55 protein-coding genes and 1 pseudogene (2 of these 56 running past the window's edge) are annotated in these 55,003 nt (G+C 73.6%); 24 read left to right on the top strand and 32 right to left on the bottom strand.

Annotated features, from left to right (window positions below; genetic code table 11):
* Positions 1-64: the 3' portion of a metalloregulator ArsR/SmtB family transcription factor gene (locus AB0B76_RS24545; protein WP_360379279.1), read on the top strand. The gene continues 329 nt to the left of window position 1, outside the view; 64 of the gene's 393 nt are visible here — the last part of the coding sequence; its start codon lies beyond the left edge, outside the window; it ends in the stop codon at positions 62-64.
* Positions 1-854, top strand: partial view of an SRPBCC family protein gene (locus AB0B76_RS24540; protein WP_360379277.1) — the 3' portion only. The gene continues 1 nt to the left of window position 1, outside the view; only the last 854 of its 855 coding nucleotides appear in the window; its start codon straddles the left edge of the window (only 2 of its three bases are visible, at positions 1-2); the stop codon is at positions 852-854. Before AB0B76_RS24545 ends, AB0B76_RS24540 begins: the two co-directional genes overlap by 65 nt.
* On the opposite strand, the gene AB0B76_RS24535 is transcribed toward AB0B76_RS24540, so the two are convergent.
* On the bottom strand, positions 851-1,600 hold the full coding sequence (locus AB0B76_RS24535; RefSeq protein WP_360379275.1) for an SDR family oxidoreductase: 750 nt from the start codon (positions 1,598-1,600) through the stop codon (positions 851-853). The genes AB0B76_RS24540 and AB0B76_RS24535 overlap by 4 nt on opposite strands.
* Positions 1,601-1,654: 54 nt before the next feature.
* Here AB0B76_RS24535 and AB0B76_RS24530 point away from each other — a divergent pair, with 54 nt between their 5' ends.
* Positions 1,655-2,416, top strand: a complete 762-nt coding sequence (locus AB0B76_RS24530; RefSeq protein ID WP_360379272.1) for an IclR family transcriptional regulator — start codon at positions 1,655-1,657, stop codon at positions 2,414-2,416.
* A 175-nt stretch (positions 2,417-2,591) separates the two neighbouring features.
* Here AB0B76_RS24530 and AB0B76_RS24525 read toward each other — a convergent pair whose 3' ends face one another.
* From AB0B76_RS24525 to AB0B76_RS24505, 5 genes are all read right to left on the bottom strand, one after another.
* Positions 2,592-3,569, bottom strand: a complete 978-nt coding sequence (locus tag AB0B76_RS24525; RefSeq protein ID WP_360379270.1) for a CATRA system-associated protein — start codon at positions 3,567-3,569, stop codon at positions 2,592-2,594.
* A gap of 71 nt (positions 3,570-3,640) precedes the next feature.
* Entirely contained in the window at positions 3,641-4,087 is a 447-nt protein-coding gene (locus tag AB0B76_RS24520) for an NUDIX domain-containing protein (protein WP_360379267.1), read from the bottom strand.
* A 42-nt stretch (positions 4,088-4,129) separates the two neighbouring features.
* Positions 4,130-5,542, bottom strand: coding sequence for a hypothetical protein (locus AB0B76_RS24515; protein ID WP_360379265.1), 1,413 nt, complete (start codon positions 5,540-5,542; stop codon positions 4,130-4,132).
* Between the two features lie 40 nt (positions 5,543-5,582).
* Positions 5,583-8,816: a DUF4132 domain-containing protein gene (locus AB0B76_RS24510; protein WP_360379263.1), complete on the bottom strand. Its 3,234-nt coding sequence runs from the start codon at positions 8,814-8,816 to the stop codon at positions 5,583-5,585.
* A 20-nt stretch (positions 8,817-8,836) separates the two neighbouring features.
* Positions 8,837-9,400 (bottom strand): helix-turn-helix domain-containing protein, encoded by a 564-nt coding sequence (locus tag AB0B76_RS24505; RefSeq protein WP_360379260.1) that lies wholly within the window; start codon positions 9,398-9,400, stop codon positions 8,837-8,839.
* Between the two features lie 66 nt (positions 9,401-9,466).
* On the opposite strand from AB0B76_RS24505, the gene AB0B76_RS24500 reads away from it, so the two are divergent.
* Entirely contained in the window at positions 9,467-10,489 is a 1,023-nt protein-coding gene (locus AB0B76_RS24500; RefSeq protein WP_360379258.1) for an aldo/keto reductase, read from the top strand.
* Between the two features lie 19 nt (positions 10,490-10,508).
* Here AB0B76_RS24500 and AB0B76_RS24495 read toward each other — a convergent pair whose 3' ends face one another.
* A complete protein-coding gene (locus AB0B76_RS24495) occupies positions 10,509-10,790 on the bottom strand; it encodes a helix-turn-helix transcriptional regulator (protein WP_360379255.1) in 282 nt (93 codons plus the stop codon).
* Positions 10,791-10,855: 65 nt separating this feature from the next.
* On the opposite strand from AB0B76_RS24495, the gene map reads away from it, so the two are divergent.
* Positions 10,856-11,626, top strand: a complete 771-nt coding sequence (map, locus tag AB0B76_RS24490; RefSeq protein WP_360379252.1) for a type I methionyl aminopeptidase — start codon at positions 10,856-10,858, stop codon at positions 11,624-11,626.
* A gap of 6 nt (positions 11,627-11,632) precedes the next feature.
* On the opposite strand, the gene AB0B76_RS24485 is transcribed toward map, so the two are convergent.
* Entirely contained in the window at positions 11,633-12,241 is a 609-nt protein-coding gene (locus AB0B76_RS24485; protein WP_360379249.1) for a PadR family transcriptional regulator, read from the bottom strand.
* A 69-nt stretch (positions 12,242-12,310) separates the two neighbouring features.
* Here AB0B76_RS24485 and AB0B76_RS24480 point away from each other — a divergent pair, with 69 nt between their 5' ends.
* From AB0B76_RS24480 to AB0B76_RS24465, 4 genes are all read left to right on the top strand, one after another.
* Complete coding sequence (locus AB0B76_RS24480) at positions 12,311-13,018, top strand: DUF998 domain-containing protein (protein WP_360379246.1); 708 nt, start codon at positions 12,311-12,313, stop codon at positions 13,016-13,018.
* Positions 13,019-13,023: 5 nt separating this feature from the next.
* The gene (locus AB0B76_RS24475) at positions 13,024-14,211 is read left to right on the top strand and encodes an FAD-dependent monooxygenase (protein ID WP_360379244.1); all 1,188 of its coding nucleotides are present in this window, start codon (positions 13,024-13,026) and stop codon (positions 14,209-14,211) included.
* Positions 14,212-14,281: 70 nt separating this feature from the next.
* Positions 14,282-15,277: a zinc-dependent alcohol dehydrogenase family protein gene (locus tag AB0B76_RS24470; protein ID WP_360379241.1), complete on the top strand. Its 996-nt coding sequence runs from the start codon at positions 14,282-14,284 to the stop codon at positions 15,275-15,277.
* 46 nt (positions 15,278-15,323) lie between these two features.
* Complete coding sequence (locus tag AB0B76_RS24465; RefSeq protein ID WP_360379238.1) at positions 15,324-16,190, top strand: helix-turn-helix transcriptional regulator; 867 nt, start codon at positions 15,324-15,326, stop codon at positions 16,188-16,190.
* Positions 16,191-16,260: 70 nt separating this feature from the next.
* On the opposite strand, the gene AB0B76_RS24460 is transcribed toward AB0B76_RS24465, so the two are convergent.
* The gene (locus tag AB0B76_RS24460; RefSeq protein ID WP_360379236.1) at positions 16,261-16,881 is read right to left on the bottom strand and encodes a winged helix-turn-helix transcriptional regulator; all 621 of its coding nucleotides are present in this window, start codon (positions 16,879-16,881) and stop codon (positions 16,261-16,263) included.
* A 64-nt stretch (positions 16,882-16,945) separates the two neighbouring features.
* On the opposite strand from AB0B76_RS24460, the gene AB0B76_RS24455 reads away from it, so the two are divergent.
* Both AB0B76_RS24455 and AB0B76_RS24450 read left to right on the top strand, forming a co-directional pair.
* Positions 16,946-17,755 carry an SDR family oxidoreductase gene (locus AB0B76_RS24455; protein WP_360379233.1) on the top strand — a complete coding sequence of 270 codons (810 nt, stop codon included), beginning with the start codon at positions 16,946-16,948 and terminating at the stop codon, positions 17,753-17,755.
* A gap of 87 nt (positions 17,756-17,842) precedes the next feature.
* Entirely contained in the window at positions 17,843-18,658 is an 816-nt protein-coding gene (locus AB0B76_RS24450; RefSeq protein WP_360379230.1) for an SHOCT domain-containing protein, read from the top strand.
* 65 nt (positions 18,659-18,723) lie between these two features.
* Here the strand turns inward: AB0B76_RS24450 and AB0B76_RS24445 are convergent, their stop codons facing one another.
* From AB0B76_RS24445 to AB0B76_RS24420, 6 genes are all read right to left on the bottom strand, one after another.
* The gene (locus tag AB0B76_RS24445; protein ID WP_360379227.1) at positions 18,724-20,913 is read right to left on the bottom strand and encodes a glycoside hydrolase family 2 TIM barrel-domain containing protein; all 2,190 of its coding nucleotides are present in this window, start codon (positions 20,911-20,913) and stop codon (positions 18,724-18,726) included.
* Between the two features lie 9 nt (positions 20,914-20,922).
* A complete protein-coding gene (locus tag AB0B76_RS24440; RefSeq protein WP_360379224.1) occupies positions 20,923-22,242 on the bottom strand; it encodes a right-handed parallel beta-helix repeat-containing protein in 1,320 nt (439 codons plus the stop codon).
* A 154-nt stretch (positions 22,243-22,396) separates the two neighbouring features.
* Complete coding sequence (locus AB0B76_RS24435) at positions 22,397-23,908, bottom strand: alpha-N-arabinofuranosidase (RefSeq protein WP_360379221.1); 1,512 nt, start codon at positions 23,906-23,908, stop codon at positions 22,397-22,399.
* A 10-nt stretch (positions 23,909-23,918) separates the two neighbouring features.
* The gene (locus AB0B76_RS24430) at positions 23,919-24,743 is read right to left on the bottom strand and encodes a carbohydrate ABC transporter permease (protein ID WP_360379218.1); all 825 of its coding nucleotides are present in this window, start codon (positions 24,741-24,743) and stop codon (positions 23,919-23,921) included.
* Positions 24,740-25,597 (bottom strand): sugar ABC transporter permease, encoded by an 858-nt coding sequence (locus tag AB0B76_RS24425; RefSeq protein WP_360379216.1) that lies wholly within the window; start codon positions 25,595-25,597, stop codon positions 24,740-24,742. The genes AB0B76_RS24430 and AB0B76_RS24425 overlap by 4 nt, the downstream gene beginning before the upstream one ends.
* The gene (locus AB0B76_RS24420) at positions 25,594-26,922 is read right to left on the bottom strand and encodes an extracellular solute-binding protein (RefSeq protein ID WP_360379213.1); all 1,329 of its coding nucleotides are present in this window, start codon (positions 26,920-26,922) and stop codon (positions 25,594-25,596) included. Before AB0B76_RS24420 ends, AB0B76_RS24425 begins: the two co-directional genes overlap by 4 nt.
* A 217-nt stretch (positions 26,923-27,139) precedes the next feature.
* Here AB0B76_RS24420 and AB0B76_RS24415 point away from each other — a divergent pair, with 217 nt between their 5' ends.
* Positions 27,140-28,159, top strand: a complete 1,020-nt coding sequence (locus tag AB0B76_RS24415; protein ID WP_360379210.1) for a LacI family DNA-binding transcriptional regulator — start codon at positions 27,140-27,142, stop codon at positions 28,157-28,159.
* Here the strand turns inward: AB0B76_RS24415 and AB0B76_RS24410 are convergent.
* Genes AB0B76_RS24410 through AB0B76_RS24395 form a run of 4 tightly spaced genes read right to left on the bottom strand, consistent with a single transcriptional unit; the run spans position 28,109 to position 31,382 of the window.
* The gene (locus AB0B76_RS24410; protein ID WP_360379207.1) at positions 28,109-28,993 is read right to left on the bottom strand and encodes a metal ABC transporter permease; all 885 of its coding nucleotides are present in this window, start codon (positions 28,991-28,993) and stop codon (positions 28,109-28,111) included. The two genes, AB0B76_RS24415 and AB0B76_RS24410, sit on opposite strands and share 51 nt — an antisense overlap.
* Complete coding sequence (locus AB0B76_RS24405; RefSeq protein WP_360379205.1) at positions 28,980-29,846, bottom strand: metal ABC transporter permease; 867 nt, start codon at positions 29,844-29,846, stop codon at positions 28,980-28,982. The genes AB0B76_RS24410 and AB0B76_RS24405 overlap by 14 nt, the downstream gene beginning before the upstream one ends.
* Entirely contained in the window at positions 29,843-30,499 is a 657-nt protein-coding gene (locus tag AB0B76_RS24400; RefSeq protein ID WP_360379203.1) for an ABC transporter ATP-binding protein, read from the bottom strand. Before AB0B76_RS24400 ends, AB0B76_RS24405 begins: the two co-directional genes overlap by 4 nt.
* Positions 30,492-31,382, bottom strand: coding sequence for a metal ABC transporter substrate-binding protein (locus AB0B76_RS24395; protein ID WP_360379200.1), 891 nt, complete (start codon positions 31,380-31,382; stop codon positions 30,492-30,494). The genes AB0B76_RS24400 and AB0B76_RS24395 overlap by 8 nt, the downstream gene beginning before the upstream one ends.
* 268 nt (positions 31,383-31,650) lie before the next feature.
* Here AB0B76_RS24395 and AB0B76_RS24390 point away from each other — a divergent pair, with 268 nt between their 5' ends.
* The 6 genes from AB0B76_RS24390 (at position 31,651) to AB0B76_RS24365 (ending at position 38,144) form a co-directional block, all read left to right on the top strand.
* Complete coding sequence (locus AB0B76_RS24390; RefSeq protein WP_360379197.1) at positions 31,651-33,240, top strand: TROVE domain-containing protein; 1,590 nt, start codon at positions 31,651-31,653, stop codon at positions 33,238-33,240.
* A 24-nt stretch (positions 33,241-33,264) separates the two neighbouring features.
* A complete protein-coding gene (locus AB0B76_RS24385) occupies positions 33,265-33,954 on the top strand; it encodes an SMI1/KNR4 family protein (RefSeq protein ID WP_360379194.1) in 690 nt (229 codons plus the stop codon).
* A gap of 240 nt (positions 33,955-34,194) precedes the next feature.
* Positions 34,195-34,530 carry a hypothetical protein gene (locus tag AB0B76_RS24380; protein ID WP_360379191.1) on the top strand — a complete coding sequence of 112 codons (336 nt, stop codon included), beginning with the start codon at positions 34,195-34,197 and terminating at the stop codon, positions 34,528-34,530.
* Position 34,531: 1 nt separating this feature from the next.
* Positions 34,532-36,598, top strand: coding sequence for a bifunctional polysaccharide deacetylase/glycosyltransferase family 2 protein (locus AB0B76_RS24375; protein ID WP_360379189.1), 2,067 nt, complete (start codon positions 34,532-34,534; stop codon positions 36,596-36,598).
* 31 nt (positions 36,599-36,629) lie between these two features.
* Positions 36,630-37,643 (top strand): M4 family metallopeptidase, encoded by a 1,014-nt coding sequence (locus tag AB0B76_RS24370; protein WP_360379187.1) that lies wholly within the window; start codon positions 36,630-36,632, stop codon positions 37,641-37,643.
* A 177-nt stretch (positions 37,644-37,820) separates the two neighbouring features.
* On the top strand, positions 37,821-38,144 hold the full coding sequence (locus tag AB0B76_RS24365) for a DUF6401 family natural product biosynthesis protein (protein WP_360379184.1): 324 nt from the start codon (positions 37,821-37,823) through the stop codon (positions 38,142-38,144).
* A 64-nt stretch (positions 38,145-38,208) separates the two neighbouring features.
* Here AB0B76_RS24365 and AB0B76_RS24360 read toward each other — a convergent pair whose 3' ends face one another.
* Complete coding sequence (locus AB0B76_RS24360) at positions 38,209-38,763, bottom strand: PRC-barrel domain-containing protein (RefSeq protein WP_360379182.1); 555 nt, start codon at positions 38,761-38,763, stop codon at positions 38,209-38,211.
* Positions 38,764-38,948: 185 nt separating this feature from the next.
* Between AB0B76_RS24360 and AB0B76_RS24355 the strand changes: the two genes are divergently transcribed.
* Together AB0B76_RS24355 and AB0B76_RS24350 are read left to right on the top strand one after the other, a co-directional pair.
* Positions 38,949-40,208, top strand: a complete 1,260-nt coding sequence (locus AB0B76_RS24355; RefSeq protein ID WP_360379179.1) for an alpha-amylase family protein — start codon at positions 38,949-38,951, stop codon at positions 40,206-40,208.
* The gene (locus tag AB0B76_RS24350; protein ID WP_360379176.1) at positions 40,198-40,671 is read left to right on the top strand and encodes a hemerythrin domain-containing protein; all 474 of its coding nucleotides are present in this window, start codon (positions 40,198-40,200) and stop codon (positions 40,669-40,671) included. The genes AB0B76_RS24355 and AB0B76_RS24350 overlap by 11 nt, the downstream gene beginning before the upstream one ends.
* Before the next feature lie 6 nt (positions 40,672-40,677).
* Here AB0B76_RS24350 and AB0B76_RS24345 read toward each other — a convergent pair whose 3' ends face one another.
* Positions 40,678-40,881, bottom strand: coding sequence for a hypothetical protein (locus tag AB0B76_RS24345; protein WP_360379174.1), 204 nt, complete (start codon positions 40,879-40,881; stop codon positions 40,678-40,680).
* 39 nt (positions 40,882-40,920) lie between these two features.
* Positions 40,921-41,436: a MarR family winged helix-turn-helix transcriptional regulator gene (locus AB0B76_RS24340; RefSeq protein ID WP_360379171.1), complete on the bottom strand. Its 516-nt coding sequence runs from the start codon at positions 41,434-41,436 to the stop codon at positions 40,921-40,923.
* A gap of 70 nt (positions 41,437-41,506) precedes the next feature.
* Here AB0B76_RS24340 and AB0B76_RS24335 point away from each other — a divergent pair, with 70 nt between their 5' ends.
* Entirely contained in the window at positions 41,507-41,950 is a 444-nt protein-coding gene (locus AB0B76_RS24335; protein WP_360379655.1) for an MSMEG_6728 family protein, read from the top strand.
* On the opposite strand, the gene AB0B76_RS24330 is transcribed toward AB0B76_RS24335, so the two are convergent.
* The 5 genes from AB0B76_RS24330 to AB0B76_RS24310 all read right to left on the bottom strand — a co-directional run bounded on the left by AB0B76_RS24330 (position 41,923) and on the right by AB0B76_RS24310 (position 44,922).
* On the bottom strand, positions 41,923-42,192 hold the full coding sequence (locus AB0B76_RS24330) for a DUF3817 domain-containing protein (RefSeq protein ID WP_360379169.1): 270 nt from the start codon (positions 42,190-42,192) through the stop codon (positions 41,923-41,925). The two genes, AB0B76_RS24335 and AB0B76_RS24330, sit on opposite strands and share 28 nt — an antisense overlap.
* 1 nt (position 42,193) lies before the next feature.
* Entirely contained in the window at positions 42,194-42,622 is a 429-nt protein-coding gene (locus tag AB0B76_RS24325; RefSeq protein ID WP_360379167.1) for a DUF2269 family protein, read from the bottom strand.
* Between the two features lie 112 nt (positions 42,623-42,734).
* Positions 42,735-43,895, bottom strand: a complete 1,161-nt coding sequence (gene chrA, locus AB0B76_RS24320) for a chromate efflux transporter (protein WP_360379165.1) — start codon at positions 43,893-43,895, stop codon at positions 42,735-42,737.
* The gene (locus tag AB0B76_RS24315; protein ID WP_360379162.1) at positions 43,892-44,602 is read right to left on the bottom strand and encodes a metalloregulator ArsR/SmtB family transcription factor; all 711 of its coding nucleotides are present in this window, start codon (positions 44,600-44,602) and stop codon (positions 43,892-43,894) included. Before AB0B76_RS24315 ends, chrA begins: the two co-directional genes overlap by 4 nt.
* Positions 44,603-44,622: 20 nt before the next feature.
* Positions 44,623-44,922: a DUF6223 family protein gene (locus AB0B76_RS24310; protein ID WP_360379160.1), complete on the bottom strand. Its 300-nt coding sequence runs from the start codon at positions 44,920-44,922 to the stop codon at positions 44,623-44,625.
* Positions 44,923-45,116: 194 nt separating this feature from the next.
* On the opposite strand from AB0B76_RS24310, the gene AB0B76_RS24305 reads away from it, so the two are divergent.
* Both AB0B76_RS24305 and AB0B76_RS24300 read left to right on the top strand, forming a co-directional pair.
* Complete coding sequence (locus AB0B76_RS24305) at positions 45,117-46,229, top strand: sensor histidine kinase (RefSeq protein ID WP_360379158.1); 1,113 nt, start codon at positions 45,117-45,119, stop codon at positions 46,227-46,229.
* The gene (locus AB0B76_RS24300; RefSeq protein ID WP_360379155.1) at positions 46,226-46,876 is read left to right on the top strand and encodes a response regulator transcription factor; all 651 of its coding nucleotides are present in this window, start codon (positions 46,226-46,228) and stop codon (positions 46,874-46,876) included. The genes AB0B76_RS24305 and AB0B76_RS24300 overlap by 4 nt, the downstream gene beginning before the upstream one ends.
* On the opposite strand, the gene AB0B76_RS24295 is transcribed toward AB0B76_RS24300, so the two are convergent.
* The 4 genes from AB0B76_RS24295 to AB0B76_RS24280 form a co-directional block, all read right to left on the bottom strand.
* Positions 46,869-48,233: an ABC transporter substrate-binding protein gene (locus tag AB0B76_RS24295; protein WP_360379152.1), complete on the bottom strand. Its 1,365-nt coding sequence runs from the start codon at positions 48,231-48,233 to the stop codon at positions 46,869-46,871. The genes AB0B76_RS24300 and AB0B76_RS24295 overlap by 8 nt on opposite strands.
* A 26-nt stretch (positions 48,234-48,259) precedes the next feature.
* Positions 48,260-49,129, bottom strand: coding sequence for a carbohydrate ABC transporter permease (locus AB0B76_RS24290; RefSeq protein ID WP_360379149.1), 870 nt, complete (start codon positions 49,127-49,129; stop codon positions 48,260-48,262).
* On the bottom strand, positions 49,126-50,091 hold the full coding sequence (locus AB0B76_RS24285; protein WP_360379146.1) for a sugar ABC transporter permease: 966 nt from the start codon (positions 50,089-50,091) through the stop codon (positions 49,126-49,128). Before AB0B76_RS24285 ends, AB0B76_RS24290 begins: the two co-directional genes overlap by 4 nt.
* Before the next feature lie 459 nt (positions 50,092-50,550).
* Positions 50,551-51,321: an alpha/beta fold hydrolase gene (locus AB0B76_RS24280; protein ID WP_360379144.1), complete on the bottom strand. Its 771-nt coding sequence runs from the start codon at positions 51,319-51,321 to the stop codon at positions 50,551-50,553.
* A 220-nt stretch (positions 51,322-51,541) separates the two neighbouring features.
* Between AB0B76_RS24280 and AB0B76_RS24275 the strand changes: the two genes are divergently transcribed.
* Positions 51,542-53,008, top strand: a complete 1,467-nt coding sequence (locus AB0B76_RS24275) for a glutamate synthase subunit beta (protein WP_360379141.1) — start codon at positions 51,542-51,544, stop codon at positions 53,006-53,008.
* 48 nt (positions 53,009-53,056) lie between these two features.
* Here AB0B76_RS24275 and AB0B76_RS24270 read toward each other — a convergent pair.
* Positions 53,057-55,003, bottom strand: a pseudogene (locus AB0B76_RS24270) (hypothetical protein); the annotation flags it as partial.

Here is a 55,003-nt window from a genome sequence, read left to right as displayed (position 1 = left end):
TGACCGATCCGGAGCTCGTCGAAACCGGGCCGCGGCCCGCGGTACACCTGGAGCGCACCTATGACCATCCGATCGAGCGCGTCTGGCGGGCGGTGACCACGCCGGAGCACCTGGCGCAGTGGTTCCCCACCGAGGCGACAATGGACCTCCGGCCGGGCGGCCGCATCCGCTTCGGCGACCTCGGCGACGGCGGCTCCGAGGGCGAGGTCGTCGCGGTCGAGCCGCCGCACCGCCTCGACTTCCTCTGGGGCGACCAGCGCTTCGAGTTCCGCCTGGAGCCCGCGGGCGCCGGCACCCGCTTCACGCTCGTGCACCACTTCGACGACCGGGCCGGCGCCGCCAGCTTCGCGTCCGGTTGGGAGACCTGCATGCGGGCGCTTTCGGCGGTACTCGCCGGAGCCCAGCCGCCCCCGCCCGGCCGCGCGGTCGCCCGGCACGAGGAGCTCGTGAGCCGCTTCGGGCTCGACCGGCCCGAGGTGACCCGCGACGCGGGCGGCTGGCACGTGCGCTTCGAGCGGCAGCTCACCTGCCCGGCCGAGCGCGCCTGGAGCATCTTCTTCGGCGGCGGTGACGCGCCCGGCGCCGGCGAGGCGTTCCACCCGTTCGCCGCGCCCGGCGAGGTCCTCGGTACCGTGGTCGCCGCCGACACCGCGAAGACCTTCGTGTTCGACACCGCCGCGGGGGAGCCCGGCACCCAGGTGCGCCTGCACCTCGGCCCCGGCACCGGCCACGGCGCCCGGCTCGTGCTCGAGGTCGACGGCACCGACGAGTCCGAGATCGGCCCGGCGATCGACCAGTGGGGCGGCGGCGCGATCGCCCACGTCGCCCGCGAGGCGGCCGCGAGCAACGGTTAGCGGCCGCCCGTCACGTCGATCGTCGTGCCCGTGACGAAGGCGGCGTCGGGGGAGAGCAGCCACGCCACGGCGCCGGCGACGTCCTCGACGGTGCCCGCCCGGCCCATCGGCTGCTGCGGCCCGACCCGGCGGGCCCGGTCCGGGTCGCCGCCGTCGGCGTGGATCTCGGTGTCGATGATGCCCGGGCGCACGCTGGTGACGCGGATGCCGTGCCGGGCCACCTCCAGCGCCAGCCCCCGGGTCAGCGTGTCGACGGCGGCCTTGCTCGCGGCGTAGTCGACGTACTCGCCCGCCGCGCCGAGGTCCGCCTGCTTCGACGAGAGGTTGACGATCGCCCGGTCCGGCCGGTCGCTGCCCCGCATCCGCAGCACCGCCTCGCGGCAGCACATGGCCAGCCCGACGACGTTCACCGCGAGGACGCGCGCCCAGCGCTCGGCCGTGATCTCCTCGAACGGGCCCTGCCGCTCCAGGATGCCGGCGCTGTTGACCAGGCCGTTGAGCGGGCCCATCGCGTCCGCGGCGGCGAACAGCTCACCGACCTGGGCCGGGTCGGCGACGTCGCAGGACCGGGCGCGGACCGGGGCGTCGGGCCGGTCCAGCTCGGCCACCAGCTTTTCGGCGCGTTCGTGGTTTCCGCGGTACCCCAGCAGCAGTCCCCGGCCGGGCACCCCCGCAAGCCGGCGGGCCACCCCCGCGCCGATCCCGCGCGTGCCCCCGGTGATGACGTAGACGGCTTCGAGTCGCATGGGGCTGGACCGTACGGGCCGAGGCCCCCGCCGGGGGAGTGGCAGAATCACTGAGTGAGTCAGACGATGATCGGCCGGGTCCTGGCGCTGCTCGACGCCGTCGCCGACGCGGGCGCCATCAGCCGCCGCGACCTGGCCCGCGCGACCGGGCTGCCCCCGGCGACGGCCAACCGGATCGTCGCGAGCCTGCTCGGGCAGCGCCTGCTCGCCGAGTCGCCCGCCGGGCTGCGCCTGGGCCTTCGGCTGTTCGAGCTCGGCACCCTGGCCGGCGACTCCGGGGTCAGCCTGCTCGACGTCGCCCGCCCGTACCTCGTCGACCTGCACGGCGCCTTCGGCTGGACGTCCCAGCTCGCGGTCCTCGACGGCGACGCGGTGATCTACCTCCTCAAGGTCGACTCCCACCGCCGGCCCCGCCTCGACACCCGCGTCGCGGGCCGGTTCCCGCCGCACTGCACCGGCGCGGGCAAGGCCCTGCTCGCGTTCGGCCCGCCCGAGGACGCCGACGACATCCTCGGCCGCGCGCCGCTGGCCGCCCGCACCCCTGCCACGATCACCGACCGCTCCCGGCTGGCGGCGGACCTGCGCGCGACCCGGCGCCGCGGGTACGCCGTCGACCGCGGCGAGTTCCAGCCCGGCATGATCGGCGTCGCCGCACCCGTCCGCGCGGCCGTCGGCCCTGTCGCAACGCCCGCTCGCGCGGCCGGCCACCCGGTTGCCGCGGTTACGCTGGCCGGCCCCGCGGAGTCGTTCGACGTCCCGCGCGCCGCGCACGCCCTGCGCATCGTCGCCCAGATCATCGAGTCCCGCCTGCGGTGACGTTCGACGGAAGCCAGTCAGGACCGGACGCACCGCCGCGGCCGCCGATCGGGCGCCGGCCGGTCATCCGCGCGGCCGTTCCCGCATTCCGCCGATTGGGTCTGGCCGAAGTGCCTCACGTGCGGCTAATCTGGCTCGTGAGACCGGCATCTTCCCCCGTGGATGCCGGTCTCCATTATTTCCGGTGTACCGGCTGAGGCTCGGCAAGCTCGATCAGCGCCGCGATGCGCGCTTCGAGCCGCGGCGGGCACGAATGCGCACCGGCCGGGTCGGTGGCGATGGCGTTGCCCGGTTCGAGCAGTTCGATGCGCTGGTGGGCCACGCGCAGGCGGCCGTAGTCCCGGTCCCGGAACGCCGCCTCGACCTGCTCGCTGAGGCCGTCGAGCAGCAGCCACCCGTCGGCCGGCAGCCGCCAGGTCAGCGCCGCGCGCAGCGCCTCGGCGATGTCGTGCGCCGGGGCCTCGGTGCTGCGCGGGTACGGCAGGTACTGATAACCGACCCCGCGCACGGTGACCAGATGGTGCGGCCGCGCCGGCTCGGGCTCGATCTTGGCGCGCAGCCGCTGGATGTGCACGGTAAGCGTGTTGCTGTCACCCGGTACGCCGTCCCAGATGGCGCCGAGGAGATGCTCCCGCGCGAGCGTGCGGCCGGGGTTGCGCACGAACGCCTCCAGGAGCTGAAATTCCTTCAGGGGCAGCTCCAGCGGCCGGCCGGTGACGGTGGCGGTGCGCGCGGCCGGGTCGAGCTCGACCGGGCCGGCGGCGATGACGCGCGCCGGGGCCCGGCCCGCGACCTCGGGCCGCCGGCGCAGGACGGCCCGGATGCGCGCGACAAGCTCGCGGGTGCCGAACGGCCGGCCGAGATAGTCGTCGGCGCCGTGGTCCAGGGCCCGGACGATGTCCTCCTCGCCGCCGCGGGCCCCGACGACGATGATCCCGATGTCGGGCCGGGCGCGCAGCTCCCGGCACAGCGCCAGGCCCGGCTCCTCCACCCGGGCGAGCTCGAGCAGGACGACGTCGGCACCGTGCGCATCGACCTCGAGCACGGCATCGGCGAGGCCGGCGACCCGCGTCTCGTAGCCCTCGCCACGCAGCAGCGCGGTCAACGCGGCGTTCGGCGACGGGTCGTCCTGGACGAGCAGCAGGCGGGTCACAGCCACAAAGATATGTCAAAGTGCCCGGGCGGCGCGGCCCGGAGCCACCTTGCAGAATGCTCACCGGCCGCTCACCAGCCGAACAGCGCCAGGGTCTCGCCCCGCTCGATGGCCGCCAGCGCCCCGCCGACATAGTCCACGATGTCGGGCGGGGGGCTCCGGACGTCGGCCCAGCACAGCTCGCCGCACTTGTCCGGCTCGGCGATGCGCGGCTCGCCGGTCCAGGCCTCCACCGCGAAGAACAGATGCAGATACTCGTGGTCCTGCGGGTCCTCGGCCGCGGTGTGCAGCACCAGCGTGAGGCGGCAGCGGGCCGGGTCCGCCTCGACGCCGACCTCCTCGCGCAGTTCGCGGACCAGCCCGCTGACCGCGTCCTCGCCGCCGTCGAGGTGCCCGGCCGGCAGCCCCAGGCACCCGTCGCGGTGCCCGGTCCCGGCGCGGCGCATCAGCAGCAACCGGTCACCGTCGCGGAGCATGCCGTGCACGGCGACGGCGGCGCGGAAGGGGTCGTACGCCACCGACCGACCCTACCGCGCCGAGCACGGCGGCCCCGGAAGGCACTACTGCGTGGGGCAGCCCGAAGGCGCGTCGTTGTACTCGTTGGTGTAGATACGCACGAGCATCCGGCGATTGGCGTACTCGGTGAAGGTCCACAGGTGCCCGTTGCCGTCCGAGTCGACCCAATAGCTGATCTGCTCGGCGTTGTTCACGTAGACGCCCTTGGCCGCGCACACGCCGTCGCCGTCGTGTTCGTACCACAGCTCGCTGCTGTCGTTGCCCGGCACGGTGCGGGAGACGAAGAACTCGGCGCGGCCGGAGGTCGCGTTCGGGCGCTCCATCACGCCCTGGACGCCCTCGAAGTTGGTCGTGGCCAGCTTCGTGGCGGTGACCGGCGTGGCCGATCCGGTGGCGATCCGGTCGAGCAGGTCGCCCGTGGGCCAGTTCACGATCCGCACGGGCACGCCGGAGGCGGTCATGTCGGCCGGGTTGCGGTACTCCGACGAGACGATCGAGTTGTCCGACCACTGCAGCGAGATGCCCGAGAAGCACAGGCCCGCGTTCAGGCTCGCCGGTGTCGTCGAGCACCCCGACGGCGTGGTCGCGAACTGGCCGACCTGGACCATCACGTACCGGTACCCGGCGGCGCACACCCGGCCGCCGACCACGCCGATGTCGTTCACCCCCGGGGCCGCGCCGCCGCTGCCGCACGTGGTGTCGTACGGGATCTTGTACGTGCGGCGCGTGTCGAACACCTTGAACCCGGCGCCGTGCCAGGACACGAACAGGTACGGCCCGTACCAGACCGCGCCGCCGCCGTGCACGTCGCAGATCGGGGCGATGACGTTGCCGTTGCCGGTCGGCGCCACCAGGAGCACGTGGCGGTACGCGCTGTGGGTGCCGTCGGTGTACGGGCGCTGGATGAACGTCGCCCGCAGGTTCACCGACCGGTCCGGGTCGTCGGGCACGCTCGTGCACCGGGCCCGGTTGCCCGTGTTCGCCGCCTGCCGCCACAGGCCGACGATCTCGTCGCCGCCGGCGGAGTACCCAGCGTACCGCTGCGCGTCCTGCGAGCTCGTCACCGCCTGCGGCACCCAGGCGTCGGAGGTCTCGTCGGCGCCGGAGAAGCACCACGCGGCCAGCGTGTACTGGGCGTCGGCGGCCGAGATCGCCGCCTTCGCGGCCGAGCACTGGCCCGCCGACTTGTAGTACATCTGCTGGTCCGTGTGGCTGTAGACCTGGGCCAGGCCGGGGCCGCCGTCGGAGGACAGCGACCCGCCGGCGACGGCGGCGTCGACGGGCGCCAGGTTCGAGGCACTCCACGCCAGCTTCTGCAGCCCCGACGTGCTCTTGCCGGAGTCCACCACGGGCTTGACGTTGTCCCAGGCGACCGCCCAGGCCGTCGCCGAGCCGGCCAGCACCACGGCGACCGCCGCGGTCAGGACGAGGCCGGGTCGTCCGATACTTATGCGCATCGATGCAACCTAGTGCAAGCCGGCGATCGCCACCGCCCCGTCAGGTGCAGGACTCGAGGTCGACGAGGATCTCCGAGGCGGAGGCGGCGTCGAGGGCCGAGAACGGTACCGTCCGCTCGGGCGACCACTGCGAGGCCGCGTCCGGGGCGATCCAGACGTCGCTGAGCCGCTGCTCCGGTTGCTCGTTGGGCAGCCCGAGCATGATGCCGGGGTCGAGCCCGGCGATGAGCAGCCGCCCGCCGGGCAGGTCGCGCTCCATCCGGCCCTGGTACCCGCCGTCGATCCCCGCCCGCCGCCAGCCCCGCCGCTCCAGGCCGAGCAGCTTCACGGTCATCGCCTTGCGCTCGTCGAAGCGGGCCAGGCGTACCGCGGCGGCCTCGTCGGGCCGCAGGTGCCGGACCTTGCGGCCGAGCTGCTTGAACGGCTGCAGCAGGCCGTAGTCGCCGAATACCGCGGACCACGCCGCCACGTCGAGGTCGACGGGGTGGGCGACGCCGAGCAGGGTGTCGCCGGGCAGCTCGACCCCTTCGTCGGCGACGTCGGCGAAGGTGCGGTCCTCCGCGATCCGCAGCGCCGGTCCGGGCCGCCCGGGCGCGCCGGTGATCCAGACCAGCCGCCGGGCCAGTGGCCACAGCAGCGGATGGTCGAGGAGCACGGCCCGCAGCTCGTCGGCGCGCCACCGCCGCCCGAAGCCCATCGCGCGCTCCAGCCGCCGCACCTGCTCGGTGGCGACCTTCCGGGCGCCCTTCTTCGCCGCCGTCCACCGCTCCTGCGCCGCGCCCGCCCGGGCCGCGTCGTCGCGGGCCGCGGGCGCCGGCAGGTCGGCCCGCCGGGTGCCGTCCTCGTTGTCCACGAAGGGCTTGAGGTGCTCGTCGAAGCCGCCGACGAACCGCCGCGGGCCGTAGTCGAGCACCATCGTCGCGTCGGGGTCGAGGCCGAGGCGCGGCACCAGGCGGTCGGCGAGCTGCTCGGTGGTGAGCCCGAGCGCGAGCGCGACCTCGGCCAGGTTGGCGTCGGCGCGGGCCCGCACCGCCTTCGCCTTCGCCTTGGTCGAAATGTCACACAGCTCGCGCAGCGCCGCCTCGGTGCCGAGCCGCGCGAGGGTGTCGAGGCCGGCGGCGGCCCGCTTGTGGGCCCCCTCGTAGGGCCACCGCTGCACCGCCCCGGCGAGGGCCGCCGCGGTGTCGTCGTCGCCGAGCAGCGCCTGCGCCTCCAGCGCCCAGCCGTCGGCGGGCGGGGCGTCGACCGCCTCCCAGCGGCGCAGCAGGTCGAGCCCGAGGCGGGCCAGGTCGCCCTCGTCGCACGCCGCGCGCACGACGGCGATCCCGGCGTACGGCGAGCCCGGCTTGGAGATCATGAGCATGGTCAGCAGGTGCCCGACCGCGGCCGGCGGCAGCGTTCCGGCGCCGTCGCGCAGCCGGACCGGGGGCAGCGCGGCCGCGTCGGTCCACTCCGGCGGCACCGGGATCCGGGCCGGCAGCTCCAGCAGCGGGTCGGCGTCGACCAGGGCGGTGACCGCCGCCGTGGCCGGGGGGCCGTAGCCGGCCGCGGCCGCGAGGATCTCGTCGCGGTGCCCGGCCGCCGCCAGGGCGGTCAGCGCCCGGCCGGCCGCCCGCCGCGGCTGCGCCTCCCGGCCGAGCGCGGCGGGGATCAGGGCCCGGGCCGCCGCCGCGGGGTGCGCCCGCAGCCAGGCCAGCGCGCTCTTGCGGGCGGACTTGAGCCGGTCGAGCCAGTCGGCCACGAGCAGCGCGATCTCCGGGCCGCTGTAGGGCATCAGCACCCCGGCGTCGCCCGGGTTGAGCAGCGCCATCCGTAGCACCAGCGGGTAGGCGTCGGCCCCGAACCGCGCCGCGACCGCCGTCACCCACCAGATCTCGGACCGCTTACGTGGCTGGTAGATGCCCAGCAGCGGCCGCACCATCTCGTCGGGGCCCTCGCGGAACAGCGTGTCGGCGTTGTACACGTACGCGTTGCCGGCCCGGACGTCCTGCGCGAACTCGGCGTAGTTCAGGCCCGGGCGGCTCTTCGGCAGCCCGGCCACCAGCCGCTCCCGCTCGCCCGGCGGCCACGCCGCGGCCGGCCCGTCGGTGCAGGTCAGGTCGAGCACGACGCGCTTGGCCGCCGGGCGCTTGGTCGTCCACGGCGGCACGACGAGCACGGCGGGCAGCGCGTCGGCGGGGGCCGCGCCGGCCGGTGGTCCGCCGGGCCGCAGGTCGCCGGGCGCGAGGCCGGGGTGGCGGGCGGCGTGCCGGCGCAGCAGCTCCGGGATGCGCGGCTTGTCGCGGGCCGCGTCCAGCAGCCGCATCGCGCGGTCCGGATACCGCTCGGCCGCCTGCTCGATCGCGGCCTGGACGCCCCGGCGGTCGGCCTTGTCGACGAGCGCCTGGAACGCCCGGTCGGTCGGGACGGCCGCCAGCGCCTCGGCCATGTCGCGCAGGAACTGGGTGACGCGGAAGGTGCTCGACCGCATCAGCGGCCCGTCCCAGTCGGCGGCGTACACGTCGAGGATCCCGTCGCCGAGCGCCACGGTGAGCGTGCGCAGCAGGGCCGGCGTGCGCAGCTGCTCGTCGGCCCGCGACTCCTGGCGGCGCTTGACCGACCGGGCCTGCGCGGCGTCGGCGATCGAGGCCATGAGCAGCGGCGCGAGCGAGTGCCGCTCGGTCAGGGCGGCGACGTCCTGCTCCACCCAGTCGCGCTCGGTCGGGACGAGGAAGCACGCGGCGATCCGGTGGAACGTCGAGGCGGGCCGGGCCGCCCGCAGGGCCTCGACCGCCGCGGCGTAGACGTCGTCGGGCGCGCCGGCGAGGGCGGCCCGCACGGGGCCGAGCGCGGCCAGGGTCAGCCGCGCGGTGCTGCCCGCGCCGGCGCCCCACAGCCGCATGAGGTACTGCGGCCCGTGCTCGGGCGAGTACGCCTGCTCGACGGCGACCCCGAGGGCGGCGAACTCGGCCCCGATCCGGGCGGCGAGGACCGGGCCGTGCCGGGCGACCCAGTGCTCGCCCACCGCCGGCGCCAGCTCCGGGCCGCGCGCGGACGAGCCGAGGTGCGCCATCCACACGGCGGCCACACCGAGCGGCTCCGGGTCGGCGGCGGCCCCGCCGAGCGCAGCAAGCCCGGCCGCGCGCACGTCGTCGGGCGTGCCCGGGTGTTCGAGCACCCGGGCGGCGCCGGAGGGCTCGGGCGGCGGCTCACCGCTCGGCTCACCGGCGACGATCGGGCCGCCACGGTACGGATAAATGGTGCGCCGCCACGACGCCGGGATGACGAAGCTCACGGGGGCACACTAACGACGGCCTATGACATTTTTCGGAGGCCGTGGAGGAACACGTCGACGAGGCGGCGTCCGTAGTCCGCCGTCTCGCCCGGCACCGGCCGGCTCAGCAGCGCCACCGCGTGCAGGATGTCCACGGCGCCCACGTCGGAGCGCACCTCGCCGGCCGCGGCCTGCAGCAGCGCGTCGAGCACCGGGGTCATGCGCCGGTAGAAGTACGCGCTCAGCTCCTGGTGCGCGGCGTCGCCCGCGTGCAGCGCCGAGGCGAGCCCGACCTTGGTCGCGACGAGCTCCGTGTACCGCTGCACCCATTTCGCCAGCGCCACGCCGGGCGGATGGGCCGCGGCGAGCGCCGGGCCGGCCTCGGCGCAGGCGTCGATCTCGTGCTCCAGCACGGCGATGACCAGGTCCGAGCGCTGCGGGAAGTGCCGGTACAGCGTGCCCACGCCGACGCCGGCCCGGTCGGTGATCTCCTTGGCGGGGGCGTCGACGCCGGCGGTGGCGAGCACGTGCTTCGCCGCCTCGAGCAGGGCCTCGAGGTTGCGCCGCGCATCGGCTCGACGGGGTGGCGGGGCCGGGGTTGGCAAAACGGAAATCCTTTCCGTATCGTAGCGGAAGAGCTTTCCGTTTCCACGATACGGCAGGAGACCGGCATGCAGTACCGCACCCTCGGCCGAACGGGCATCAAGGTCAGCCCGTACGCGCTCGGCGCACTGATGTACGCGACCTCCGTCGGCAACGCCGACCCGGGCGACTCGATCCGCATCCTGCACAAGGGCCTCGACGCGGGGATCAACTTCGTCGACACCGCCGACGCCTACGGCGACTCGGAGGAGGTTGTCGGCAAGGCGCTGCAGGGCCGGCGCGACCGCGTCGTGCTCGCGACCAAGTTCGCCCGCCCGGCGGGCGAGGACCCGAACCAGCAGGGCGCGTCGCGGCGCTGGATCATGCGGGCGGTCGAGGACTCGCTGCGCCGGCTGCAGACCGACTACATCGACCTGTACCAGGTGCACCGGCCCGACCCGTCGACCGACGTCGAGGAGACGCTCAGCGCCCTCTCCGACCTCATCCACAGCGGCAAGGTCCGGGCGATCGGCACGTCCGGGCTGCCGCCGTCGGACATCGTCGAGGCCCAGTGGGTCGCCGAGCGCCGGGGACTGGAGCGGTTCCGGACCGAGCAGCCGGTGTACTCCCTGCTCAACCGCGGCATCGAGCGCGAGGTGCTGCCGGTGGCGCAGCGGTACGGCCTCGGCACCCTCGTCTGGGGCCCGCTCGGCCAGGGCCTGCTCACCGGCCGCGTGCGCAAGGGTGGGGCGAACGACCTGAGCCGCGCCCGCTACTTCAAGCACCTCAACGACGAACGCCGCCTCGACGTCGTCGAGCGGCTCGTCCCGCTCGCCCGGGAGGCGGGCCTGCCGATGACCCACCTCGCGATGGCCTTCACCATCGCGCACCCCGGCGTGACCAGCGCCCTGCTCGGCGCCCGCACCGAGGAGCAGCTCGACGACCTGCTCGCCGGGCTCGACGTCGCCCTCACCGACGACGTCCTCGACCGCATCGACGAGATCGTCCCGCCCGGCACCGACGTCGGGGCGGTCGACCAGGCCTACCTCCCGCCGGCCCTGCTGGTGCCGGCCCTGCGGCGGCGGCCGGTCGCGGAGCGCTCCGCGACCTGAGCCGCGATGGCCGCCCGCCTCAGGACGCCAGCCGGGGGCGGGCGCCGCGCTCGGGCTCGAGCTCGTTGATCTCGGCCCACACCGTGTCGAGGGAGAGGCCGAGCACCTCGGCGATCGCCGCGATGGTCGAGAAGGCCGGGGTGGCGACGCGCCCGGACTCGATCTTCCGGAGGGTCTCCGGGGAGACGCCGGCGTCCAGCGCGGTGCCGAGCATCGAGCGCTGCCCCCGGGCGCGGCGCAGCAGGGCGCCGAGGCGCTGCCCGCGCTCGACCTCTTCGGGAGTGAGCGGCAACCTGACCATGGCCCAATTCTAATACCGGGATACTATGGCCGGGATAGTTATTGGTCGTGCGAGGAAGGCGCCACATGATCGAACTCCTGGACCCCGCCGACCTGCCGCGCGCGCGGGAGACGGGCGCGGTGGTCGCCGGCATCCTGCAGACGCTGAAGGGCCGCAGCGTGGCCGGCACCAACCTGCTGGACATCGACCGGTGGACCCAGGCCATGATCGCCGAGGCGGGCGCGCAGTCCTGCTACGTCGACTACGCGCCGTCCTTCGGGCGCGGGCCGTTCGGCCACTACATCTGCACGTCGGTCAACGACGCCGTGCTGCACGGCCTGCCGTACGACTACGAGCTGGCCGACGGCGACCTGCTGTCGCTCGACCTCGCCGTCTCCAAGGGCGGCGTCGTCGCCGACTCGGCCGTCAGCTTCGTCGTGGGCGGCGCGCCGGCCCCCGAGGACGTCGCGATGATCGGCGCGACCGAGCGCGCGCTGCGGGCGGGGATCGCCGCGGCCGGCCCGGGCGCCCGCATCGGCGACATCTCCCACGCCATCGGCTCGGTCCTGGGCGCGGCGGGGTACCGGATCAACACCGAGTTCGGCGGCCACGGCGTGGGTTCGACGATGCACCAGGACCCGCACGTGTCGAACACGGGCCGGCCCGGCCGCGGGTACAAGCTGCGCCCCGGGCTGCTGCTGGCCCTCGAGCCGTGGGTCATGGCCGACACCGCCGAGCTCGTCACCGACGCCGACGGCTGGACCCTGCGCAGCGCGACCGGATGCCGGACGGCCCACAGCGAGCACACGATCGCCATCACCGACGGCGGGGCCGAGATCCTGACCCTGCCGAGGTAGCCGCGCTCACTGCGCTTCCAGCCGCTGCGCCGCGGCCCGGGTCTCCCACTGGTCCCACGTGATGGAGCCGTCGCCGAGCCCGGCCAGGACGGCGTCGATCCAGCGGATCTCCGCCTCGGTGACCGCGTGCAGGTACTCGGTCTCCAGCATGGTGACCCGGGGCATCTCGAAGCCGGCCTTGCCGATCAGCGCGTCCCGGTCGGCGAGCCGCTGGACCAGCAGATCCCGGCGCGTGGCCAGGAGCTCGCGAGTGGTCCGCGGGGAGATCATCGGCAGGAACGACAGGGCCGCGGGGAACTCGGGGAACTCGTTGCGCGGCGTCGACAGGATCTCGGCGATCCACTGCCGGGACGCGGCCCGCCCGGCGTCGGTCAGCTGATAGGTCGTGCGCTCCGGGTACAGGTGATCACGGGTGGTCTCGTGGACCTCGATCAGCCCGGCGTCGGTGAGCCTGGCGATGGTCTTGTAGAGCGTGGCCCGCTGCCCCACGTTGACGACCTGGTCCTTGCCCCACTGCTTGATCAGCTGCTGCATGCGGTACGGGTGGAGCGGGCGATCCTCGAGCAGCCCGAGGATCGTCAACGCCAAGGGGGAACGCCGGAAGTCGGTAGCCACGATTGGAATCTACGCTAGTGCGCGGCTGTCTAGTTGCAAAGCAACTAGTCGCCGTGACACTATCGCGGCATGACGATCCACCGCACCCCGATCGACGTGCCGGCACCTCCCGTCGCGGCCCGCCCGGACGTGCCCCGGGTGCTTGCGCTCGGTACCATCGCCGGCCCTGGTTTGTTCACTCTCGCCTGGCTGGTCCTGGGCTTCATCAGCACCGGCTACACGGTCGGCGGCACCCGCATCGAGCCCTACTCGCACATCAGCCAGCCCATCAGCGGACTGGGCATGGGCGCCACGGCCCCCTTCATGAACGCCGCCTTCATCCTCAGCGGGCTCCTGCTCCTCGCCGGGGTGATCGGCGTGTTCCTGAGCATCGGCGCGGCCGGCCGTCCCGTGGCTCGATGGACGAGCGCCGTCCTGCTCGCGCTGACGCCCGCCGGCCTCGTGGTGGTCGGCCTGTTCGATCTCGACGCCCCGGTGCTGCACCTGACCGGCGCCGCCCTCGTGTACATGCTCCCGGTGCTCAGCTTTCCCCTGACCGGGCTGTTCCTGCGCGGCGTACCCGGCGGGCGGCGCTTCGGCCACCTGCTCCTGCTCGCCGGCGCGCTGACGCTCGTCCTCACGATCGTCTTCTCGATGACGTTCGACCAGGACACGACCGCCGCCGGGCAGGGCGTGGCCGGCCTCACCCAGCGGGTGCTGTTCACCGAGGTGCTCGCCTGGTTCGCCGCCCTGGGCCGGTGGGCCCGCCGCGCGCCGGCCCGCCGGCTGGCGGGGTGACGACCGTGGCGCAGGCTCGTACCGCACTGGTGATCGGCGGCGGCATCGGCGGCCCGATCGCCGCGATGGCGCTGCAGAAGGCCGGCATCGGGTCCACTGTGTACGAGGCGTACGACGGCGCCGCCGACGGTGTCGGCGGCGGCCTGACCGTCGCGTCGAACGGGCAGTTCGCCCTCGACGCGATCGACGCCGCGGACGTCGTCCGGGACATCGGTACTCCGCTCGCGGGGATCGAGCTGCGCACGTGGAACGGGCGGACGCTTGGCGAGTTCGGTACCCTGCCCGGCCTGCCGGCGAGCCAGTTCGTCTGGCGGTCCGACCTCTACCGCGCGCTGTACGACGAGGCCGCCCGCCGCGGCATCCGCATCCGGCACGGCAAGCGGCTGGTCGACGCCACGGAGACCGGCGACGCCGTGACCGCCGTCTTCGCCGACGGCACGAGCGCAAGTGCCGACGTGCTGATCGGCGCCGACGGCATCCGCTCGACGGTGCGCTCGCTCATCGACCCGCAGGCCCCGGGGCCGAGCTACACCGGACTGATCAGTTTCGGCGCGCGGGTGACCGGCGCCGGGCTGCCGCCCACCGGCGGGCGGATGCTCATGACGTTCGGCAAACGCGCCTTCTTCGGCCACGTGGTCTTCGACGACGGGACCACGGCGTGGTTCGCCAACCTGCCCCGGCGGGAGCCCATGACCCTGGCCGAGGCGCGAGCTGTACCGGCCGAGGCCTGGCGTACGACCCTGCGGGACGCGTTCGCCGGCGACCGGTGCCCCGCCGTGGAACTGCTCGACCGCACCGACCCGGCCGACCTGATCATCACCGGACCGTCGGAGAACATGCCGGTCGTGCCGGTGTGGAGCCGCGGCCGCATGGTCCTGACGGGCGACAGCGCCCATGCCGCGTCGTCCAGTTCGGGCCAGGGCGCGTCGCTGGCCGCGGAGAGTGCCGTGGAGCTTGCCCGGTGCCTGCGGGACCGGCCGTACGCGGAGGCGTTCGCGGCGTACGAACGGCTGCGCCGCGACCGGGTCGAGAAGATCATCGTGGAGGCCGGCAAGACCAACGCCAACAAGGCCCCCGGCCCCGTCGGCCGCGTCGTGCGCGACCTGCTGCTGCCGGTGGTGTTCAAGCTGTCCAAGCCCGAGAAGACGGCCTGGCAGTACGACCACCGCATCGACTGGGCGAGCCCGGTCTGACCCGGCCGGGGTGGCCGGAATCGTACCGCCGGCGCGGCATGATGCGGCGCCGGCGGGGCAGGGCCGTCCCATGTCGCAGCTCCTGGTCACGTCGTACGGCGATCCGCGCGAGTCCGTAGCGCTGGAACCGGCGCCCCAGCCGGTGCTGGGGACCGACGACATCCTGGTCGAGATGGAGGCCGCGCCGGTCAACCCGTCCGACCTCCTGCTCGTCCGGGGTGACTACGGCGTGCGGCCGCCGCTGCCGAGCCCGCTCGGCGGCGAGGGAGTCGGGCGGGTGGTCGACGCCGGCGCGGGCGCGGGGAGGCCGCTGGTCGGGCGGCGGGTGGTCATCCTGCCCAACTACGAGCAGGGCACCTGGGCGGAGCGGGTGGCGACCTCGTACCGCAACGTCGTACCGGTCCCCGCGGACGGCGACCCGCTGCAGCTCGCCATGCTGCCGATCAATCCGGCGACCGCGTACCTGTTGCTGCACAAGTTCACGACCCTGGCCCCCGGCGACTGGGTCGGCCTGAACGCCGCGAACTCCGCCGTCGGCCTGTGCGTCATCGCCCTCGCCCGGCGGCTGGGCCTCAAGACCCTCGGCGTCGTGCGGCGCGACGCCGCGGCCCGGGCGGTGCGTGACGCCGGTGGCGACCGTGTGATCGTCGCCGGGGACGACCTGCCCGCGCAGATCGCCGCGGCGCTGGACGGCGCCGAGCTCGGCCTGGCGCTGGATGCCACCGCCGGTCCGGTCGTCGCCGACCTCGCCGCGGCGCTGCGGTTCCGGGGCGCGGTCGTCAGCTACGCCTACGTGACGGACGAGCCGCCGGCCGTACGCGCTCACGACGTCATCTTCAAGGAGGTGACGCACACCGGGTTCTGGCTGCTCAACTGGCTGCGAAACGCCCCCCGCGCCGAGATCGAGCAGACGTACCGCGCGCTCGGCGACCTCGTCGCCGGCGGTGAGCTGGCGGTGCCGGTCGACGCGACCTACCGCCTGGACGACTACCGCACGGCGATCGAGCACGCGATGACCCCGGGACGCAGCGGCAAGGTCCTGTTCACCTTCGGGTCTTCCGGGTAATGGCAGTACCTCTCAGCGGCCTCGCGGCGGACGTAGCGTCGAGGGCATGGACAGCCGAGCCGAGATCCGCGACTTCCTCACCACCCGCCGCGCGCGCATCACGCCGGAGGGGACCGGGCTGCCGACGTACGGCGGCCACCGGCGGGTCGCGGGGCTGCGCCGGGAGGAGGTGGCGCTGCTGGCCGGCGTGAGCGTCGACTACTACATCCGCCTCGAGCGCGGGAACCTCACCGGGGTGTCCGACGGCGTCCTGGAGGCCGTGGCCCGGGCCCTGCGGCTGGACGAGGCGGAGCGGGCGCACCTGTTCGACCTGGCCCGGGCCGCGAACCTCGGCCCGGGGGCCCGGGCGCGCCGCCCGCGGGCCCCGCGGCTGCGGCCGCAGACCCAGCGGCTGCTGGACGTGATGGTCCTGGCCCCGGCGTACGTGCGCAACAGCCGGCTCGACATCCTCGGCGCCAACGCGCTGGGCCGGGCCGTGTTCGCGCCGCTGTTCGACACCATCGCGGCGACGCCGAACATCGCCCGCTTCATCTTCCTCGACGCGGCCGCGCAGGCCTTCTACCGCGACTGGGACGAGCTGGCCGGCGACGTGGTCGCGATGCTGCGCGCCGAGGCCGGCCGCGACCCGCACGACCGGGCCCTCAGCGACCTCGTCGGCGAGCTGTCCACCCGCAGCGAGGTGTTCCGCACCTGGTGGGCCCGGCACAACGTGCGGCTGCACCGCAGCGGCGTCAAGCACCTGCACCACCCGGGCGTCGGCGACCTCACCCTCGCCTGCGAGTCGATGGAGCTGGTCACCGACCCGGGGCTGCGCCTCAACGCCTACACCGCCGAGGCCGGCAGTCGCGACCAGGAGGCGCTCGAGCTCCTCGCCAGCTGGACCGCCGCCCCGCCGGCGCGGCGACCGCAGTAACCGACTTCTGGAGGACGAACCCATGCGGGCAACACTGATCGGTCGCCGCCGGTGATGTGCGGGCGGAGGGTCAGGCGACCGACCGCAGCAGCCGGTCGATGACCGACGCGTCGCCCACCACGGCGACGCGGCCGTCGGTGCAGGCCCCGGTGAGCCCGTCCGGGTCGGCGAGCAGCGCGCCCAGCGTGCGGGCGTCCGCGCGCAGCGAGGCGTCGGCCGTCGCCGGCTCGCCGGGCTCCACCTCGATGCGGCCCGGCGCCAGGCGGACCGTCCACACGCGACCGTCGAGCTCGAGGCGGCAGCTCGCCGGCGGGGCCGTGGGGTCGGGGCGGGCGGCGCCCTGCAGGTAGATCAGGACCGAGGTCGCGCTGAGGGCGGCCGGCGGCGGGGGTTGGGGCGCGTCGATGCCCCAGTCGCCCAGGGCGCGCACGATCGGCTCCAGGCCCCGGCCCCACTCGGTCAGCTCGTAGACCGGGCCCTCGCCGCGGCGGAGCACGCCGTGGCCCTCGAGCTCCCGGAGCCGGTCGGCCAGCAGGTTCGAGCTGACGTGGGGCAGGGCCAGCCGCAGCTCCGAGAACCGCTGGGGCGTCAGGAGCAGCTCACGCACGACCAGCAGCGCCCAGCGCTCCCCGACGACGTCGAGGGCCCGGGCGATCCCGCATGAGTCCCGGTAACTCCGGCTGGTCGGCACGCCTCATAAAGTACCACGGCAGCAGGTTGTTTTTAACAACTGACTATGGTTAGTGTTTGCGACCATGAGCGAATTGCTGCTGCAGGACAAGACCGCCGTGATCTATGGGGGTGGGGGCGCCATCGGTGGTGCCGTCGCCCGGGTGTTCGCCCGGGAGGGCGCTCGGGTGTTCATCGCGGGGCGGACGCGGGCGCGGCTCGACGCCGTCGCGCGGGACATCGACGCCGCGGGCGGGGTGGTCGAGACGGCGACGGTCGACGTGCTCGACCAGGCGGCGGTCGAGGAGCACGCCGGGGCGGTCGCGGGCCGGGCCGGCGGTATCGACATCGCCCTCAACGCCGTGAGTGTCATGCACGACCAGGGGACGCCGCTCGCCGAGCTCTCGCTGGAGGAGTTCATGCGGCCGATCGACGGCTTCCTGCGGGCGCTGTTCATCACCAGCAAGGCCGTGGCCCGGCACATGGGCCACCGGCGCCCCGGCGTGATCCTGACGCTGTCCGAGCCCGGCGCCAAGCTCGCCGTCGGCGGCATCCTGGGCCACGCCGCGAGCGCGGCCGGCAAGGAGGCCTTCGCGCGGGTGCTGGCCGCGGAGCTGGCCCCGCGCAACATCCGGGTCGTCGGCATCCGCCCGCACGCCGTCGCCGACGCGCCGGCCGCGGGCTCCTACACCGCGGAGCTCTTCCGGCCGGGCGCGGCCGCGGCGGGGCAGTCGGTGCCGGATTTCCTGGAGGGCGGCCTGGCCCAGGGAACGCTGCTGAAGCGGCTGCCGACGCTCGCCGAGACGGCGGAGACGGCCGCGTTCCTGGCCTCGGACCGCGCCGGCGCCATGACCGGCGCGATCGTCAACCTGTCGGGCGGCGCCCTGGTCGACTGAGCTGCCCATCAGCAGACTGTCAGCGAATACACCGCCGTGGTCCATCCATCGCCACGACCGGTCGCGCGTATGACGTACTGTGCGCCCGTGTCCAAGCCCCGGATCATCGCGACCACAATCGGCATCGGCGCATCAGCCGTGGCCGGCTACGGCATGTACCGTCTGATGCTCATCGGCTCGTGCACCGGCGACGGCTGCGGCTCGGGCGTCTGGGTCTTCGTCGTCGCGCTGCTCCTCGCGGTCCTCGCCGCGATGGTCGGCGACACCCTGCTCCTCGTCGCGACGCTGCTCGCCGGCCTCGGCATCGGCGCGGGGCTCGGCGCGGTCGCCGACCCGACCGGCCAATGGGCCGGCTACGTCATCGGCGTGGCGTTGGTGCTCAGCAGCGTCACTACGGTGCTGGTCGGCCGCGCAACCCGTAAGGCCATGGCCGGCATGCGGGCCGCGATCCGCGACAGCCTGCCGACCGTCACGCCCGACACCCTGCAGACGAGCGGGCGGGCCGCCGTCGCCGAGGTGCTGGCGGTGCGGGAGACCGGCACGACCGTCAACGACAACCCGATCGTCGGCCTGCGGGTCCGGCTGACCCCCACCGACGGTGGCGACCCGGTGGAGGGCGAGAAGAACGCACTCGTGTCCCGGCTGAACATCCCGCGCGTCGGCGAGCGGTACGCGGCCGGCTACGACCCCGGGTCGCCCGACTCGTTCGTCCTGATCCTCACCGTCACCGACCACACCCCCGCACATCTGCGCGAGCTGTACGAGCGGATGCGCACCGAGGCCGCGCCCGGGTTCGACCCCCTCGAACGGCTCGGCAAGCTCAACGAACTGCGGCTGGCCGGCGCGCTGACCGAGGCGGAGTTCGAGCGGCAGAAGGCGAATCTGCTCGGCCCCTCCGGCTGACGTCCGGCGAAGGCCTGCCTCCCGCGGCCCGGCCCGGCGTCGCCTCCGCCGGGCCGACACGGTGGTCAGTCGCAGGCGCTTGTGCACGGTACGAACGGGGCCGTCGTGCCCGTGACGGAGGCGGTGGCGCGGGGCAGCCCGGACGCCGTCGCGGTGACCGTGATCGGGCCGGCGCCGGTGGCCCGGACGAGCACGTAGGCGACGCCCTGGTAGGCCCGGCGGACGGGGCCGCGGAACGTCTCGTGCACGGGGCTGCCGCTGTCGACGGCCACGACGGTGCCCGGCCCGCTGACCGCGAACGTGATCGCCGCCGAGGAGCCGGTGACGACCCGGCCCGCGGAGTCGGCCACGGTCGCCTTCACGTAGACGACGTCGTCCTGGTCGGTCGACACCGTGGCGTGGTCGGGCGCGAGCAGCACCTGGCTCGCCGTGGTGCCGGTGGGCGGGGGCGTGGTGGCCGGCGCGCCCCAGGTGCGCTGCCAGGAGTAGCCGATCGGGCGTACCGTGCCGACGCCGTCGATGAGCCCGAAGGCGCTCTCGGCGTTGGGCCACAGGCCGTCGGCCTCGCCGAGGTACGCGGCGCCGGTCCAGACGAACAGCCCGGTGAGGCCGGGGTTGCCGCGCACCGTGGCCCAGGCCGAGGTGTCGGTGCCCATCTCGGTGAGCAGGCCGGGCCGGGCCGGCGCCAGGGCCATGGCCTGGATGACCTCGGCGGGCCGGTAGTTGCCGCCGAAGACGTCGACGGTGGTGCGGGTGGCCCCGGTCACGTCGCCGCTGTCGGCCGGGCGGAACAGGGCCTGCGTGACCGGGCGGCCCGGGTCCAGGCTGTGGGCGATCGAGACCATCCGGGTCAGCAGCGGCGTCCGGGTCGCGAGCGGGTCGCGGATCTCGTTGCCGGTGCTCCACATCGCGACGCTGGGGTGGTTGCGGTCGCGCATGACGATGCCTGTCGCGTCGACCTGGTACCACGGCACCGAACCGGTCGCCCCGGGCACCGCCGGCGAGCCGGTGGGGGCGGGCGCGGCACGGTTGAAGTACGTGGCGTAGTCACCGGCGTCGCTGTACTTGTGCTGGGTCCAGACGTCGAAGAACTCGTCGAGGACCAGCAGGCCCATCCGGTCGGTCAGCTCGAGGAAGGCCGGGCTCGGCGGGTCGTGGGCGGTGCGGATGGCGTTCACGCCGAGCGCCTTGAGCTCGGCCAGGCGGCGCTGCATCGCGCGCTGCGGGGCGGCCAGCCCGAGGCCGTGGTAGTCCTGGTGCAGCGCGACGCCCTGGAGCTTCAGTGCCTTGCCGTTGAGGCTCATGCCGGTTGCGGCGTTGAACGTGAGCGTGCGGATGCCGACCGGGGTGACGTCGTCGTCGACCGCGGTGCCGCCGGCGATGACGGTGGTGCTCAGCGAGTACAGGTTCGGGCTCTCCAGGCTCCACAGCCTCGGGCCGCTCACCGCGATGTCGTAGGCGAACGTGGCCGAGGCGCCGGCCGCGACGGTCCGGGCCGCCGTGGTGACCGGGGCCAGCACGGCGCCGCCGGGATCGGTCAGCGTGCCCCGCACGGCGATGCTCGCGGCCGCGGTGCCGCCGTTGACGACCGTGGTCTGGGCGTGGACGGTGGCGGCGGTACCGGTGGCGCCCGGCGTGGTCACGGCGGTGGCCCACTGGTCGACGTGCACGGGGTCGGCGGCGATGAGCCGTACGTCGCGGTAGATCCCGGCGCCGGTGTAGAAGCGCTCGGCCGGCTGCTGGGTGGTGTCGGTCTTCACGGCGACGACGTTGTCGGCGCCGCCGAAGCGGGCCACGGCGGTGATGTCGTACCGGAAGCCGGTGTAGCCGTACGGGTGGGTCCCGATCAGGGTGCCGTTGACGTAGACGCTCGCGTTGGCCATCACGCCGTCGAACTCGATGAACACCTTGCGGGTGCTGGGCACCGCGGCGAGGGAGAAGTGCTTGCGGTACCAGCCGATGCCCGAGGGCAGGTAGCCGCCGCGGCCGGTGCTCGGGGCGGCCTGGGCGAACGGGTCGGCCGGCGGGTTGGGGCCCTCGATGCTCCAGTCGTGGGGCACGCTGAGGCCACGCCAGCCGCCGTCGGCGTAGGAGGCCGCCCCGGCGCCGGTGGCGTCGCCGTAGTGGAACAGCCAGCCGGGGTCGAAGTCGACGACGGTCCGGAGCCGATCGGGCGCGGCGGCGGCCGCGGGGACGGTGACCAGTAGTGGCGCGACGAGCAGCAGCAGTGCGAGTGCGGTCCGCGATCGGAACATCGTCGCTCCTCAGGACTCGAAGGCGCCGAGGTCCGGGGCCGGGCCGGTGTAGGGCAGGCCGACGTTGACGCCCTTGTCGATCAGGGTGCTGTTCGCGGCGAGGTGCAGGCTCGACAGGGCCGGCAGGCCGCCGCCGGACTGACGGGCCGCGTCCCAGCCGGTGGTGGCGACGCTGCGGAACTGGGCGTCGGACATCGACACCGACAGGTTCCACGAGTTGTTCGCGGCGCTCGTGCCCGTCATGTTCGAGGTCAGGCTGCCGGCGTAGGCGATGTTGTTGCGCAGGTTGCCCAGCCCGACGGCCGCGCCGCTGGAGTTGACGCCCAGCATGTTGTAGTCGGGGTGGTTGTTGTAGCTCGTGTTGTTGAAGTAGTCGTTCGCGAGGGTGTGGTGGTTGGCGTAGAAGCCCGCCGACTTGTTGTTGAACGCGACCGAGGTACGAACGGTGTGCTTGACGCCGTTGCTGACGTAGCCGCCGCCGTAGCCGCCGGCCTTGAAGCCGTTGCCGTTGCCGGCCGACGTGTTCGTGCCGGGCACGTAGCCGTTGTGCCACGCCCACGAGCTCTCGATGGTCACCGACGAGAAGGCGTTGATGAGGTCGAAGCCGTCGTCGGAGTTGTTCCAGGCGCGGCAGCCGCGGAACACGTTGCCCGGGTGGCCGGCCGAGATGTGCGCGCCGAAGCCGTCGGCGCTCTCGCCGGCGCCGTTGGAGGTCATCGAGTCGTAGTTGTCGTGCGCGTCGGAGTTGAGCACGAGGTTGCCCCCGCCGTCCTGGATGAACAGGCCGGGGCCCATGTTGTGGTGGGCGTTGATCAGCTCGAAGGTGTTGTTGCTGCCCGAGACCCAGACGCCCCACGACTCGTGGTTGAGGTTGTTGTTCTGCCGAACGCCGGTGACCTCGAGGCCCTTGAGGTGGATCCAGGTGCCGGTGACGTCGAAGCCCTTGATCCGGCAGTTGTCGGTCATCCGGGAGAAGTCGAAGACCGGGCGCTCGCCGGCGTACGCCCAGTAGCGGATCGGGCTGCCGGAGGCGCCGCTCTTGTTCAGCGTGATGGCGTCGACGCGGGCGGTCTGGCTGGAGCACGTGCTGTTCGCCCGGGTGTAGGCGTAGGTGCCGCCGCGCAAGTACACCGTGTCACCGGCCGCGGCGACCGACTGGGCGTGCGCGATCGAGGCCCACGGGGCGGCCAGGGTCCCGGCGGCGCCGTCGTTGCCCGACGGCGCGACGTAGAAGGTCCGCGCGGCGGCGGCGTGGCTCGAGGGCGCCGCGGCGACCCAGGGGACCAGTACGGCCGCGGTGGCCAGCAGAACGACGGTCGAGCGTTGCATCGGGCGCCTCGCATGTTGAAGGACATCGATGTGAGCGCTCACAGGTCTATGCCCGGTCGCGCCGTGCTGTCAAGGTTCGCCCGCGTAACTTTCACGGCGGTGCCGCTGGGGCCGGCCGAGGCGACGCCCTCACCGGCCGGACGCTGACGTGGTCCTACCGGGCAGCGAGGCGGACCGCGGTCCAGGAGACCGGGGGCAGCGTGACCGTCGCGGTGTTGCCGTCGGCGGTCACCTCCCCGGCCGGGCGCAGCGTGACGCGGTCCGGCCGGTCGCGGGTGTTCGTGGCGCGCACGTCGTCGTCGCACAGCGTCCACGAGCCCGCCGGCCGCCGCGGCGGGCCGAAGGCGCGCAGGTCGACGGTCAGCTCCACGGGCCGGGTCAGGTCGCGGTTGACCGCGAACAGCGCCACGTCCCCGGACGCGGCGTCGTGCGTGGCGACGGCGTCGACGAGCGCGGCCTCGCCGTAGCGCGCGGTCTCGTACACCGGCGCGTCGACCGCCGTCCGCAGCACGTCGCCGCGGGCCAGGGCGGCGGTGCGGGCGAAAGGGTGGAAGATGGTCTGCCGCCAGGCCGGGCCGCCGGGCTCGGTGCGGATCGGGGCGATCACGTTGACGAGCTGGGCCTGGCAGGCGGCGGTGACGCGGTCGCTGTGACGCAGCAGGGAGATGAGCAGGCTGCCCACGACGACGGCGTCGGCGACGTTGTACTCGTCCTCGATCACCGGCGGCGCGACGTCCCAGCGCGTCAGCGGCGGCTGGTTCTGGAAGCGGGACAGGTACCACACGTTCCACTCGTCGAACGAGAGCTGGATCTTCTTGCGGCTGCGCAGGCGGGCGCCCACGCTGTCGGCCGTGGCCACGACGCTGTCGACGAAGTGGTCCATGTCGGTGGCGCTGGCCAGGAACGAGCCCAGGTCGCCGTTGTGCTCCTCGTAGTAGGCGTGGCAGGAGACCGAGTCGACCAGGTCGTAGGTGTGCTCGAGGACGGTCGCCTCCCAGGCGCCGAACGTCGGCATCGACGAGCCGGAGCTGCCGCAGGCCACCAGGTGCAGGCCCGGCTCGGCCGCGCGCAGGGCCTGGGCGGTGGCCGCGGCGAGGCGGCCGTACTCCTGCGCGGTCTTGTGCCCGAGCTGCCAGGGGCCGTCGAGCTCGTTGCCGAGGCACCACATCCGGATGCCGTAGGGCTTCTCGGCGCCGTGCCGCGCGCGCAGGTCGGCCAGGTGCGTGCCGGTGGGCTGGTTGACGTACTCGTGGACGTCGAGGGCCTCCTGGACGCCGCGGGTGCCGAGGTTCACCGCGTACATGATCTCGACGTCCGCCTTCGCCGCCCAGCGGGCGAACTCGTCGATGCCGACCTCGTTCGTCTCGATGCTGTGCCAGGCCAGGTCGCGCCGGCGGGGGCGGCGCTCGCGCGGGCCGACGCCGTCCTCCCAGCGGTACCCGGACACGAAGTTCCCGCCCGGGTAGCGGACCGTGGTCACGCCGAGCTCCCGGGTCAGGGCCAGCACGTCGGTGCGGAAGCCGTCCTCGTCCGCGAGCGGGTGGCCGGGCTCGTAGATGCCGGTGTAGACGCAGCGCCCCATGTGCTCGACGAAGGAGCCGAACGTGCGGCGGCTGACGGGGGCGACGACGGCGGCGGGGTCGAGGGTGACGCGCGCTTTCAGCATCGAGTTCCTTTCATTTGAGCGCGCCGATGGTAAGGCCGCCGCGCCAGTACCGCTGCAGGAGCAGGAACGCCGCGATGAGCGGCAGGATGGCCACCAGGGCGCCGGTGACTATGATATTGAACAACGCGGGGCCGCCGTTGCCGATCGTCGCGGACTGGTACCAGGATCGCAGGCCGACGGTCAGCGGGTAGAGGTCCTGGTCGCTGAGCATCACCAGCGGCAGGAAGAAGTTGTTCCAGCTCGCCACCATCGTGAACAGCAGCACGGTGACGAGCGCGGGGCGCATCGCGGGCAGGGCGACGCTGCGGAACACGCGCAGCTCCCCGGCGCCGTCGATGCGCGCGGCCTCGAGCATCTCGTCGGGCACCGAGTCGTGGACGTACACCCGCAGCAGGTACACCCCGAACGGGTTGAGCAGCGAGGGCAGGATGACCGCCCAGACCGAGTCGATGAGCCCGGCCTGGGCCATCAGCAGGTAGGTCGGCAGCACCAGCGCGGTCGCCGGCACCATGATCAGGCCGAGCAGCAGGGCGAACAGCGCGTTGCGGCCCGGGAAGCGCAGCTTGGCGAACGCGTACCCGGCCAGGGCGGCGACCGCTGTCGCGCCGGCCCCGCAGACCACGGCGTACATCGCCGAGTTGGCCAGCCACCGCAGGTAGATGCCGTCCTCGTGGGTGAACAGCAGCCGCAGGTTGTCCACCACGTGCACGTCGGCGAACCACAGCGGGGCGGAGCCGAACAACCCGTCGTTGTCCTTGGTGGCGGCGACGAGCAACCACCAGAAGGGCAGGAGGAAGTACACGATGAGCAGAGCCATCACCGCCCGGGCCTTCATCGCAGCGCACTCCTTCGGCGGGTCACGAACAGGAAGACGTAGGAGCCGACGAAGACCACCGCGCCGCGCAGGAACGAGACGGCCGCCGAGTAGTTGTACTGCTGATAGGCGAAGGCCTGGTTGTACGCGTACACGTTGGGCGTGTAGCTGTTGGTGATCGTGCCCGGGTTCAGCGGCTGCAGGATCAGCGGCTCCGTGAAGAACTGCAGCGTTCCGACGATCGTGAAGACCGTGCACAGCACCAGGGCCGAGGCGATCATCGGGGTCTTGATCCGCAGCGCGATCTGCACCGCGCCGGCGCCGTCGATCCGCGCCGACTCGTAGACCTCCCGCGGTATGCCCTGCAGCGCGGCGTACAGGACGATCATGTTGTATCCGGCCCACTGCCAGGTGACGAGGTTGCCGAGCGAGGCCAGGACGGTGCCGGAGCTGAGGAAGTCGACGCCGGTGAACCGGAACGGCCCGGTGCTGGGGCTGTACAGGAAGCCCCACATCAGGGTGCCGATGACCACCGGGACGGCGTACGGCACGAACGCCGCCAGCCGCAGCGCGCGGGCCAGCCGCGAGCCGGCCCCGTCCACGAGCAGCGCCATGACCAGCGCGATGCCGATCATCACCGGCGTCTGCACGAGCCCGAAGACGAGCACGCGCAGGACGCCGGTGCGGAACTCGGGGTCGCCGAAGGCCTGGCGGTAGTTGCCGAGCCCGGCGAAGACCTCGCCCTCGACCAGGGTGGAGCGGTAGAGGCTGAGCTTGAGGGCGTACGCCATCGGCAGCAGCAGGAACACGACCAGCAGCACGACGAACGGCGCCACGAAGGCCCAGCCGGTGAGGGCCGGCCGGGACCATCTCATGGGGTGACCTTGAAACCCTGGCTCGACGCGTACTGCGTCACGTTCTGCTGCACCGTCGCCAGGGCTTCGGGCCAGGAGGTCTTCTTCTCGACGGCCTGCCCGACCGCGGTCGTGAGCTGGCTGAAGTTGTAGCTGTTGAACGGGCTCCAGTCGAACTCCTTGACGCCGTTGTACGCCGGGATGAAGACCTCGTTGACCTGCTGGCCGCCGAAGAAGTCGTACTGCTTCGTGCGGAAGTAGTCCCACTGCAGGATCGGGGTCGCGGTCGGGAACAGGAACGCCTCGTCGATGCCGATCTTCCAGGCGTCCTTGTTCGACCCGAAGATCTCCATGGCGACCTTCGTGGCCTGCTGCGGGTGCTTGGTCTGGTCGGTCACGGCGAACGACGAGCCGCCCCAGTCGCCCTGGGCGTCCTCGCCGGCGTTCCACTGCGGCAGCGGCGCGGCCTTCCACTTGCCCGCGGTCGTCTTGGCCACGCTCGCCAGGTAGCCCGGGCCCCATCCGGCCGCGATGTAGGTCGCGTACTTCGCGCTGCCGAGCCCGTTGTAGAAGTCCGTCGTGCCGTAGGCGGTCGTGTCGGCGAGGCCGGTGTCGACCATGTCCTCCCAGTACGACATCACCTTCCGTGCCGGGTCGCTGTTAACGCTCACATTGATGGCCTGCGGACTCGAGGTGTCGTACCTGTACGGCCGCGCGCCCGACTGCCACATCAGGCCGGTCATGAAGCCACCGTCGTTGGCGCCGAAGTCCGTCATGAACTTGTCCGGGGCCGCCGCCTTGAGCTTCTGGGCCTGGGCCTTGAAGTCGGCCCAGGTCTTGGGCACGGCCAGGCCGTACTGGTCGAAGACGTCCTGGCGGTACAGCATCGCCATCGGGCCGGCGTCGACCGGGATCGAGTAGACGGCGTCGCCCCGGCTCACCTGCTTCCAGGCCCAGTCGACGTAGTTGCCCTTGATGCCGTTCGCGCCGTACCTGCCCAGGTCGACCAGGTGCTTGGTGAGCTGGAACGTCGGCATCTCCTGGAACTCGAGCATGACGACGTCCGGCGCGCCCTTGCCGGCCTTCAGGGCGGTCTGGAGCTTGGTGTACTGGTCCTGGCCGGTCCCGGCGTTCGTCCACTCGATCCTGATGTCGGTGTGGGTGCGGTTGAACAGGTCCACCACGCCCTGGAAGGCCGGGTACCACGCCCAGACCTTGATCGTGACGGGCCCGCCGTCCTTGTCGCCGCCGCTGCCGGACGAGCAGGCCACCAGCAGTACGGCAGTCGCAATGGCGACCGCCGCGGCGAGTGGCCCCCGCCGTAGACTGAGCTTTCTGGCACTCACTGATTTCCTCCGTCGGAAGTCACTGGACGCGCAGTCGAGGTGTGTCAGAGCGGCCGGCCGGGGTGCTGGCACACCGCGGCCGGCCACCATCGCGTACTGATGCAGGTCAGGTGGTTTCTGCTATGTTTTGCAGCGCTGCAAAACAGCATGGACCAACTCATCGACGGACTTCAAGGGGTAACGCGCCGGAAACTTGGCGCGCCGGGGAGGGAGCCCGATGCGCGGCGACGTCACGCTCCGCGACGTGGCCCAGCTGGCCGGCGTGTCCAGCCGGACCGTCTCGAACGTCGTCAACGGCTACGCCAACGTCACCGAGCGGACCCGGGCCCGCGTGCTCCAGGCGGTCGAACAGCTCGGCTACCGGCCCAACCTGCTCGCCCGCAGTCTCGTGCAGGGCCGCTCGGGACAGATCGGCGTGGTCGTGCCGTACCTCGACACCCCGTACTTCTCCGAGCTGCTGCAGGGCATCATCCGGGCCGCGCGCGTCCAGGGGTACAACGTGCTCGTCGACCAGACCGACGGCGACCCCGGCCACGAGCGCATGCTCATCACCCAGGGCCGCAGCCGGCTGATGTTCGACGGCGTCATCTTCAGCCCGCTCGGCCTCGACCAGCAGGCCCTCGCCGAGCGCGACCCGGGCCTGCCGCTGGTGCTCCTCGGCGAGCGGGTCAGCCAGGGCACCTTCGACCACGTCGGCATCGACGACGTCGCCGCCTCCCGCGAGGCGACCGAGCACCTCATCGACCTCGGCCGCACCCGCATCGCCGCGATCGGCGACCAGCCGTACCCCACCGGCGAGGCGGCGCAGCTGCGCACCCGCGGGTTCCGCGAGGCCCACGAGCGCCGCGGCCTGGCCCTGCACGAGGACCTCGTCATCCCGACCCCGCGGTTCAACCGCGCCGACGGCGCCGGCGCGATGCGGCTCCTACTCGACCGGCCCGACCCGCCGGACGCGGTCTTCTGCTACAGCGACCTGGTCGCCCTCGGCGCCATCCACGAGCTGGTGTCGCGCGGGCTGCGGGTGCCGCAGGACGTCGCCGTGATCGGCTACGACGACATCGAGGACGTCGCCTACGCCAACCCGCCGGTCAGCACGATCTCGCCGGACAAGGAGATGATCGCGGCGACCGCGGTCGAGCGGCTGCTGCTGCGCATCGCCAGCCCCGGCCCGCTGCCCGGCGTCGAGCTACGGGCGCCGCACCGGCTGGTGGCGCGGGAGAGCACCATCGGGCGCTGATCGCGGACCCGGCGAAGCCGGCTCTGCCGGTGCCGCGGGAGACCACCGGCGGGCGCTGATCGCGGACACGGCGAAGCCGGCCGCGGCGAGCAGGCTTATCGCGCCGCCGGCGGCGACGTCGAAGGCGCGGGAGAGGTACAGGCCGCCGGTCGCGCTCGCCACGGCGATCGCGACGGCCAGCCCGGTCATCGGGGCGAGCCGGTCCGTCCACAGCCGCGCCGCGCCGGCCGGGGCCACGACCAGGGCGAGCGTCAGGATCGTGCCGGCCGCCGGGACCGCGGTGGCGACGACGGCCTCGATGAGCACCAGCACGAGCAGATCCAGAACGCCGGTCCGGTACCCGGCCGCGCGCGCCCCCGCCGGGTCGAACGCTGTGAACAGCAGCTCCTTGTGCAGCAGGGCCACGACCAGCGCGACGGCGGCCGTGACGGCCGCGGCGACGACCAGGTCCTGATCGCCGACGGTGAGGATGGAGCCGGTCAGGTACGCGGTGAGGTCCTTCGTGAAGCCGGCGCGCGCGGACATGAGGGCCACGCCCAGGGCGAAGCCGGCCGCGAGGGCGACGGCGGTCGCCGTGCTCGCGTCGTGGCCCCGGCGGCGGGCCAGCGCGGTGACCGCGAAGGCGGCGAGCACGCCCGCGGCCGCGCCGCCGAGGTACAGGTTCAGGCCGGTGACCGCGGCGACGACGACGCCCGGGAACGTCGCGTGGGTCATGGCCATGGTGAAGAACGCCCGGCGGCGCAGGACCACGTGCACGCCGATGAGGCCGCTGGCGGTACCGACGAGGACCGCCTCGACCAGGGCACGGTGGAACGCTTCGTCAAGCCACGCCACGGCGGGCCTCCCGGGTGCGGCATTTTCGGTGGCGCCAGGCGCGGTTCAGGGCGGCGGCCAGCATCGTCACCAAGTAGACCGCGACGAGCGTCAGCACGACCGTGGCGCCGCCGGCCAGGCGCAGGCCGTAGGTGACGGAGGCGCGGTAGCTCACGGCGAGGCCGGCGCCGCCCGACAGGACCGCCGCCGCGACGCCGACGGCGGTGATCGGCGCGATCCGGTCCGCGACCAGGCGCCCGGTCGCGGCCGGGACGACGAGCAGCGCGATGACGAGGATCGTGCCCACCGCCTGGGCGGCGGCGACCACGACGAGCGCGACCGCGAGGTTGAGCACCAGGTCGAGCCGCCCGATCGGGTAGCCCAGCGCGGCCGCGGCCGCGGGGTCGAACGCGCGCAGCACCAGCTCCTTGTGCAGCAGGGCGAGGGCGGCCAGGACGACGGCGGCGACGAGCGCGGTCCGGGCGATCTGGCCGGCGGTGACGGTGAGCAGGCGCCCGAAGAGGAACGCGGTGAGGTCGGCGGTGTACGACGTGCGCCGCGACACCAGCACCACCCCGACCGCGAACATCGCGGCGAGCAGGACGGCCAGCGCCGTGTCGTCGGTGACGCCGCGGACCCGGGTGAGGGCGGTGAGCAGCACCGCGGTGACGGCGGCGGCCAGCAGCGCGCCCGGGAACACGCCGCCGGGCCCGGCGGTGACGAAGCCGAGCACGACGCCGGGGAAGACGGTGTGGGTCACGGTGTCGGCGGCGAAGCCGAGCCGGCGGGTCAGCACGTGCACGCTCACCACGCCGGCGAGGACGGCGAGCAGCAGCAGTTCGAGCAGGGCCCGGGCCATGAACGCGGGCATCATCGGCGGCCGCACATCGTGGGCAGCGGCCAGACGGCGTCGCTGATCCGCCGGGCCAGGTCCAGGTCGTGGGTGGAGATGATCGCCGCGGTACCGTCGCGCCGGCGCTCGTCCAGCACCCGCAGCAGCGCCGCCTGGCTGGCCGCGTCCACGCCGTTGAAGGGCTCGTCGAGCAGCAGCAGGCGCGGCCGCTGGGCGAGCGCCCGGGCGAGCAGCACACGCTGGCGCTGCCCGCCCGAGAGGGTGCCGAACGTGGCCCCGGCCCGGCCTGCCAGGCCGACCCGGTCGAGCGCCTCGGCGGCGATGCGGCGGTCGGCACGGCCGGGGCGGCGCAGCCAGCCGATGCGGCGGTAGCGGCCCATGAGCACCACCTGCGCGGCCGAGACCGGGAACTGGGCGTCGAGGGTGTCGGCCTGGGGCACGTAGCCGACGTCACGGCGGGCGGCGGCGGGGGAGCGGCCCAGCACGGTGACGGTGCCGCCGACGACCGGGACGAGGCCGAGGACGGCCTTGATGAGCGTGGACTTGCCGGCGCCGTTGGGGCCGATGAGCGCGACCACCGCGCCGGGCGCCACGGTGCCGCTGACCCCGGCGAGCACCGGCTCGGCGCCGTAGGACAGCGTCGCGTCCTCGATGCGGACGGCCGGCTCAGGCACCGAGGGCCCGCACGATGACGTCGGTGTTGTGGGTCTCCATCTTGAGGTACGTGTCGCCGTCGGAACCTTCCGGGCCGAGGGTGTCGCCGTAGAGGGAGTCCTCGCCGGCCACGACCTTCACGCCGGCCTGCCGGGCGATCGCCTCGGCCGTCTTCGGGGGCAGGGAGCTCTCGGAGAAGACCGCCTTCGTGCCCGTCTGCCGGATCTTCGCGACGATGTCGTCGACGTCCTTGGCGGAGAGCTCGGCCGAGGTGTCGAAGCTCGGGATGATCGAGCCGACGAACTCCAGGCCGTAGCGGTCGATGTAGTAGCCGAACGCGTCGTGGTTGGTGACGAGCTTGCGGTCGCCCGGCGGCAACGTGGCGATCTTCGCCTGGATGTCGGCGTCGAGCCCGTCGAGCCGGGCCGAGTACGCGGCCAGGTTCCGCGCGTAGCCGGCCGCCCCGACCGGGTCGGCGGCGGCGAAGGCCCGCTCGATGTTCTGCGCCATGATCTTCGCGTTGCGGGGGTTGTGCCAGATGTGCGGGTCGTCGCTGCGCAGCGCCACGCCGGCGCTCGTGTCCACCGTCGTGCCCGCGAAGCCGGCCGAGGCGATCGTCTCGTCCAGCCACTTCTCCAGGCCGACGCCGCTCTTCACCACGACCCGGGCCGCGCCGATCGCGGTGAGGTCGGCCGGCGTGGGCTCGTAGTCGTGCGGGTCGACGTTGGGCTTGAGGATCTGCGTGACGGCCACCCGGTCGCCGCCGACGTTGCGGGCGAAGTCGGCGACCTGGGTCGTGGTGGCGACGACGGCGAGCCGGCCGCCGTCGCCGGGGGCCGGGGGCGTCGGGCCGCCGCACGCGGCGAGCGAGGCGGCGAGGGCGAGAACCATGAGAAGGCGCATGGGCTTGACGGTAATGGTTTCCATTGTCATTAACCAGCCGTCGCATGCGCATGTGCTAAATGGTTTTGCGGGGCATTTCGGGGGCGTCTACATTGGGCGGTGCGCTTCCCGGTGCGAAGGTGACGGTTCCTTCCTCTTCGAAACCAAGTGCCCGTCGCCACACTGGTCTCGGGGAGCGCGTGCAACGGATCCGGCGGATCCACGGGTGGAGGTTCGACCCCTCCGACATGTTCGTAGCCGAGATGCGTTGTGTCCCCGGGGGATTCCTGTGGCCAAGTTCAACCTCAAGCTGCGCGAGCACCAGCACGAGCGGCCCGACTACGGGTCCGAGTTCGACATCCGGGTCTCCGCCTTCGCCGTCGAGCGCCCCGTCGTCACCGAAGAGGGCGCGCCCGGGTTCGTGCGCGAGCCCCGGCTCGAGCTCTTCCTGCTCGCAGTGTCAAACATGGTCGGTGAGGACACGTTCTACGAGGCCGCCGCCGACCGCGACGCCCGCTTCCGGGACCTCGTCGCCGCCGTGGCGGTCGCCGACCCCGGGTGGTTCGCGCGGTTCGTGCCCTGGCTGCGCACCGGGGCCATGCTGCGCTCGGCCTCCGTCGTGGCCGCCCTCGAAGGCGCCCGCGCCCAGGTCGCCGCGGGCATCCCCGGCTCCCGGGCGGTGGTCGACTCGGCGCTGCAACGGGCCGACGAGCCGGGGGAGGCGCTCGCGTACTGGCTCGGCCGCTACGGCCGCTCCCTGCCGAAGCCGGTCAAGCGCGGCATCGCCGACGCCGCGGTCCGGCTGTACCACGAGCGCAGCCTCCTGAAGTACGACACCGACGGCCGCGCGGTGCGCTTCGGCGACGTCATCGAGCTCACGCACCCGGTCGCCCGCGACGAGCGGCAGGGCCGGCTGTTCCGGCACGCCCTCGACCGGCGCCACCGCGCCGACGCCGCCGTCCCGGCCGCACTGCCGACCGTCGCCGCCCGCGCCGAGCTGATGGCGGTGCCCGTCCACCGGCGGGCCGCGATCGACGACCCGGCGGTGCTGCGCGCGGCCGGCATGACGTGGGAGGCCCTGGCCGGCTGGCGCCAGTCCACAATGGACGCCACGGCCTGGGAGTCGGCGATCCCGTCCATGGGCTACTTCGCGCTGCTGCGCAACCTGCGCAACTTCGACGAGGCCGGCGTGAGCGACACGGCCGCCGCGGCGGTGGCGGCCCGGCTGTCCGACCCGGCCGAGGTCGCCGCGTCGCGTGTGCTGCCGATGCGCTTCCTGTCCGCGTACAACGCGGTGCCGGACTCGCGCTGGTCCGGCGTCCTCGAGCGCGCGCTGCAGCACGCCCTGCCCAACGTGCCCGCCCTCGGCGGCCGGCTCCTCGTGCTCATCGACACGTCGTCCTCGATGGACAGCCCGTTCAGCCGCGATGGCTCGCTGCGCTGCTGGGACGCGGCCGCGGTGTTCGGCATCGCCCTGGCCGCCCGCGCGCAGGAGGCGACAATCGTGTCGTTCTCCACCGACTCCCGGTGGTTCCCGGAGGTCGCGGGGGAGCCGGTGCTGGCCGCCGTGCGCCGCTTCAAGCGGGACGGCTACTTCTTTGCCGGCGGCACGTTCACGGCCCAGGCGGTGCGCGAGCACTACCGCGGCCACGACCGGGTCGTCATCCTCACCGACGAGCAGGCCCACCTGCACGGGTCGTGGAGCGTGGTGGCCACGGTGCCGCAGCGGGTGCCGGTGTACACGTGGAACCTGGCCGGGTACCGCGTGGGGCACGCCCCCGCCGGGCCGTTCCGGCACACCTTCGGCGGCCTGTCGGACGGCGCGTTCGCGATGATCCCGCTCGTCGAGGCGGGTGAGGGCGGCGGCTGGCCCTTCTGAGCCGAGATACCCATACTGACCGGCGTGGACATCCGACGCCTGGCGGACATCGCCGCCGAGGTTCGCCGTCTGGAGCTCGAAGCGCGGGCGCGGGGCCGCTCCACCGGGGCCGGCGTCGCATACGGCCCGGAGCCGACCCCGGTCACGGTCGAGGACCTCGATGCGGTGGAGGCCCGGTTGGGGGTGGCGCTTCCGGCGGAGTACCGCGTGTTCATGCTCGCCTTCGGTGCGGACCTCGAGTCGGGATGGCTCGGCCTGGTAGAACCAACGCGCCTGCCGGCCCTCAACCGACCGGATTCAGCCCCGGACACGTTCGCGCACGTGCGCCGGCCGTTCACCATTGCCGACGGTACGTGCGCCGGGACGTACGAGCATGAAGACGACTCCGACGCCCAGCTGATCGACGGCGCGTTGATCATCGCCGAGCACGGCTGCACGTTCTGCACGATCATGGTGGTCACCGGCGACAGTGCCGGGACCGTGTGGGACAACGACTGGTCCCACCGGCCGGGCCCGCACGAGTACACCTGGCGGCCGTCGTGCAACGGGTCGAGCTACCCGGCCTCCAGTGAGCTCGTCGGGGCTCCGGTCATGTTCCTGGACTGGATTGGACCACGGGTCGAGCTGGCGTTGGCCAGAAGGGTGTCCGCGGCGAGGCGGTCGACCCGGCCGGGACTGCTCGGGCGGCTACGAAGGCTGACGGGGTCTCGCTGAGCACCGCCCGGAGTCGGGCGGCCTTGGCCCGCCATCGACTCGAGCAGCCGCGCCGCCATGCGCAGCTCCTAGTGGCTCAAAGCCACCTTCCCGGGGTACTCCTTGCCCCGCAGATCGACCGCGCCATCGCGCCACCTCCGTCTCCAGCCGGGTGAGACCCGCGGCCGGGGCGTCGATCGCGCCGGGGGGTGTAACGCCGGGGCGGGTCCGTCCGCCCTTTGCCCCGTGGAACCTGTGTTCATGGATCGCGGCGGGCGCCGCCGACGGCTCTTCACCGCCCTCGGCGCCGCGCTCGGCCTGCTACTCAGCGTCGGCGGGGCGCTGCTCGTCGCCGGTCTGCTCGGCTCCTCGCCGATACCGCTGCCGGGGCTTCCGGGCGGCCGGCAGGGCCTGATCGAGCGGGGCGGCGCCGGTGAGGTCGGCGTCGCGCCGCTGGCCTCGAACGGTCACCGGTCCGCACCGCCGACCGTGGCGACCCGCACCACACCGGGCCCGTCGGCGGCCACGACGACCGAACGACCCGGGAACCGGCCCACCACGAAGCCGGGCAATGCCAAGCCGAGCCGGACGAAGTAGCATGAGCCGGCACAAAGCCCGCCGCGAGCCGCGGGCGCACTGGCTGTTGTTCCTGCTCGGCGTGCTTCTGCTGCTGACCGAGCTGGCTTTGCAGGGGTACGCCGGCGGGGTCGGCGCCGAGGGGCCCCACGGGGCGGCCGTCCAGGCCGCGGCCACCGGCGACGGGCCGGTGCTGCGCTACACGGCCGGCGGGGTGGAGGCGGCCCGGCTGCCGGCCGGGGCCCTCGCGCTCACCTTCGACGACGGGCCCGACCCGCGCTGGACCCCGCAGGTGCTGGACCTGCTGCGGCAGTACCACGCCCACGCCACCTTCTTCGTCATCGGATCGCAGGTCAACCGCTATCCGGACCTGGTGCGCCGGATGGTCGACGAGGGCCACGAGGTGGGCGTGCACACGTTCACGCACCCGGACCTCGCCGCGCTGCCGCCGTGGCGGCAGCGGTTCGAGCTCGCCCTCACCGCGAACGCGATCGCGGCCGCGACCGGGCGGCGGCCGCTGCTCATGCGCCCCCCGTACCTGTCGATGCCGGACGCGGTCGACGGGTACCTGGCCGTGCTGGCCGACCGTGACCCGCGGGACTGGGAGCGGCCCGGCGCCGACGCCATCGTGCGCGAGGCGCTGCACGGGCCGGCCGGCGCCGGAGCGGTGATCATGCTGCACGACGGCGGCGGGGACCGGTCGCAGACGGTCGAGGCGACCCGGCGGATCCTGGCCCAGGCCGGCGGCCGGTTCGTCACGGTGTCCGAGGGGCTCGGCCTGCCGCCGGCGCCGGCCGCCTCGACGGGCATGGTCGTGCGGGGGACCGCGCTGCGGTGGAGCCAGACCGCCGGACGCCTCCTGGCCGCCGCCATCGAGTGGATCGTGGTCGCCGGCACGGTGCTGGCCCTGATACGGCTCGCGGTGCAGGTCGTGGCGGCCCGCCGGCACGCCCGCCGGTCGCGGGGCCGGTGGGGACCGCGCCGGTACCTGGGCCGCGTGTCGATCATCGTCCCGGCGTACAACGAGGCGGCGAACATCGCCGGCACCATCCGGTCCCTGGCCGGGAGCGACTACCCGGGCTGCGAGATCGTCGTGGTCGACGACGGCTCGACGGACGACACCGCCGCCATCGTGCGCCGGATGGCCCGGGAACTGCCCGCGGTACACCTGCTGCGGCAGGCCAATGCGGGCAAGCCGGCCGCCCTCAACGCCGGGATCGCCGTGGCCCGGGGCGACCTGCTCGTGCTCGTCGACGGTGACACCGTCTTCGAGCCGGACGCCGTCGGGCGCCTCGTGCAGCCCTTCGCCGACCCGGCCGTCGGCGCGGTGAGCGGCAACACGAAGGTGGCCAACCGCGGCGGGCTGCTCGGGCGGTGGCAGCACCTGGAGTACGTGGTGGGGTTCAACCTCGACCGGCGCCTGTTCGACCTCGGCGAGTGCATGCCGACCATCCCGGGGGCGATCGGGGCGTTCCGGCGCGAGGCCCTGCGCGACGTCGGCGGGGTCCCCGGCGACACGCTGGCCGAGGACACCGACCTGACCATGGCGGTCCTGCGGGCCGGGTGGCGGGCCGTCTACGCCGACGACGCGGTGGCGTGGACGGAGGCGCCGGGCACGGTGCGGCAGTTGTGGCGGCAGCGGTACCGCTGGTGCTACGGCACGATGCAGGCGGCCTGGAAGCACCGGGGAGCGGTCCGGGAGCGGGGCGGCGCCGGGCGCCTCGGCCGGCGGGGGCTGCTCTACCTGATGCTGTTCCAGGTGCTGCTGCCGCTGGCCGCCCCGCTGGTCGACGTCTACGCGATCTACGGCGCGCTGTTCCTGCCCTGGGCCCAGGTCGCCGCGGTGTGGTGCGGGTTCACCGCCCTGCAGCTGGCGACCACCGCCTACGCGCTGCGCCTGGACCGGGAGCCGCTCACCCCGCTGTGGACCGTCCCGCTGCAGCACGTGGTCTACCGGCAGCTGCTCTACCTGGTGGTCCTGCAGGGCACGGTGGCGGCCCTGCTGGGCGGCCGGCAGCGGTGGCAGGCGATGGCGCGGACGGGCCTGGCCGCGGCGGCCGCGCCGGCCGGGCGCGGCCGGTCGGAGTAACGCACAGCACGGCCGCGCCGCCCTTTGCTGCATGCATCGACATGTTGCCTTTGTGGCGGTCGTGGTCGTGGCCGCACTCCTCCCGGCCCCAGCGGCCCGGGCCGCCGTGACCACGGCCCCGGGCACGGTGTTCTACCCCAACCCGGTCCAGGCGCTCGGCCGGCAGGACCTGACCGACGCCAAGGACGCCGACCTGCCGGCCTTCGCGCCGGCCTACCGCCGGGTCACGCTCAGCGAGCTCGACGGCTCCGGCCGGCTGGCGGGCCGTTACGTCGTGGTCAAGAGCTCCACCGGCAAGGCCGCCGTCCTCGTCGACGGGGCCTTCCCGGCCTGGCACCGCGACAGCGACCAGTTCGAGCAGGTGATGGGGTACTACTGGGTGACCACGGCCCAGCAGTACCTGCAGCACCTGGGCTTCGGCTCGGCGCTGCGCCCGGTCAACCAGCGCCAGATCGAGCTGCGCATCGACCAGTACGGCGGCGACAACTCCTTCTTCCGCGACGACAAGGCGAACATCAGCCTCGGCAAGGGCGGCGTCGACGACGCCGAGGACGCCGAGGTGATCGTCCACGAGTACGGCCACTCGGTCCAGGACGGCCAGGTCCCCGGCTTCGGTACGACCCTGGAGTCCGGCGCCATCGGGGAGGCGTTCGGTGACTATCTCGCCGTCGCCGTCACCAGCTGGGCCACCGGCGTGCCCACGCTCACCCCCGAGGCCTGCGTCGCGGACTGGGACTCCGTGTCCTACACCAGCACCGCCCCGCACTGCCTGCGCCGCCTCGACGGCGACAAGCACTACCCGGCCGACGTGGTCGGCGAGGTCCACGCCGACGGCGAGATCTGGTCCCGCGCGCTGTGGGACGTCCGCTCCGCGCTCGGCGACACCCGGGCCACGACGCTGATCGTGGAGGCGCAGTTCGCCTTCACCCCGGACATCACGTTCCGCGCCGCGGCTCAGGCCACGGTGGACGCCGCCCAGCGGCTCTACGGCTCCGCGGCCGCTCAGGCCACGCGCTCCGCCTTCTCGGCGCGCGGCCTGCTGTAGGGCGCGGCAGATCTGTCCCCGGCCGGCCCCCTCTGCCCAGCGGGCCGCGCCGGGGACAGGTCGCAACCGTCCGGGCCCGGCCCCCCGCCCGCCGGGCCGGGCCCGGACGGGTCGCAACGATCGGGCCGAGGCCCGCCGTGTCACCGTTTCGTAACCGGGGCTTCCTACTCTGTTCCGATGGATCAAGTGCCGGAGCCGGCCTTCGCACCGCAGGCCCGCCTGCGCCTGGCCGAGCTCGCCGAGCGGCTCCAGGCCGCCGTCGCGGCCCAGGTCGCCGCGCCCACGTGGCTCGCCGCCGCCGTCGACCAGCACGCCGCCGAGGTCCGCGACGCGCTCACCGACCGGCACGGCCGGGTGCGGGTCGTGGCGCTGGCCGCGTACGCCGACGGGGTGCTGGACACCGCCGGGCGGCGCGGCTGGACCATCGAGTCCTCCACCAGGCCGTCGTGGCCCCTGCTGCGGCTGTTCGCCGTCTCCGCACTGACACCGTCGGCGGTCTGACCGGCACGGCACGATGCCGCCCCGGTCGCCCGGGACGGCATCGCGAGGGTGGTGCGGGGCGCGGTCAGGCCGGCGGGCGGCGGCCCTCGTCGCCCGGGACCTCGGGGTCCAGCTGCATCTCGTGCTCCGACTCGGTGACGTCCGCGCCGGACGTGGCCGAGCCGTACCGGCGCAGCCGCGCGGTGTCCGTGTGCTTCTCGACGCGGGGCATCGCGTCGCCGTCGGTGTCCAGGTAGCCGTCGCGCGTGTGCTCGGCGCCGGCGGTGTAGCCGTCCGTGTAGTCCGCCGTGCTGTCGGTGTCCCACTGCAGCTGGTAGTGCCGGTACAGCTCCTGCACCTGGTCGCTGGTCAGCGGCTCGTCGACCTCGTGGTCCACGTTCGGCGCGTCCTTGACGGTCGCCTTCTCGAACGGCACCTGCAGGCCGTCGCCGTGGCTCGTGGCCCCGGACAGCGGCACCAGCGACTGGCGCAGGCCGAAGAAGCCGGTGTTCACGCTCGCCCAGGTCGGCTGCCCGGCGTGGTCGGCGTAGACCTGGCCGACGCTACCGATCTTGTCACCGTCGCGGTCGTAGACGTCCCGGCCCAGCATCGTGGTGACATCAGTGTGGTTGGAAGTCACGGGGGAATTCCTTCCTTCCTTGCTCGCTTCCTTGCTTCCTGCTCTGAACTGGTACCCGTCGAACCGCGGTCCATGCATGCCGATTGTGATCCACAGTGGATGGATCGCATCGCCGTCGATCGTCTGACCACCGCCGCGGGCAGCGGGCCGGTACCGTCCGGCCCGCTCGCCTATGCTTGGTGATCGTGAGCTCCTGGCCCGATCACGTGATGTGGTGGCAGCTGTACCCGCTCGGCTTCACCGGCGCCCCGGTGCGCCCCGGCGGTACCGACGCCGCCGAAGGGGTCGTGCACCGGCTCGGGCGCATCGAGGGCTGGCTCGACCACGTGGTGAGCCTCGGGCTCAACGGCATCGCGCTCGGTCCGATCTTCGCGTCCCAGACCCACGGCTACGACACCGTCGACCACTTCCGGATCGACCCGCGCCTCGGCGACGACACCGACTTCGACCGGCTCGTCGCCGCGGCCCACGCGCGCGGGGTCCGGGTGCTGCTCGACGGCGTGTTCAACCACGTCGGGCGCGCGCACCCGCCGCTCGGGCCGGGCATGCTGCGCGACGCGGTGTTCGAGGGCCACGACTCGCTCGTCGTGCTCAACCACGACGAGCCCGCCGTGGCCGACCTCGTGGTCCGGGTCATGCGGCACTGGCTGGACCGGGGCGCGGACGGCTGGCGGCTCGACGCGGCATACGCGGTGCCGCCGCGGTTCTGGGCCGCCGTCCTGCCCCGCGTGCGCGAGCGCCACCCGGAGGCCTGGTTCGCCGGGGAGGTCATCCACGGCGACTACGCCGGGATCGTGCGCGAGTCCACAATGGACTCGGTAACGCAGTACGAGCTGTGGCAGGGCATCTGGCACGGCATCGCCGACCGGAACCTCTTCGAGCTCGCGCACGCGCTCAAGCGCCACAACGACCTGCTCGCCGGGTTCGTGCCGGCCACGTTCGTCGGCAACCACGACGTGACCCGCATCGCCTCGGCGGTCGGCGCCGGCTTCGTGCCGCACGCGCTCGCGGTCCTGTTCACCGTGGCGGGCGTGCCGAGCGTGTACGCCGGCGACGAGTACGGCTGGACGGGCGTGAAGGAGCAGCGGCTCGGCGGCGACGACGCGGTGCGACCGGAGTTTCCGGAGCATCCGCCGGCCGGGAACGAGACGCTGCGCCGGCACCGGGAGCTGATCGCCGTGCGCCGCCGGCACCCGTGGGTCGTTCGGGCCCACACCGACGTCGTGCACCTCGACAACCGCCAGGCGGTCCTGCGCACGGCGACGGGCGCGGGCGCTCTGATCGCCGCGCTCAACCTGGCCGATGATCCGGTGGCGGTCCCAGCGGCCGGCGCCGACGCCCTCGCCGCGGGCACGGGCACCCTGGACGGCGCGCAGGTCCGGCTGCCGGCGCGGGGCTGGGCCGTGCTGAGCTCCCGGCCGAGCGGTGGTGCCGATGCCGGCTGAGGGCGGGGCGACCAGGCTTGTCGCCTGGAGCAACGAGCTGCGCCGCGTGCACGCGCGGCTGCGCGAGGCCCTGGCCGTGACCCGCGAGGCGCTGGCCGCCGGCGCACCCGCACCGGCCGCGCTGCGCGACCAGCTGCTGTACTGCCACGGCTTCTGCACCGCGCTGGCGGCGCACCACGAGGGCGAGGACCGCGACCTGTTCCCGGCGATCGCGGAGCAGTACCCGCACCTGGCCCCGACGCTGCACGCGCTGCGGCAGGACCACTCGATGATCTCGCACCTGCTGGCCGGGCTGCAGGCCGCCGCCGGCGCGACCGCCCCGCCCGCGCAGCTGCTGCGGCACCTGGAGGGGGTGGCGGCCATCATGGAGTCGCACTTCCGCTACGAGGAGCGGCAGCTGCTCACCGTGCTCGAGACGCTCGCCCTGGACGCCGACCCCGACGCGGTGCTGGGGCCGCTGTAAGGCCGGTCAGAGCGAGGAGATCTCGTCGTCGGGCTCGCCGTCGGACAGGGCCAGCCCGAAGCCGGCCAGCGCCTCGACCGCGAGCAGCGCCCCGATGTCCCAGCCGAACCAGTAGGAGACGGCGACGCCGGCCCCGCCCACGGTCAGCGTCAGGAACGCGGGCCCGGGCGACTCCGGCGCGCGTGGTGCACGGTCATCGGCCGTCCGCATCGGCCAATCGTTGCATCAAAGCAAGTACACCGCCAGCTCTCAGGCCTCGGGCTCGTCGTCGGCGGACGGGAAGCCGAGCCACCACTCGCTCTCCGGCACCTCGCCGGCGGCGGCCGCGAAGGCGCGCAGGGCCGGCGCCACCGCCGGGTGCCAGACATCCGCGGTCGCGGCCACGACGGCGGTGAGCAGCGCTCGGCGGCTCTCCATCACCTCGTGCACGAGCCGCCGCCCGGCCGTGGTCAGGGTGAGCCGCACGACCCGCCGGTCGAAGGCGGTCCGGGACCGGCGGAGCAGGCCCTTGCGCACCAGCCGGTCGCACATGCGGGTGCCGGTCGACGGGGCCACCGCGAGCTCGGCCGAGATGTCGGCGACCCGCTGCGGGCCGCGGGCGGCGAGGACGACCAGGGCGCGGTACTGCGGCAGCGTCACATCCGGGTCGACGTCGGCCAGGGACCGGGCGGCGATGCCCACCAGCGCCCGGCTGGCGGCCAGCAACGCGTCGACCGCCTCAGGGGCCGCGATGCCGGTGGCCGGCGGCCGTGCGTCCTTGGGCATGCGCACACCTTAAGACGTACCCCGGACAAAACGTGCGCGGGTCGCCGTGTCCGCGGGTATGACGGTGGGCGTGCAGACGTTCCTGCCCTACGCCGACTTCGCGGCCAGCGCCCGGGTGCTGGACCGGCGCCGGCTCGGCAAGCAGCGGGTCGAGGCGCTGCAGGTGCTGCGCGGGCTCGTCGTGCCCGGGTACGGCTGGCGGCACCACCCGGCGGTCAAGATGTGGTCCGGGTGCGAGGAGGCGCTGGTGCGCTACGGCCTGGAGATGTGCGCCGCGTGGACCGCGCTCGGCCACGCCGACACCGTCGCGGCGACGCTGCTCGACACGTGCGGGCCGGCCCGCACCCAGGAGGAGCTGGCCGCGGCCGGGGCGCTGCCGGCCTGGCTCGGGCGGGAGGACGTGCACCGCAGCCACCGTGCGGCCCTGGTGCGCAAGGACCCGGACTTCTACGGCCCGCTCTTCCCGGGCGAGGACCCGGACGAGCCCTACGTCTGGCCGGGGCCGGGCGCCTGACGGTGTACCCGCCGCAGCGCCATGAGCCCGCCGACGACCGGGATCGCGGCCGGCAGCGTCGCCCGCGCCGATCGGGTCAGTTGCCCGGTGACGCCGATGACGAGCAGGTACGCGCAGCCGTGGATCGGCCCCACGAGCGAGGCGACGGCGGGGACGTGCACCGTGGCCAGGTTGGCCAGGAGCACGGCGAGGCTGGCGAGCTCGACCACCGCGGCCGCGCGCAGCAGGGTGAACGGCGACATCTCACGCGCCCGTCGTGGAGCCGGGCCGCACGATCATCAGCACCACGACGACCACCCACAGCAGGTTGAACACGCCCGTCAGCATCCCGAGGCGCGCCGTTGTTCCGGCGGCTTCGTCGGTACCGTTCACCAGCCGCCGCTGCCGGGGAAGCACGACGAGCCCGAGCAGCGCGGCCGCGGCGGCCGTGAGGGCGATCGAGGCCAGCAGCCACGCGTCGCCGAGCACGCCGAGGCTGCTCGCGGTGGCCAGCCCGAACACGGGCACGGCCACGCCGATGACGGCGTACACCGTGCAGATCCGGTGCAGCAGGCGCAGCGCGCCGGCGTCACCCCGGCGCGCGGCGGCGGGAAACATGCTGGCCGCGACGGTGACGGGCCCGACGGCGACGATGGCGGCGAGGACGTGGATGCTGAGCAGCACTTTGGTCACGGCCACCGACCGTAGATCCACTCGCGCCGGCGCGGCAGTGGCAGGACTGCCACAGGCCGGCGGAATCCGGCCACGGCCGGATCGGCGCGGCCCGCCGCTACGCGCCGGTCCGTCAGCCGGGCAGGTCCCCGCCGGCCAGGACGATGAGCAGCCCGGCGGCGGCCGCGATCAGCAGGGTCAGGACCGGGCCGCGGCGCAGGGCGAGCAGGAGCACGGCCGCGCCGGCCAGCACGCAGAACTGCCACGGCTCGGCCAGGGCGCGCGCCAGCGGGACGGCGGAGCCCAAGATCGCGCCGATCGCGGCCGGCCCCGCGCCGTCGAGGAACGCGCGCACGCCCCGGTTGCCCCGCAGCCGGTCGAAGCGGTCCGCGCCGAGCAGGATGAACGCGAAGGACGGGCTGAAGGCGACGGCGGAGGCGAGCACGCCGCCGCCGAGGCCGGCCGCGGCGTAGCCGACCACGGCGACCGTCTGCACGACCGGGCCCGGCGTGATCTGGCCCAGCGCGACGGCGTTGAGGAACTGGGCGCCGGTCATCCAGTGGTAGTGGTCGACGGCGTCGGCGCGCATGAGCGGGATGATGACGAACCCGCCGCCGTACGACAGGGCACCGACCTTGATCGCCACCCAGGCGACGGAGAGCAGCACGCCGCCGCCCAGGCCCGCCGCGGCCAGCGCGGGCAGGCCGGGCACCGGGCGGCGGCGGGGCCGGACCGGAACCCGCTGGGCCAGGATCTCCACGAAGCCGCCGGCGATGAGCAGCAGCACCAGCCACGGGCCGATGGTGGCCGCGGCGACCGCGCCCACCAGGACGTACGCCACCCACCGCACCCGGCTGCTGTGCCGGGGCGCGCGCCGCCAGCCGGCCGGGACGAGGCTGACCCCGGCCTGCACCGCGACCGCGGCCACCGCCGCCCCGGCCCCGGCCCCGGCGGCCTTGACCCACGTCGGCGGGTCGCCGCGCAGGAACAGCACGGCCAGGGCGAGGATGACGACGAGCCCGGGAACGATGAACGCGGCGCCGCCGACGAGCGCTCCCGCGCGGCCCCGGACCCGCCAGGCGCAGAAGATCGCGAGCTGGGTGGAGGCGGGGCCGGGCAGCAGGTTGCAGGCCGCGATCGCGTCCTCGAACTCCTGCGCGTCGAGCCAGCCGCGGTCCTCGACGCACAGCTTGCGCAGCAGCGCGATGTGCGCCGGCGGGCCGCCGAAGCCCAGGCAGCCGATCCGGCCCCACTCCCTGAGCACCGTGCCCAGGCCCACCCCCGTCGCGGTCACGCCGCGGCCAGAGTGTGCAGCAGGAACGCGATCCGCTCGGCGAGCTCGTCGGCGGCCCGGTCGAACGCCGGGCGTCCGTCCGGCTCGGCCGACGGGTCGGGCATGCTCCAGTGGGCCGCCGCGGGGTGCCCGGGAAACTCCGGGCAGACCTCCCGGACCCGGTCGCACAGCGTGATCACGTGCGTGAAGCGCCGCCCGGCGAACTCGTCGAGGTGCTTGGGCCGGGCGGCGCTCAGGTCGAGGCCGCGCGCGGCCATCGCCGCGACCGCGTCCGGGTGGATCGGCTTGGGCCGGCTGCCCGCGCTGAACGCCGCCACCGCGCCGCCGGACCGGTCGCGCAGCAGCGCCTCGGCCATCTGCGAGCGGGCGCTGTTGCCGGTGCACAGGAACAGCACCCGCGCCGGGCCGGGCGCCGGGGCCGGCCCGGGGCGCAGTCCCGGGTGCAGGGCGCCGCCGGCCGCCTCCAGCAGGGTGGCGCACCGGGCGAGGTCGAGGCGGTAGTAGACGTCGCGGGCGTCGGCGGCGCTGCGGCGCGACCGCACGAGCTCGGCCTTACGGAGCAGGCCCAGATGGTACGAGACGAGGCTCTGCCGCTCGCCGAGCAGCTCGGTCAGCTCGCCCACCTGGCGGTCGCCCCGGGCGAGCTCGCCGAGCAGCCGCCACCGCAGCGGATGGGCCGAGGCCCGCAGGAACGTCGGTACTGCCACGGCTCAGACAGTACAACAAATTAGTTTGATGCAATTGCCCGGCGCCGGGCCAGGGCGCCCAGGACGACCGCGGCCAGCCCGAACACGATCGCCGCGCCGGCGCCGATGACGCCGTTGCCCGTGCCCGGGCCGCCGTCGGCGGTGGCCAGGATCAGCACGCCGACGACCACGCCGGCCGCGCCCGCCGCCAGCGCGACGACCGGGCCCCGCTGACGCAGGCGGCCCGCCAGCGCGAGGCCGCCGGTGATCGCGCCGCCCAGTGCGACGAACGTGCCCGCGGTGGCCACGACACGGTCGAGGGTCAGGAGTGGAACGGACATGGCGCTCTCCTCGTCATTGCCGGAACCGGATGCATCGATCCTGTCCGCCCGGGCCGGCCGCGCACATCGCGCCGGGGATGGCTTCGCGCGCTGCCGCGGGCGTGGCAGCCGGGCGGCGTCTACTGCGGACGCAGCAGGCGCACACGGTCCGCGCGCAGGAGTCGCGGGCGCCGATCTGCGGCTAGGGTGCCCGCATGGGCGGTGCACGCATCGGTACCGGCGACGCGCTGGCCGGCGCCGGCGGGGCGGCGATCCTCGTGGTCGCGGGGCTGGCCGAGCACCGGGCGGCCGACGGTGCCGGCGCGGCCGGCTACGCGCTGCTGGCCGCCGGTGGCCTGGCCCTGGCCGCCCGGCGCCGCGCCCCGGTCGCCGTGCTGCTCGTCACCGGGCTGTGCGCGGTCGGCTACCGGGCCGCCGGGTTCAACGTGTTCGCCGTCGGCTACCTGGTCGCCGTGTACGCCGCGATGCGGGCCGGCCACCGTCGCGCCACCGTCGCGGCGAGCATCGCCGTGCTCGCCGCGCTGCCGCTCGCCGCGATGGTCTCGGGCCTGCCCGCGGGCGCGGCCTTCACACAGGCCCGGGGCGTGCTGGAGCTGGCCTGGCTGATCGCCGCCGGGGCCGCCGGCGAGGCCCTGCGCCAGGCCGAGCGCCGCGCCGACGAGGCCGAGCGCACGCGCGAGGAGGTCGCCCGCCGCCGCGCCGACGAGGAGCGGCTGCACATCGCCCGGGAGCTGCACGACTCGCTCACCCATCAGATCTCGGTGATCAAGGTGCAGGCCGAGGCGGCGGTGCACCTGGCGCACAAGCGCGGCGAGCCGGTACCGCCGGCCCTGCTCGCGATCCGGGACGCCGGCCGCGAGGCGTCGCGCGAGCTGCGGGCGACCCTGGAGGCGCTGCGCGACGACGGGCAGGCCCCGCCGCACGGCCTCGACGGCCTCCCGGACCTGGTCGAGCGGGCCCGGGCGACGGGCCTGGACGCGTCGCTGACGATCGAGGGGGAGCCCGCCGGGGTGCCGGTCACGGTGGGCCGGACCGCGTACCGGATCGTGCAGGAGGCGCTGACCAACGTGGCCCGCCACGCCGGCGCCGGCACCGCGACGGTGTGCATCGAGTACCGCCGCGACGCGGTCGTCGTGCGCGTCGAGGACGACGGCCGGGCCACGCCGCAGGCCCCGCCGGTGCCCGGCGTCGGGCTGCTCGGGATGCGCGAGCGGGTGAGCGCCCTCGGCGGCCGGCTGCTCGCCGAGCCCCGCCCCGGCCACGGCTTCACCGTGCGCGCCGAGCTGCCGGTCGTGGCCGCCTCGTGATCCGGGTCCTGCTCGTAGACGACCAGCCGCTCATCCGCAGCGGGTTCCGCGCGCTGCTCGACGCCGAGGACGACATCGAGGTCGTGGCCGAGGCCGGCGACGGCGGCGACGGCGTGCGGCTGGCCCGGGAGCACCGGCCCGACGTGGTCCTGCTCGACGTGCGGATGCCCACCGTCGACGGCATCGAGGCGACCCGGCGCATCGCCGCCGACCCCGAGCTCGCCGCGGTGCACGTCGTCGTGCTGACGAACTACGGGATGGACGAGTACGTGCTCGAGGCGCTGCGCGCGGGGGCGGCCGGGTTCCTCGTCAAGGACATCCTGCCGGAGGACTTCCTGCACGCCGTGCGGGTCGCGGCGCGCGGCGACGCGCTGCTGGCCCCGTCGATCACCCGGCGGCTCATCGAACGGTACGTCGCCCAGCCGCCGCCGGCCCGCTCCGCCGCCGCGCTGCGGGCGCTCACGGGCCGCGAGCGCGAGGCGGTCGCCCTGGTCGCGCAGGGCCTGTCCAACGCCGAGATCGCGGCCCGCATGGCGATCAGCCCGATCACCGCGAAGACCCACATCAACCGGGCGATGACCAAGCTGCACGCGCGTGACCGCGCGCAGCTGGTCGTCATCGCCTACGAGGCCGGCGCCGCTACTTGAGGTGCGGCTTGACCTGTGAGGTGTAGATGCCCTCGAGGGTCGACTTGAGCTTGGTCATCTGGGCCTGCACGTCGCCGTTCTTGGTCAGGATCTCGGCGCAGGCATTGGCCATCTCCTGGTCGGCGCCGGGCAGGAAGACCCGGGCCCAGTCCTGGTTGCGGGTCACCGCGAGCTGGTCGATGGCGACCTGCGCCTGCGGCGTCTTGGAGGTCAGCGCCGACGTGTCGGCCGACTTGCGCACCGGCATGTACCCGGTCGCCTGGGAGAACTTGAGGGTGTTCTCGGGCGAGGTCAGGTACTTGATGAAGGTCGCCGCCGCGAGCTGGTTCTCGGGCTTGAGCTTCTTCGGGATGCCGACGCCCGCGCCGCCCGTGGGGCACACCGGCGAGGTCGACTTCGGCCCGCCCGGCAGGAAGCCGGCGCCGACGTCGAACTTGGCGGTCTTGAGGATGCCGACCAGGCTGCCGGTCGAGCCGACGGTCGCGCTGACCGCGCCGGCCGACAGGTCCTGGGTCGAGTCCTTGCCGGCCACACCCGACCACTTGCCCTTGTACACCGCGTCGGCCAGGAACTGCAGCCCCGCCACGGACTCGGGCTTGTCGCAGGTGACGTCGAAGGTCTCCTTGGCCGACCAGCCGCCGCCGGTACCCCAGAGGTTGTTCTGGAAGCTCCAGCCGGCGTACCCGGCCAGCGCGGGCAGCTGGAACGCGTGCTGCAGGCCCGCGTTGGACGTCTGCAGCTTCGGCGCCCACTCGGCGAACTCGTCCCAGGTCTTCGGCGCGCGGTCGGGCAGCCCGGCGGCCGCCCAGTGCGCCTTGTTCCAGTAGAACAGCGGCGTGGAGCGCGCCCACGGCACGGCCCAGATCGAGTCCTTGTACTTGTAGTCGGTCAGCAGCTGCTCGCGGTAGTCGCCGGTGTCCCAGTTCAGCGCCTTGAACAGCGAGTCGAGCGGGATGATGGAGTCCTGCAGGTAGTAGCGGAACCACCAGACGTCGGAGAGCACGACGAGGTCGGGCAGCGTGCCGCCGGCCTGCGCGGCCTGGAACTTCTGCGCGATGTCCTCGTACGTCGAGCCCGCGGTCACGAGCTGGACCTTGATGTCCGACTGGCTCTTGTGGAACCCGTCGATGATCTCCTGGGTGACCGCCTGCGACGAGCCCGGGTTGGACGACCAGAAGGTGATGGAGCCGGCCGGCTTGACGCCGGTGAAGTCGAGCTGCTCGGGCTTGCTCGACGAGTCCGCCGACGTCGTCGACGGGCCCCCGGTGCACGCGGCCAGAGCCGCCGCGGACAGTCCACCGGCGGCGAGGCCGAGGAACCGCCGCCGGCTGAACTCGGCAGGCTGGGACAAGGACACTTGGAACCTCCTGGTTGTTCGGGTGTTCACCCCTTGACGGCACCCTGCGTCAAGCCGGTGACGATGTACCGCTGGAGCGCGGCGAAGACGAGCAGCACGGGGAGGAGCACCATGACGGTGCCGGCCATGACGATGCCGTACGAGGCGGCCGAGCTCTCGCTGTTCTGCAGCAGCGTCAGGCCCACCGGCAGCGTCATCATGCTGGGGTTCGAGACGATCACCAGCGGCCAGAGGTAGTCGTTCCACTCGAAGACGATGTTCACCAGGGCGACGGTGGCGATGCTGGGCGCGGCCATCGGCACCACCATGCGCCACAGCCGCCGCCAGTGCCCGGCGCCATCGGTCTCCGCGGCCTCCAGCACGTCGGCGGGCAGCTGCAGGAACGCCTGGCGCAGCAGGAACGTCCCGAAGCCGCTGCCGAGCCCGGGCAGGATGATGCCCCAGTACGTGTCCTGGCCGCCGAGGCCGCTGATGAAGGTGAAGTTCGGCACGACGCTGACCTGCGGCGGCACCATGAGCGTGGCGAGCACGGCCCAGAACACGTACCGCTTGCCCGGGAAGCGCACGAATACCAGCGCGTACGCCGTGAGGATGGCCAGCAGCACCTTGATCCCGGCCCCGACGACCGTGACGATCGCCGAGTTGAGGAACAGCCGCGCGAACGGCACGACCTGCGCCGCGTCGCGGTAGTTCTGCGGGTGCCACGGGTCGGGCAGCACGACGAGCTTCTGGGTGATGACGTCGGACGGCGTCTTGAACGACGACAGGATCATGTACCCCAGCGGCAGGATCACCACGAGGATGGCCAGCACGATCGGCACGTAGCCGGTGACCAGGGTGGCGACGAGGTTGCGGCGGGACAGCGGCCGCGCCTCGGCGGTGCTCACGGCGCTCACCGGTAGTGCACCCGCCGCTCGAGGACCACCAGCTGCACGAGGGTCAGCACGACCAGCAGCGCGAACAGGACCGTGGAGAGCATCGCCGAGTAACCCGCCTGGTTGTACCCGCCGAACGCGCGCAGGTAGGCGTCGTAGATGAGGGTCGTGGTCCCGCGGCCGAGCGGTGTCATCGCGCGGATCAGGTCGAAGGCCTGCAGCGAGTTGAGGATGCTCGTCACCAGCAGGAAGAACGTCGTGGGCGACAGCAGCGGGAACGTGACCGAGAAGAATTTGCGCACGGGCCCGGCCCCGTCGATCGCGGCGGCCTCCAGGATGTCGGAGGAGATCGCCTGCAGCCCGGCCAGGTAGATGACCGCCGCGTAGCCGAGGTTCTTCCAGACGTACACGATGACGACCATGACCAGGCTCAGCGTCTCGTTGTTGAACCACTGCGGGCTGGCCACGCCGAAACCGCGCAGCACCGCGCCGAGCGCGCCGACGGTGGGGTCGAAGATGTACTGCCACGCCAGCCCGACGCCGACGCCCGAGAGCACGAACGGCGAGAACACGGTGGCCTGGGCGAGCCCGGCGCCGCGCACCCGCCGGTTGAGCCCGAGGGCGACCAGCAGCCCGAGGCCCATCGACAGCGCGACCGTGGCCACCGTGAACAGGGCCGTGGTGAGGAAGACCCGCCCGGACTCGTCGGAGGTGAAGAACCGGACGTAGTTGTCCAGGCCGACCGCCCGGGCCGTCGGCGCGCCAAGCGTCCAGTCCAGCGTCGAGTAGTAGACGTTCTGCACCAGCGGCCGGTACGTGAACATCACGATGAGCGCGATGTTCGGCGCGGCCAGGGCGATGAACACCGCCGCCTCGCGGGAGGAACGCCGCCGGCGGGCTCGCCGTGCCGCGCCGGGATCGTCCGGGGCGACGGGGTCGAGCGGGACCGGCCCGGCGGTGGTCTGCCTGAGCCCTTCGATCATGATCGGCAGCTAACCGAGGTCAACTGTACGAGCGGATACTGGGCGGTGAACAGCGTCCATCGGCACCTCGAAGTTCCCGGCCGCGCGGCGGTGAGCGGCGATGACCATCGTATTCGATCAATGGCAATATGGAAATACGGCGATGTTTCGGCGCCGCTGCGGCGGGCCCCTTCCGGCGCGGCCCGGTTGCGGTGCGGGTGCGGGCCGGGTGCGCGGTGGCGATCCGGCGTCGGGCGGTCAGACAGAGCCGCCTTCCGGACGGGCAGACGGCCCCGGCCGCACCCGGACGGCAACCCGGGCCGGGCATCGTGAGATCCGGCGCCGCACGGAAGCGGCGGGAACGGAGCACCTCATGCCCTCAACTGCTTCGCGACGCCGCATCGTGGCGGCCGTCGAAGGCCAAGCGTCCTGGAGCTGAGGCCGGGCCCGGCCGGGCCGCCGGAGTTCCGGCGGCCCGGCTCAGGTCAGTTCGCGGACCGCGGCAGCGACGGCGGGGGAGTCGTTGCGCAGGATCTTGGAGTGGTTGCTGGCGACCCTGGCGCTGATCCTGACGTTCGGGTTGGCCGCGACGACCGGGTCGAGCACCTTGCGCCCCTCGTCCATCTCCCCGCCGCTGCTGCCGAGGCTGTCGCCCGTGGCCAGGACGAACCGCACGGGCCGGGTCGCCCGCTCGAGGACCGGCACGCTGGCGGCGGCGATCTCGTTGAGCTCGATGTTGACGTCGGCGTGCTGGTCGGCGCTCATCCGCGCGGCCAGGCCCAGCCGGCTGGCGATCGGGAAGAACAGCCGCATCCGGCGGAACAGCTTGCGGATGCGGGCCGCGCCCTCCGCGCCGGTCAGGCCGACCGGGAACGCGTCCACGACCACCACGCCGGCAACGCGGTCCGGGTGCCGGTCGCTCCAATGCCACGCCAACACCCCGCCGTAGGACCAGCCCACGAGGATCGGCGCCTCCTGGACCCCGCGCGCCGCCAGCACGGCGTCGAGGTCGCGCAGGCACGCCTCGAACGAGTAGTCCTGCGAGCGCTTGGACTTGCCGCGGGCGCGCTCGTCGTAGGCGATGTGCCGGTAGGAGTCGCCGAGCCCGTCGATGACGCGGCGCCAGTGCGACTGGTCGGCGTAGGCGCCGTTGAGGTAGATCACGGGGCGGCCGGGGCCGCCGGTGTCGGTAACGTACAGCGCGGTGTCGTCGACGGGTACCAGGCCGGCCCAGGATGTCTGCTTCGTCATAGCGACCACATTCACGGGCCGCCCTGACACGGGACCGTCACAGTGCTGACACCGGTCCGGCGGCCGGTGCTGTGGCGAACTTGGCGGTTCGTGCCCCTTGCACTGCACCGGGGCACGTCGGTTAGGGTGCGTTCCACCTCTGTGGGACCGCCGTCTCACATTTCGGGCCAGCGTTGTCCCGTCGCGATCCGGATGCACCGCCAGGCAACGGAGGCCAGTCATGCCTGATCCGATGGGATTCATGAAGTACCGCCGGCAGCTGCCGCTGCTGCGCCCGGTGCCCGAGCGCATCGGCGACTGGCGTGACGTCTACCGGCGCGTCGACGAGCAGATGATCCACGAGCAGTCCAGCCGGTGCATGAACTGCGGCGTGCCGTACTGCCACAACGGCTGCCCGCTGGGCAACCTGATCCCGGACTGGAACGACCTGGTGCGCGTCGGCGACTGGGAGCGGGCCGCCGAGACGCTGCACGCCACCAACAACTTCCCCGAGTTCACCGGGCGGCTCTGCCCGGCACCGTGCGAGGCGGCCTGCGTCCTCGGCATCGGTGACGACCCGGTCACGATCAAGCAGGTCGAGGTCGAGATCATCAACCGCGTCACCGAGGGCGAGCCGCTGCGGCCCTTCGCGGTCGCGCCGCCGTCCGGGCACAGCGTGGCCGTGGTCGGCTCCGGGCCCGCCGGCCTGGCCGCCGCCCAGCAGCTGGCGCGGGCCGGGCACGCCACGACCGTGTACGAGCGCAGCGACGCCGTCGGCGGCCTGCTCCGCTACGGCATCCCCGACTTCAAGCTGGAGAAGCGCCACATCGACCGGCGCGCCGCCCAGCTCGCCGAGGAGGGCGTGCAGTTCGTCACCGGCTGCGAGGTCGGCGTCGACGTCTCGCTGGCCGAGTTGCGGGAGCGCCACGACGCCGTCGTCCTGGCCTGCGGCGCCCTCGACCCCCGCGACGTGCCGGGCACTCCCGGCCGGGAGCTCAGCGGCATCCACCAGGCCATGGAGTACCTCGAGGGCGCGAACCGGGTCGTCGCCGGCTCGCTGCCGGCACCGCCGATCGACGCGGCCGGCCTGCACGTCATCGTCGTCGGCGGCGGCGACACCGCCGCGGACTGCCTCGGCACCGCGCACCGGCAGGGCGCGACCAGCGTGCAGCTGGTGGAGGTGGCCCCGCTGCCCCCGCCGATGCGCGACGGCGGCCGCGACCCGTGGCCGACCTGGCCGACCACGCTGCGCAGCGGCTCGGCGCACGAGGAGGGCGGCGAGCGCAACTTCGGCTGCTCGGTGCGCCGCTTCATCGGCGACGACGAGGGCCGCCTGCGCGCGGTCGAGCTGGTGGACGTCCTCATCGGCCCCGGCTTCACGCTGAGTGAGGTCGAGGGCACGATCCGCGAGGTCCCGGCCGACCTGGCCCTGCTGGCGATCGGCTTCGCCGGCACCCAGCCCGGACCGCACCTGGCCCAGGCCGAGCTGACCCGCAACGGCCGGGGCACGCTGGACGCCGGCGCGGACTGGCAGACCGGGGCGCCGGGCGTCTTCGCGGCCGGCGACGCCCGCCGCGGGCCGTCGCTCATCGTGTGGGCGATCGCGGAGGGCCGCTCGGCCGCCGCGGCCGTCCACCGGTACCTGGGCGGCGCCGGCAGCCTGCCCGCCCCGATCACGCCGGCCTCGAGGCCGCTCAGCGCGAGGTAGGCGATTCCAACGGGGTGGGGCCGGCCCCGGAAAGGGCCGGCCCCTCCGTCAGTTGACCGCGATGGCGAAGATCGACATTGCGGGGTTGTTCGGCAGCGTGATCGAGGCGATCTGGCTGCCGCTCGCCGCGAGCGGCTGGCCGTTGTCCAGCAGTTGTACGTCCGCGGTGGCGTACAGGTACACCGGCACCATGTCCTTCGCGCCGGTCGCGCTGTTGATGCGGTACGGCATCGAGGCGGCGACGGTGTTGCCGGCCTGCGGGGCGCTGCCCTGCGTCCAGCCGGTGAAGGTGATCGGGACCTGCTGGGTGGTGCCGTCGGTGAACGTCACCTTGGCCGAGTCGGTCGTGTTTGCCGACGCGGCGCCGAGGAACGAGATGTGGTTGGCGAACGAGCCGCTGCTGGCCGGCGGGGCGGGGACGGTCTGGCCGATCGCCTGCCAGGCGTCGTAGTGGTTCGACCGGCCGCCGACGATGGTGTAGACGTTCTCGCCGGTCGTGTTCGTCAGGGAGTAGCCGGGCAGCAGGCCGGACTGGCAGGACCCCCACGGGCAGGACGACGTGAAGCCACTGCCGATGGTCGCGGTGGCCAGCGCGGTCCCGGAGTACGCGAAGCCGGGGAAGACCGGGTCGACCGTGGTCTGCCCGTCGGTCATGATGCCGATCTTGTTCGGCGGCGTGTACGACGGGCCGAGCGCGACCTGGTGCGAGCTCCAGGCGCTGCCGGTGACCGCCCGGCCGGGGAGGAACGTGGTCCCGGTCGGGGTGGTCGTCGCGTCGAACAGGGCGAGGGTGCCGTCGACGCCGATGGACGTAATGGCCCAGTGGCCCTGCGGGTCAACCGGGCCGGCGGTCGTCATCGCGGCCGACGACTGGTAGAAGCCGCCGCCGATGATCTGCCGGTTCGTGGTGGCCGGCGAGCCGGTCAGCGGCACCCCGGCGTTCTCCAGGGCGGTCAGGTTGCCGGTGCCGATTCCGCGGATCAGCAGCGTCGTGCCGGTGAGGCCGGGGAACGGGCCGGCGGCGAGCAGCTGCGCCTGCTCCCAGGCCCAGTCGCTGTAGTTGCCGGCGATGTGGGTGGGCGCGTTGAACCCGATACCGGTGGGGGTCGGCGTGTACAGCCACAGCTGGATGTTGTCCTGCCAGAACTCCAGCGTCATGATGCTGGGCCGGCCGCCCGGGGTGGTCGGCGGGACCGCGATCATCTGGCGTACCGCGGACCAGTCGTCGCCGTTGTAGCCGGCACAGGTTCCGCAGGCCGGCTTGGCGATATCGCTGGTCATCGTCCAGGCGGTGCCGTTGCCCTGGTTGTTCTGCGCGACGGCGAACTTGCCGTTCTGCACGATGAGGAGGTCGTCGGCGTTCTTGCCGCTGAACGAGCCCGCGTGCGCGACGATCGCGCCGCCGAAGGTGCCGCCCGGCCACAGGGAGTCCTGGTTGAACGGCAGGAGCACCCGCCCGCCGTACTGCCGCGGGTCGGCGATGGTGTCGCCGGTGGGCAGGACGGACACGGCGTCGGGGTTGCTGTACAGGCGCACGTTGCCGGCAGTGTCCACAGTGGTCAGGTCCGGCTTGTTGTCGCCGTCGACGTCCCCGGCGGTGCCCGGCGTGTAGGCGCCGAACGCCGACTGCTGCACGAAGAAGTCGTAGTGCACCGGCTGCGAGACGTTGCCGGCCGCGTCGACCGTCTGGACCCAGACGGTGTTGGTACCCCAGTGCAGCGCCGACAGGGCGACGCTCGGCGTGGCCGTGCCGCCGGCCGCGGCGATCGTCTGCTGGCCGCTGCCGCCGGAGCTGATGCCAGTACCGTTGACGTTGTATTTGAAGGATGCGACCCCGCTGGGGTTGTTGCCGCCGTCCGACGCCGTCAGGGTGAGCGAGCCCGAGTTGCCGGCGGTGACCGTCGTCGGGCCCTGGGGTGGGTAGGCGGTGCTGCTGACCGACGGTGCGCCGGGTGCGGTGGCGTCGTACTGGAAGTAGCAGATGGCGGTGGCTGG

This window comes from Dactylosporangium sp. NPDC049140 (genome assembly GCF_040648435.1).
The sequence above is the reverse complement of the archived record's forward strand: the minus strand, read 5'-3'. Positions and strand labels throughout refer to the sequence as shown.

What these genes read in the sequence shown, in the direction of transcription:
- AB0B76_RS24500 (WP_360379258.1), top strand. Translation starts at nt 9,467, where the DNA reads ATGCAGTACCGCACCCTCGGCCGAACGGGCATCAAGGTCAGCCCGTAC.
- AB0B76_RS24465 (WP_360379238.1), top strand. Translation starts at nt 15,324, where the DNA reads ATGGACAGCCGAGCCGAGATCCGCGACTTCCTCACCACCCGCCGCGCG.
- AB0B76_RS24430 (WP_360379218.1), bottom strand. Translation starts at nt 24,743, where the DNA reads ATGAAGGCCCGGGCGGTGATGGCTCTGCTCATCGTGTACTTCCTCCTG.
- AB0B76_RS24415 (WP_360379210.1), top strand. Translation starts at nt 27,140, where the DNA reads ATGCGCGGCGACGTCACGCTCCGCGACGTGGCCCAGCTGGCCGGCGTG.
- AB0B76_RS24330 (WP_360379169.1), bottom strand. Translation starts at nt 42,192, where the DNA reads ATGTCGCCGTTCACCCTGCTGCGCGCGGCCGCGGTGGTCGAGCTCGCC.
- AB0B76_RS24495 (WP_360379255.1), bottom strand. Translation starts at nt 10,790, where the DNA reads ATGGTCAGGTTGCCGCTCACTCCCGAAGAGGTCGAGCGCGGGCAGCGC.
- AB0B76_RS24535 (WP_360379275.1), bottom strand. Translation starts at nt 1,600, where the DNA reads ATGCGACTCGAAGCCGTCTACGTCATCACCGGGGGCACGCGCGGGATC.
- AB0B76_RS24285 (WP_360379146.1), bottom strand. Translation starts at nt 50,091, where the DNA reads ATGATCGAAGGGCTCAGGCAGACCACCGCCGGGCCGGTCCCGCTCGAC.
- AB0B76_RS24375 (WP_360379189.1), top strand. Translation starts at nt 34,532, where the DNA reads ATGAGCCGGCACAAAGCCCGCCGCGAGCCGCGGGCGCACTGGCTGTTG.
- AB0B76_RS24435 (WP_360379221.1), bottom strand. Translation starts at nt 23,908, where the DNA reads ATGCTGAAAGCGCGCGTCACCCTCGACCCCGCCGCCGTCGTCGCCCCC.
- AB0B76_RS24395 (WP_360379200.1), bottom strand. Translation starts at nt 31,382, where the DNA reads ATGCGCCTTCTCATGGTTCTCGCCCTCGCCGCCTCGCTCGCCGCGTGC.
- AB0B76_RS24275 (WP_360379141.1), top strand. Translation starts at nt 51,542, where the DNA reads ATGCCTGATCCGATGGGATTCATGAAGTACCGCCGGCAGCTGCCGCTG.
- AB0B76_RS24340 (WP_360379171.1), bottom strand. Translation starts at nt 41,436, where the DNA reads ATGCCCAAGGACGCACGGCCGCCGGCCACCGGCATCGCGGCCCCTGAG.
- AB0B76_RS24480 (WP_360379246.1), top strand. Translation starts at nt 12,311, where the DNA reads ATGACGATCCACCGCACCCCGATCGACGTGCCGGCACCTCCCGTCGCG.
- AB0B76_RS24515 (WP_360379265.1), bottom strand. Translation starts at nt 5,542, where the DNA reads ATGCGCATAAGTATCGGACGACCCGGCCTCGTCCTGACCGCGGCGGTC.
- AB0B76_RS24370 (WP_360379187.1), top strand. Translation starts at nt 36,630, where the DNA reads ATGCATCGACATGTTGCCTTTGTGGCGGTCGTGGTCGTGGCCGCACTC.
- AB0B76_RS24365 (WP_360379184.1), top strand. Translation starts at nt 37,821, where the DNA reads ATGGATCAAGTGCCGGAGCCGGCCTTCGCACCGCAGGCCCGCCTGCGC.
- AB0B76_RS24425 (WP_360379216.1), bottom strand. Translation starts at nt 25,597, where the DNA reads ATGAGATGGTCCCGGCCGGCCCTCACCGGCTGGGCCTTCGTGGCGCCG.
- AB0B76_RS24310 (WP_360379160.1), bottom strand. Translation starts at nt 44,922, where the DNA reads ATGTCCGTTCCACTCCTGACCCTCGACCGTGTCGTGGCCACCGCGGGC.
- AB0B76_RS24280 (WP_360379144.1), bottom strand. Translation starts at nt 51,321, where the DNA reads ATGACGAAGCAGACATCCTGGGCCGGCCTGGTACCCGTCGACGACACC.
- AB0B76_RS24405 (WP_360379205.1), bottom strand. Translation starts at nt 29,846, where the DNA reads ATGATGCCCGCGTTCATGGCCCGGGCCCTGCTCGAACTGCTGCTGCTC.
- AB0B76_RS24440 (WP_360379224.1), bottom strand. Translation starts at nt 22,242, where the DNA reads ATGCAACGCTCGACCGTCGTTCTGCTGGCCACCGCGGCCGTACTGGTC.
- map (WP_360379252.1), top strand. Translation starts at nt 10,856, where the DNA reads ATGATCGAACTCCTGGACCCCGCCGACCTGCCGCGCGCGCGGGAGACG.
- AB0B76_RS24345 (WP_360379174.1), bottom strand. Translation starts at nt 40,881, where the DNA reads ATGCGGACGGCCGATGACCGTGCACCACGCGCGCCGGAGTCGCCCGGG.
- AB0B76_RS24380 (WP_360379191.1), top strand. Translation starts at nt 34,195, where the DNA reads ATGGATCGCGGCGGGCGCCGCCGACGGCTCTTCACCGCCCTCGGCGCC.
- AB0B76_RS24455 (WP_360379233.1), top strand. Translation starts at nt 16,946, where the DNA reads ATGAGCGAATTGCTGCTGCAGGACAAGACCGCCGTGATCTATGGGGGT.
- AB0B76_RS24350 (WP_360379176.1), top strand. Translation starts at nt 40,198, where the DNA reads ATGCCGGCTGAGGGCGGGGCGACCAGGCTTGTCGCCTGGAGCAACGAG.
- AB0B76_RS24445 (WP_360379227.1), bottom strand. Translation starts at nt 20,913, where the DNA reads ATGTTCCGATCGCGGACCGCACTCGCACTGCTGCTGCTCGTCGCGCCA.
- AB0B76_RS24470 (WP_360379241.1), top strand. Translation starts at nt 14,282, where the DNA reads ATGTCGCAGCTCCTGGTCACGTCGTACGGCGATCCGCGCGAGTCCGTA.
- AB0B76_RS24305 (WP_360379158.1), top strand. Translation starts at nt 45,117, where the DNA reads ATGGGCGGTGCACGCATCGGTACCGGCGACGCGCTGGCCGGCGCCGGC.